This is a genomic window from Fuscovulum blasticum DSM 2131 (genome assembly GCF_003034965.1).
GTDB lineage: Bacteria > Pseudomonadota > Alphaproteobacteria > Rhodobacterales > Rhodobacteraceae > Pseudogemmobacter > Pseudogemmobacter blasticus.
The window spans coordinates 1-53,437 of sequence record NZ_PZKE01000015.1; the positions used below are offsets into that span (position 1 = coordinate 1).

Genomic DNA, 53,437 nt, shown 5'->3' on the forward strand with positions numbered 1-53,437 from the left:
ACACGTCGTTCGGTCAGAGCCGCCTCATGGCCTGTGCAGAGCTAGTGCGCTCACTCTACCCAGACGCTGAAATCATCATCGCGGGCGATCAGCACGGCGACCCGATGCGTGGTCCAGATGCGGCGCGGAAGGCCGCTGCTGCGGTGCAGGGAACCTGTGTCCTGCCGCCTAATGCTGGTGAGGACTGGGACGACATCCTAAGACTTCGGGGCGCTGAGGCGGTGCGCGAGGCTCTGTGTCCTGTGGCACTGGACGGCGAAGTTCTTATGCCGGGGGAGGGTGTCGAGCGTCACGCCATTGTAGTGGATAACAACGGTAAGCCCATTTGGAATATGACAAACGCGATAACCGTCCTTTCCACGCATTATGACTGGCGCAAGGTTTTCGGCTTTAACAAACTTACGGGCAAGCGTGTCGTGTTTCGCGCCCTGCCTGGCAGCGGAGAGAAGATCAACGGTTGGCGTGACCTTATGGATGACGACTATATTGCCGTCCAAGCGTGGTTTAACCGAAACGCCTATCCCCGCGCGACTGCCGATATAACCGTCAACGCTGTCCGTGCCGTGTCGCATGCGTTCTCGTTTGACCCTTTGACTGACTACCTTGGTGCGCTGCGATGGGATGGAAAGCCACGTATCGACACATGGCTGATCGACTATCTAGGGGTCCAGGATGGGCCGCAGCGCCGTGCCTATGGGCGCAAATGGCTAATCTCTGCAGTTGCTCGCGCCTATCAACCCGGATGCAAGGCAGACTACATGCTTGTCCTTGAGGGCGAACAAGGCTTGCGGAAGTCTAGTGTTATGCGGGTGCTCACCGGTAGCGCTTGGTTTTCGGACAACCTGCCTCCGATGGGAACAAAGGATGCGTCAGAACATCTGGCAGGACGCTGGATAATCGAAGTTGCCGAACTAGACTCGATGAGTAGGGCTGGCATTGAGACGGCTAAGGCGTTCATTACACGGCAGACCGAATCGTTCCGCCCTGCATATGGCCGAGAAACTATCAGCCAACACCGGCGCTGCGTTTTCGTGGGCACGACGAACCGCGATAATTGGCTAAATGATTCCTCTGGTGGTCGCCGTTTCTGGCCGGTCCGCGTTGGGCACATAAATATTGAGCTTGTGACCCGTGACCGCGACCAGATTTGGGCTGAGGCAGTTGCGGCTTATCGGTCGGGTGAGCGCTGGTGGCTTGAAGGTGAAATCGAGGCATTGGCGCGGCAAGATCAAGCAGAGCGACTCAACACGGACCCGTGGCAGCCAGACATTGCGGGTTACTTGAGCGGCAAGGCGCACGTCGCGATTGCTGACATCTTGTGGGAATGCCTGATGATAGAGAAGGCCAAGCGCACCCGTGGGGATAGCTCTAGGGTGACGGTAGTTCTGCAAAGCCTCGGCTGGCGGCGCGATGGTCAGTTCACCTCGGGGACGAATAAAGGTCAGGCGCGATATGCGCCTGCCCACTAAGCGTAAGTAGACGGGTAGACAGAGTAGTGACGGTAGCTTGCAACTTATAAAGCAGCTAGAAATATGCCTAGCCCAGCAAAAGAAACAAAGCAAGTGTCTACTCTGTCTACCCAATCTGCCAAGTATTTGGTTTAATTGGGACTTCGCGGTAGACAACTAATGTTGCCTAACTCAAGACGACAACGAATTCGGCAATCCGAATATCTGCGTTTGATCGAAAACCCAACACTGCCTCAGCAATCCCCTATCATCAGAAAATAACTACCCATCGCGGACTGCGCCTTTTCGCCCGTGGGAAGGATATATCGTCTTTATCCACGTCAATGCAGGTGTGCATCACTGAATGCAGTGTATCCGTCATTCTGGAAATTTATCCCTGAATGCAGGGTAACGTTGGCTCGTTAACCACATTTGAACAAGGCGATATTTTTAGACGGAACGTAGACTATTCCATTTTGAGGCTGCGCGTCCATTCTTCGCGAAAGGAATGTAGCCTTTCCGCCGCAAACTTCCGCAGCCTTCACTTGGGCGGCATTGATCTGAGCTTGTTGTTGCGCTTCCGATCCATATGCGAACGTGTCGCCATAGAGTTGAATCTCAACCGTATTGCCGTTATAGGCGTGCACAGCGGAATCAGTCGAGACATTGCAAGCTGATAAAATAGCGGTTGCCGCGATGAGTAGAGTTGCTTTTCTCATATGATCCTCAATGGCTTTCTGTCCTCACGTTGCCGTGAATTCGTGCCCAATGCAAGCAAAACGGTCTTGCAAGTGTGCCGCCCATGAACATATAAATACTCTACGGACGTAGGGAGTTTATACATGCGGTTTGTCACCTATCTTCGGGTCTCGACGGAACGGCAAGGGCAGAGCGGTCTCGGGCTTGAAGCCCAGCGCAAGGCGGTTGCCGACTATGTGTCGGGAAAGGGTACAATTGCAGCAGAGTATGTGGAGGTCGAGAGCGGCAAGCGGGCTGATCGTCCACAACTTGCCTACGCCTTGGCAGAAGCCAAGCGGCTTGGGGCGATCCTGCTCATTGCCAAGCTGGACAGACTTGCGCGCAATGTCGCATTCATTGCCAACCTTCTGGAGGGGGGCGTTGAGATCGCGGCGGCTGACATGCCGCAGGCCAACCGCTTCCTCCTGCACGTCATGGCGGCTGTGGCAGAACATGAAGCGCAAGCCATATCAGACCGCACCCGCGCGGCTCTGGCAGCGGCAAAGGCTCGTGGTGTGGCGCTGGGCTGGTCAATTCCCGGAAGACGGGAAGAACAGCTCAAGGCCGCACGGAAGGGAGCTGCTGTGCGGGTTGCCAAGGCAGATCGCCATGCTGAAACGGTGCGTCCGCTGATCGAGCAGATGAAGCGGCAAGGCATGGCTTTGCGCCATATCGCAACCGAACTGAACGCCCGGAACGTCAAAACAGCGCGAGGCGGTGCCTGGCATGCCATGACGGTTCGGAACTTGCTTCAGCGGGCGGCCTGATCTTCCAAGGCTTTTACGCGCGCCTGTAGTTCTTCGATGGCGTCTGCGGCAGCTTCTAGCGCCTTTTGTATGAAGTAAGGCTGTTCGAAACCGCCAGTTGCCCCTTGAGGATTCGCGTCTTTCGCATAGTGCCGCAAGTCGCCTAGCGGTGTGTTGCTGAGCATATCAGATCCTCCCGTTGCCCTAGCAGTTTGTATGGGATCTGGGGGTCTGTCATCTCATTTTACGTCTGGCAGCTTCAGCGGGCAGCAGGCGCGTTCTGGCAGGTTTCAGCGTGAAGGGAGATTTTCACTCGGCAGCGATACAGCCGAGTGGAGGTGCGTGCGGACGTATCGAGCACGGTTGGCGAGTAAAAATGTGCCCCAGTTGTGCCCCCGCAAAATGAAGAAGGGGTCAGCTTTTCAGCTAACCCCTTGATCTTGATGGCTCCGGCGGTAGGGATCGAACCTACGACCAATTGATTAACAGTCAACTGCTCTACCGCTGAGCTACGCCGGAACACCGGGGGCCGTATAGCAAGGGTCTGCGGGGGCGGCAAGGGGCAAAAAGGCGGAAATTTCGCTTCTTCGGCGACAGGAATCAGCGCAGGAGGAACCGGGCTTCCGGGGTGGGGGACGGGACGGCAGAGATCCGGATTCTTTCATCCAGATCAATCAGATGCGCCAGCGCATTGCGGGCGGCGGCCGGGTGCAGGTGGGGGGGCGTGTCGCGGTAGACGATCGCCACGATCTCGGGCAGGGTGGCGGCACCTGCGGCGAGGGCGGCCAGAATCTGCGTTTCCCGGTCGCGGCGATGGGCGGCCAGTTCGGCAAGGCGGGCGGCGGGGTTTTCGACCGGGGCGCCATGGGTGGGCAGCAGGCGGCGCCACTGGGTTTCGGCCAGCCGGGCAAGGCTCGCAAGATAGGCGCCCATGTCGCCGTCGGGCGGCGAGACCAGGCTTGGCGCCCAGCCCATCACCAGATCGCCGGAAAACAGCACATCCTCCCAGGCGAAGCACAGATGTTCGGCCATGTGGCCGGGGGTGTGCCAGGCGGTCAGGGCCCAGTCCGGGCCACGCAGGGTTTCTCCGTGGCGCAGGTGCAGGTCGGGGCGGAAGGCATGGTCAACCCCTTCGCCGCCTGTCAGGCCGGCCTGTGCCAGCGCCTGCATCCGGGGGCTGCGGCCGCTGCCGGCTTGGCCGTAGCCCAGGACCGGCGCCCCGGTTGCGGCGGCCAGCCCCGGGGCCAGTGCGGAATGGTCAAGGTGCGGGTGGGTGACCAGGATGGCGGATACTTCCTCGGCGGGGTCAAGCGCGGCCAGAATCGCCGTCAGATGGGCCAGATCGTCCGGGCCGGGGTCAATGACCGCGACCCGGCCCGAACCGACGATCCAGGTGGTGGTGCCGGGCCCGGTCATGGGTGAGGCGTTGGCCGCCGTCACGCCCCGCAGGCGGCCGGGGGCTGTGCCCTTTCCTTCTGGCGCGGCCATGGCTAGCTTTCCCGTCATGTTCCGTCTCAAACGCTTCCTGCCCCGGGGCCTGTTCGGCCGCGCCGCCCTGATCCTGATCGTGCCCATCGTCACGATCCAGCTTGTCGTGTCCACCGCCTTCATCCAGCGGCATTTCGAAGGTGTGACCCGCCAGATGACCGAGGGTGTGGCGATCGACCTGGCCTTCGTGCTGGATGAATTCGCGGCCGGGGCGACACCTGCGGCGGCGCTGGCCTGGGCCGAGCGGGTTGCGGGGCCGCTGGAAATTACCCTTCGGTTTCCGGCCGGACCGGAGGCCCCCCAAACCGACCGGCGCGCCTTCTATGATGTGTCGGGGCGTGCGATCATCGAGACGCTCCATGCCAAGCTGCCAAGCCTGCAGGCGGCCGATGTGACGGATGCCGAGCGTATGGTGCGGCTGCGCTTTGCCACACCGCATGGCGATCTGGTGGCCGAGCTGTCGCGGCGGCGCATGTCGGCGACGAATCCGCATCAGTTGCTGGTGCTGATGGTGTTCGCTTCGGTGCTGATGACGGTGGTGGCCTATTTCTTCCTGCGCAACCAGTTGCGGCCCATTGCGCGGCTGGCCAAGGCTGCCGAGGCATTCGGTCGGGGCGAAAAAGTGCCCTACCGGCCGCGCGGCGCGCTGGAAGTGCGGGCGGCAGGGCAGTCCTTTCTGGACATGCGCGCCCGGATCGAGCGGCAGATCGAGCAGCGGACGCTGATGCTGTCGGGCGTCAGCCATGATCTGCGCACGCCGCTGACGCGGATGCGGCTGTCCCTGTCGATGCTGCCCGAGGATGAGGAGACAGCGGCCCTGCAGGCCGATGTCACCCAGATGGAGCGGCTGGTGGATGAGTTTCTGGCCTTCGTGCGGGGCGATGCCACCGAAGGGGCCGAAGAGGCCGATCCGCTGGCCCTGGCGCGATCGGTTGTCGAGGCCTCGGTGCGGGGCGGCGGTCAGGTGGCGCTTTTGCCGCCGGCACGGGTGCTTCCTCGGGTGCGGATGCGGCCACAGGCGGTGGCGCGGGCGCTGGAGAACCTGATCGGCAACGGTCTGCGGCATGGCAACCGGGTCGAGGTCAGCGTTCAGCGGGTTGCCGGAGAACTGGTGTTCAGCGTCGAGGACAACGGTCCGGGCATCCCCGAGGACCGGCGCGAAGAGGCGATGCGGCCCTTCACCCGGCTTGAGGCGGCGCGCGATCCGAACCGGGGCGGCGGCGTGGGGTTGGGCCTGTCCATCGCGGCCGACGTGGCGATGAGCCATGGCGGCGCCCTGCGTCTGGGGCGGTCAGAACGGCTGGGCGGGCTGCGGGCTGAACTGGCCGTCGCGGCCTGACGCCTTCCGTCAGGCGCGATCGGTGTCTGCAAAGCCGTTTCGGGACGGGCTTTCCGCCCGCTGCGGCACTACTTCGATTGTCCCATCACGATGACCCAATGCAGCTTGCTGTCGGGCGCATCGCTGACCGCGATTCCCACACCGATGTCGCGGGTGGCCGACATCAGGATATTGTCCTTGTGCTTGGGCGAATTCATCCACCATTCCACCGCGCGGGCCGGGGTGGCAAAGCCGCGGCCGGTGTTCTCGGTGGCAGTTCTGAACCGATAGCCCGCCTTGCGAAGGCGGTTTTGCAGCTTGCTGCCATCCGAGGAAACATGGCTGATGGATTGTCGGGCGGCGTTGTCACAGGCGTGCCCCTGCGCCGCCTTGCCAAGCGCCGCGTTCAGCTTCAGCGCCGGCAGCCCCGCCCGGGCCCGCTGGGCATTGACACCGGCGACCACCTCGGATTGCAGGTCGGCGGAATTGGCGGGTTTGGTACAGGCAAGCGCGGGCAGCGCCACGGTTGCCGCAAGGCACAGGGCGGCGGCAAGGAAGAACGGGCGCGTCATGGGCAAGCTCCGGCAGGGATCAGTCAATTCATCCCAGGGTAGAGCTTTCTTAGGGCAAGGGCACGGAAAACATGTGACATTTCCGTGATGCCTCCGCAAGTTTGCCTAGAAGGACCGGCCGTCGGGCGAAATCACATTTCCTTCTGCGGCGGTGGCATCTTCGGCATCATGGGTGACCAGAACCGCGGGCAGGCTGCGGGCGCGGATGGTCTGGAACACGAAACTGCGGATCTGCGCGCGGCGGTCTGCGTCAAGACGGGAAAAGGGTTCGTCCAGCAGGATGGCCTTTGGTTCGGCCAGCAGCGTTCTCAGCAGGGCGACGCGGGCGCGTTCGCCGCCCGACAGGGTCTCCGGGTCGCGGCGTCCGAATCCGGCCAGCCCGGCCTCTGCCAGCGCGGCCTCGATCCGGGCGGCCCGGCCCGGCAGGCCACGGGGCAGGGCGAAGGCCAGATTGCCCGCCACCGACAGATGCGGAAACAGCAGAGTGTCCTGAAACAGGATGCCGATGCGCCGGTCCCGGGTGGGCAGGGCGGTGACATCGCGACCGTCCAGCAGGATGCGGCCCCGCAGGGTGAAGGCCGGATCAAGCGTGCCGATCAGCGCCGCCAGCAGGGTGGATTTGCCCGAGCCGGACGGCCCCATGATGGTCAGCACCTCGCCCGGTGCGACATGGGTGTCGATCCGCACCAGCGGCGTGCCCGCGCGGTCGATCTGCACCCCTTGCAGGGAAAGGCCCGGTGTCATGCGGCCATCCCCCGGCGGTTGCGATAGAGCAGGGCAGGCCCCAGCAGCGCCAGCGCGAAGACCAGCGCCGGCAGCGCCATTTGCAGCAGCGCATAGACGCCGATCAGGCGGCGGTTCCCCCCCGATGACAGCGAGACCGCCTCGGTCGTCAGCGTGGCGATGCGGCCGCCCGACAGCAGCAGCGTGGCCAGATATTGCCCGACCGAGACCGCGAAGCCCACTGCAAAGGCCGTCAGCAGCGGGCGCAGCAGCAGCGGCAGGCGAATGGCCCAGAGGCTGCGGCCCGGGCTGGCGCCAAGGCTGGCGGCCAGCGTGGCAAAGCGCGGGTCCAGCGCCCGCCAGGCCGGAGCAAGCGAAAGGAAGACATAGGGCAGCACGAAGACCAGATGCCCGGCCAGCGTGGCGGCAAACCCGCCGGCGCCCAGCTCCAGTGCCAGCCGGTGCAGGCCGGGCAGGAAGGTGATCTGCGGCACGATCAGCGGCAGCCAGAGCAGCCACAGCGCCGGGGCGGACGGGCGCAGCCGGAAGCGGTGCTCGGCCTCAAGGCAGGCGATGGCAAGGATCAGCGCAAGGCCGGCGCTGCCAAGGGCCAGACCCAGGGTGTTGCCGGTGATCGGGCCAAGGGTCGGCGCGGCCCTGGCCCATGTCGCCAGCGACAGGCTTTCGGGCAGGGCCGCCGGAAAGCGCCACAACCCGGCGACGGACCACAGGGCAAGGCCGGCAAGCCCCGCGATCAGCCCGGCCGTAACGGCGGCGCCACCGGCCAGCGCCAACAGGCGGGCGGGGGCATCAAGGCCCGGCAGGCGCAGGCCGGCGGTGGCCATTCCGGTCAGGCCGTGGCGGGCCGCGATCTCGGCCCCGCGCCACAGGGCAAGGGCGGCCAGCACCAGCACCAGTTGCAATGCGGCCCCGGCGGCAGCCGTGCCACGCTGCGCCAGCGAGGCTTCGGTCATCCAGCCGGCAACCTGCACCGACAGCGGCGGCGGCAGGTTGGGGCCAAGGATCATGCCCATCTCTACCGAGGTCATGGCATAGGCCAGCACGGCATAGACTGGCAGGCGAAGCTGGCGGTAAAGCGGCGGCAGTACGGTGAAGGCGAAGGCGGCGGTCTGGCCATAGCCCAGCGTCTGCGCCAGCGTCAGCCGCGACGGGGCGGCGATCTGTGGCCAGGCGGCCAGCGCCATCAGCAGAAGGAAGGGCACCTCCTTGGCGACAAGGCCAAGGGTCAGCGACAGGCCGGCAGGATCGTTCAGGATCAGCAGGTCGGGGGCTTGGCTCCAGCCGGTGGCCCAGGGCGACAGGGCGCGGGCGATCCAGCCCGAGGGCGCGATCAGGAAGGCCAGCCCAAGGGCCGCGGCGGCGTGCGGCACCGACAAGAGCGGCGACAACAGCCGCAGCAGGGCGGCAAAGGCGCGGGTGCCGCGCAGGGTGGCCAGGATAAGCAGGGTGATCGCCAGCGCCAGCGTGGTTGAGGCAAGGCCTGTGGTCAGCGACAACATGACCGCGCGCGGCAGGCCGGGCCAAGCCAGCAGCGCGGACAGCGCCCCGGGGGCCAGCGCGGGGCCAAGCGTGGCCGCCAGCCCCGCCGCCACCGGCACCGCCATCAGCGCCAGCGTCAGGCCCGGAACGGCGCGCAGCAGGCGCGTCAATCGCCGCTTCCGTAAAGCGCCGTCCAGTCGTCCGCCAGGGCCGTGGCCCAACTGGCGTGGGGCTCCAGCAGCGCCGGGCCGATCTTGTCGGGCGGCAGGGTGGCAAGGCCAAGGTCAAGCATGGCAAAGCGGGCGCGGTCTTCCTCGGTCAGGGCCGCAAGGTTCAGGACGGTCTGGAACCCCAGCACCGTGGCATCCTGCGCACGGGCCTGGACTTCCGGTGAAAGAAGAAGATTCGCAATGACTTGCGCCCCTTCCTTCGCACCTGAGTTGAAGGGAATCGCCACAAATGAGGCATTGCCGATGGTGCCCCCCTTCAGCGTGTAGGTCCGGATCGTGTCCGGCAAGGTGCCGGCGGCGATTTCGGCGCTGGCCCGGCCGGGGTTGAAGGCGAAAGAGATGTCGATCTCGCCATCGGCCAGAAGCTGGCCAAGGGCGGCCTCGTTCTCGGGGTAGGCGCGGCCCTCACGCCAGAGCGCATCGCGCACGGTGGCCAGGAAATCACGCAGCGGGGCGACCCGGCGGCGGAAGGTGGCAGGGTTCGCCGGGCGTTGCAGGACCGAAGGGTCGGGCATGGTGCCATACAGCACCTGTTTGAGGAAGGTCACGCCCAGATAATCGGGCGGCTTGGGAAAGGTGAAGCGGCCGGGATTGGCCAGAATCCAGTCCTTCAGCTCCTCGATCGTGCGGGGCGGGTCGGTCAGGCGGGCGCTGTCGTATTCGAACACCAGTTGCGCCATGGCCCAGGGGGATTCGTAGCCTTCGGTCGGCAGGGTGAAATCGGTCATCACCGCTGGCTTGCCGGCCATGTCGACCAGTGGCCAGTTCGGCAGGTTTTCAACGAAAGGGCCGTAAAGCAGCCCCTCGCGCTTCATGGCGGCGAAATTCTCGCCATTGATCCAGATAAGATCGACCGAGCCGCCCGTGGTCTTGCCGGCATCACGTTCGGCCAGAACGGCGGCCACGCTGTCGGCGGTCGAGGCGATCTTGACCTGATTCAGCGTCACACCGTAGCGCTCCAGCGCCAGTTCGCCGACCCAGGTGATGAAGTCATTGATCTTGGGATCGCCGCCCCAGGCGTGCCACCAGACGGTCTGTCCGCGGGCGATGTCGGTGATGCCGTCCCATTCCACAACGGCGCGGGCGGCGCGTGGCAGGGCGGGCAGGGCGGCGCTGGCCAGCATCAGCCGGGAAAAGGTGCGGCGGTCCATCGGGGTCTCCTTCGGGCAAGCGGCCGGTTGGCGGGCGGCCCGCCAAGGGTTACGAAGGCGGGGGGCGGCTGTGCAACCGGAATGTGCCGCAGCCAGAGGGAAAGGCCAACACATGTTCGACACAGCCCTGCGCCGGATCATCGACCCGCCGCTGAACCGCGCCGGGCGGACGCTGGCCGCACGGGGCTGGGGCGCCGACCGGATCACGCTGGCCGGGCTTGGCCTTGGGCTGGCGGCGGCCGCGCTGATCGCGGCGGGCGCCCCGACCGGGCTGGCGCTGCTGCCCTTGCTGGCGGGGCGGCTGGCCGACGGGCTGGACGGGGCGGTGGCGCGGGCCCACGGCAAGACCGATTTCGGCGGCTATCTCGACATTGCCTGCGATTTCGCCCTTTACGCGGCTGTTCCGCTGGCCTTCGCCCTGCGCGCGCCTGACGAAAACGCGGTGCCTGCGGCCTTTCTTCTGGCAACCTTCTACATCAACGCGGCCAGTTTCCTGGGCTTTGCCACCATGGCCGCCAAACGCGGCCTTGAGACCACGGCGCAGGGCGAAAAGTCGCTGTATTACGCGGCCGGCCTGCTGGAGGGCGGCGAGACCATCGCCTTTTTCGTCCTGCTCTGCCTGTGGCCGGCGGCCTTTCCGGCCGGGGCCTGGGTCTTTGGCGGCCTCTGTCTGGTGACGGCCACCGCCCGCATCCTGAACGCGCGGCGCCTGCTGGGCTGAACGCCGCTTTTCCGCACAGGCCTGCCTCACCGCACAGCCGATGCGCGGTTCGGTGCGCAGGCTTTGCCTGACCTGCCCTTGCAGCCCCCGAACCGCATCACTAAGACTCTGGCAATGTTCCGGCGATAACCCTGACGGCGATGAGAGGCAGGACCGATGCGCGATCCGATCGACACCTACATGAATACCCTTGTCCCGATGGTGGTTGAGCAGACCAGCCGCGGCGAACGGGCCTATGACATCTATTCGCGGCTCCTGAAGGAGCGGATCATCTTCCTGGCCGGCCCCGTGCATGACGGCATGTCGTCGCTGATCTGCGCGCAGTTGCTGTTTCTTGAGGCGGAGAATCCGTCGAAGGAAATCGCCATGTACATCAACAGCCCCGGCGGCGTGGTGACCAGCGGCCTGTCGATCTATGACACGATGCAGTACATCCGGCCCAAGGTTTCGACGCTGGTGATCGGGCAGGCGGCCTCGATGGGCAGCCTGCTGCTGACCGCGGGCGAAAAGGGGATGCGCTTCAGCCTGCCCAACAGCCGGATCATGGTGCACCAGCCGTCGGGCGGCTATCAGGGCCAGGCGACCGACATCATGATTCACGCGCAGGAAACGCTGAAACTGAAGCGCCGCCTGAACGAAATCTATGTGCGCCACACCGGCAACAGCTATGAAACCGTGGAAGCGGCGCTGGAGCGTGACAACTTCATGTCTGCCGAGGATGCCAAGGCCTGGGGCCTGATCGACGACATCCTGGAAAACCGCGGCAAGGCGGACGACACCGCGAAGTAAGACTTACCCCCGGTCGGGCGGTCCGGCCGGGGGGCGATTTGGCGTTGTGAAGGTCGGGGGCTTGGCCTAGACTTTTGCGGAAGACACCGGCAGAGGGCGACGGATGGCAACGAATACGGGCGACAGCAAGAACACGCTTTACTGCTCGTTCTGCGGCAAGAGCCAGCACGAGGTCCGCAAGCTGATTGCGGGCCCGACCGTGTTCATCTGCGACGAATGTGTCGAGCTGTGCATGGACATCATCCGGGAAGAGACCAAGACCAGCGGTCTCAAGTCCGGTGACGGCGTGCCGACCCCGCGCGAGATCTGCAAGGTGCTGGACGATTATGTCATCGGCCAGGACCATGCCAAGCGCGTGCTCGCGGTGGCGGTGCACAACCACTACAAGCGGCTGAACCATTCGTCCAAGACGGATGTGGAACTGTCGAAGTCGAACATCCTGCTGATCGGCCCCACCGGCACCGGCAAGACGCTGCTGGCGCAGACGCTGGCCCGCATCCTGGACGTGCCCTTCACCATGGCCGATGCCACCACGCTGACCGAGGCCGGCTATGTGGGCGAGGATGTCGAGAACATCATCCTGAAGCTGCTTCAGGCCAGCGAATACAACGTGGAACGGGCGCAGCGCGGCATCGTCTATATCGACGAGGTCGACAAGATCACCCGCAAGTCGGACAACCCGTCGATCACCCGCGACGTGTCGGGCGAAGGCGTGCAGCAGGCGCTGCTGAAAATCATGGAAGGCACCGTTGCCAGCGTGCCCCCGCAGGGCGGACGCAAGCATCCGCAGCAGGAATTCCTGCAGGTCGATACCACGAACATCCTGTTCATCTGCGGCGGCGCCTTTGCCGGTCTGGAGAAGATCATCGCGCAGCGCAACAAGGGCGGCGGAATCGGCTTCAAGGCCGAGGTGAAAGATCCAGACGCGCGCGGTGTGGGCGAGCTTTTCCGCGAACTGGAGCCGGAAGACCTGCTGAAATTCGGCCTGATCCCCGAATTCGTCGGCCGCCTGCCGGTGATCGCCACGCTGACCGATCTGGACGAAGCGGCGCTGGTCACCATCCTGACCGAGCCGAAGAACGCGCTGGTCAAGCAATACCAGCGCCTGTTCGAGATCGAGGGCGTCAAGCTGACCTTCTCGGCCGATGCGCTGATCGCCATCGCGAAGCGCGCGATCAAGCGCAAGACCGGCGCACGCGGCCTGCGGTCGATCATGGAGGATATCCTGCTGGATACCATGTTCGAACTGCCCGGCATGAACGATGTGTCGGAAGTCGTGGTGAATGATGAGGCGGTGAACAACGGCGCCAAGCCGCTGTGGGTTCACACCGAGACAAAGAAGAAGGAACCGGCGGCGGCGGGCTGAGGCCCGGCTTGCGCGCCCCTGCACAGGTTTGAAGAACGCCGCCCCACCGGGCGGCGTTTGCATTTGCGCCAGAGGAGGCCCCCTTGACCAACCCCATCCGCCGCATCACCACCGGCTCCACCTGGGAACCAACCATCGGCTATGCCCGCGCCGTGGTGGCACCTCCCTTCGTCTTCGTCTCGGGCACCACCGGCACCGACCATGCCACCGGCACCATTCCCGAAGGCGTGGTCGAGCAATGCGCGCTGGCGCTGAAGATCATCGGGGCGGCGCTGGACAAGGCGGGGGCCGGATTCGCCGATGTGGTGAAAGTGACCTATGTGCTGCCCGACCGGGCGGATTTCGAACCCTGCTGGCCGCTGCTGGCCGCCACCTTTGGCGCCAACCCGCCGGCGGCGATGATGATCGAAGCCGGGCTGATCGACCCGCGCCACCGGATCGAGATCGAGGTGACCGCCCGCCTGCCGGGCTGAAACCGGCCAGAACCGGCGGGCGCCCTCCCGGCCACTCTTGCGGGCGGCCTTGGGGCTGGGTCGCGCTGCATGTCCTTTCATCTGTCCTCAAATATCCCGGGGGTGCGGGGGCTGGCCCCCGCCCAAGGGCGCAAGATCACCCATTGGTGCGGTTGCAAGTGCTGGACCTTGGCGCTGCAATCCGGCATAGGAAAAGGGATCAAGACGGAGGCCCCGATGTATTTCCTCAAGCGCCTGCTCACCTGGTGGAACAGCCAGACGCTGGGCACCCAGATCTTCACCGCGCGCAAGGGCGTGAAGGTGGGCGAGGATGACCAGGGCAACCGCTATTACGCCACCCGGGACGGGCAGCGCCGCTGGGTGATCTATGCCGGCGAAATGGAAGCCAGCCGCGTGCCGCCGGATTGGCACGGCTGGCTGCACCACACCTGGGACCAGCCGCCGACCAAGGCGCCGCTGACCCACAAGCCCTGGGAAGCCCCGCATCAGGAAAACCTGTCGGGCAGCGACCTGGCCTATGCGCCCCCCGGCTCGATCCGCCGCGCCGCGCCGGTTGCGCGCCGCGATTATGAGGCCTGGCAGCCGGAATGAGCCATCAGACGGCAGAGGTTCTGGCCGGGGCAGGTGTGCTGGCCGTCGCTGCGGCTTTCGCCTTCTATGCGGCGCAGGGCGCGGGGCTGACCAGTCGCGATGGCGGCAGCTATCCGCTGCACGCCAGCTTTCGCTCGGTCGAGGGGATCAGTGTCGGCTCCGACGTGCGGATGGCGGGCGTAAAGGTCGGCACCATCACCGGCCTGACGTTGAACCCGCAAACCTTCATGGCCGACGCGGCCTTTGCGATCGACAAGCGCATCCTGCTGCCGGAAGACAGCGCGATCCTGATCTCCTCGGAAGGGCTGCTGGGCGGCAACTTTGTCGAGATCATGCCGGGCGGCGCAGTCGAAACGCTGCAGCCGGGGGCCGAGATCGAGGACACGCAGGGCGCGGTCAGCCTGATCACGCTGCTGATGAAATTCGTCGGCGGCGACAAGGCCGACAGCAGCGGAACCGCCACGCCATGAGGCGGGCGGCTCTGCTGGCGGTGGTGCTGTCCGGGGCCGCGATGCCGGCCGCCGCGCAGGGCTATGCCGATGCCCAGGGCGGGGTGGTGCGCTGGCTGGACAAGCTGACCGGCGAGACGGGCGATCTGGAACTTCAACGTGGCCAGTCCGCATCTAACGGACGGCTGACGGTGCAACTGGACGATTGCCGCTACCCCGAGGAAAACCCCGCCGCCGAGGCCGAGGCGCATCTGACCATCATGGACAGCTCGCGCGAAGCGCCGGTGTTCACGGGCTGGATGCTGGCCTCGACTCCGGCGCTGTCGGCGATGGATCACCCGCGCTACGATGTCTGGGTGCTGCGCTGCATCGTGCCGGGCTATACCCCGCCCGAAGTGGTTGAAACGCCGCCGGAAGACGACGCCGCCACCTCGGAAGGCGAGGGGCAGTAACCCGGCGGGGCAAAATCCGCCCCCTGTTGCAACGCCCGCGCCAGCCTGCGGTGATAGACCTCGCGCGGGATTTCCACCGCGCCAAGCGAGGCCAGGTGCGGCGTCAGGAACTGGGTGTCGAACAGGGTGAAGCCGCCGGCCTGCAGCCGGTGCACCGTCCAGGCCAGCGCCAGTTTTGACGCATCTGTCCGGCGCGAGAACATCGATTCGCCAAAGAAGGCCGCCCCCAGCACCACGCCATAGACGCCCCCCACCAGATCGGGGCCGTCCCAGACCTCGATGCTGTGGGCAAAACCGCGACGGTGCAGGTCAAGATACAGCGCCAGGATGCGGTCGCTGATCCAGGTCTCCTCGCGGTCGGCGCAGCCGCGCACCACCGCCTCGAAATCGGTATCGGCACGGACCTGCCACTGGGCCCGCCGGATGCGCTGCGCCAGAGACCGCGAGATGTGGAAGCCGTCCAGCGGCAGGATACCCCGCTGGCGCGGGTCCAGCCAATGCACCTGCGGATCGTCGCGCGACTGCGCCATGGGAAAGATGCCCATGGCATAGCCGCGCAGCAGGTGGTCCGGGGTCAGGAGCGCGGCGTCCATCAGGCCCCGCCCACTACGGGGGCGGGGGGCCGATGCGCGGCACAACCGAAGCGGCGCAAAGCAGGACACATGGCGAACCCCCGAACGATTGCCCGCAGTGTGCGGGCGTTCCGGTCTTGGTGCTAACATGCGCCGGGGCCGGGGGTGAAGCCCCGCCACCGCCAGACGCGGCCCCGAAAAGCCCTGCGCCCGCCCCTTTGGTGGGGCGGGCGCAGGCATTGCGGTCCTCAGGGCCGGATCAGCCGAATTGCTGCGCCAGCCACTTTTCCAGCCAGTGGATGTTGTAATCGCCGTTCTGGATGTCGGGTTCGGCCAGAAGGGCGTGGAACAGCGGCACCGTGGTATCGACGCCATCGACGATCAACTCACCCAGGGCGCGGCGCAGGCGCGACAGCGCCTCGGGCCGGTCGCGGCCGTGGACGATCAGCTTGCCGATCAGGCTGTCGTAATAGGGCGGGATCGAATAGCCGCCATAAAGCGCCGAATCCATCCGCACGCCCAAACCCCCGGGCGCGTGGAAGGTGCGCACCTTGCCGGGGCAGGGCGCGAAGTTCGGCAGCTTTTCGGCGTTGATCCGCACCTCGATCGCGTGGCCGTTGATTTCCAGGTCGTCCTGCGTGAACGACAGCGCCATCCCCGAGGCGACGCGGATCTGTTCGCGCACCAGATCGACACCGAAGATGAACTCGGTCACCGGATGTTCCACCTGCAGGCGGGTGTTCATCTCGATGAAGTAGAAATTCCCGTCTTCATACAGGAATTCCACCGTGCCCGCGCCGATATAGGCGATCTTCGACATGGCGTTGGCACAGATCGCGCCGATCTCGGAGCGCATCTTCGGGGTAATCGCCGGGCCGGGGGCTTCCTCGAACACCTTCTGATGGCGGCGTTGCAGCGAACAATCGCGTTCGCCCAGATGCACGGCGCCACCCTTGCCGTCGCCAAAGACCTGAATCTCGATATGGCGCGGCTTTTGCAGGTATTTCTCGATATAGACCTCGTCATTGCCGAAGGCAGCCTTTGCCTCGGCCCGGGCGGTGCGGAAGGCGATTTCCAGCTCTTCCGGGGTCTTGGCCACCTTCATGCCGCGCCCGCCGCCGCCGGCGGTGGCCTTGATGATGACCGGAAACCCGATGCCCTCGGCCACGCCGATGGCGGTCTCGAAATCGGCCACGCCGCCATCACTGCCCGGCACCACGGGAATACCCAGGGCCTTGGCGGTTTCCTTGGCGGTGATCTTGTCGCCCATGATGCGGATGTGCTCCGCGCTGGGGCCGATGAAGGTGATGCCGTGATCTTCCAGCGCCTGCGCGAAGCTGGCGTTTTCCGACAGGAAGCCATAGCCCGGATGCACCGCCTGCGCGCCGGTGATCTCGCAGGCCGAAATGATGGCGGCCTTGCTCAGATAGCTTTCGGAACTGGGGGCCGGACCGATGCAGACGGATTCGTCGGCCATCCGCACATGCATGGCATCGGCATCGGCGGTTGAATGCACCGCGACCGACTTGATCCCCATTTCCCGGCAGGCCCGGATCACGCGCAGCGCGATCTCACCCCGGTTGGCGATCAGGATTTTCTCGAACATCCTGGCGCCCTTATTCGATGATCATCAGGGGGGCGCCGTATTCGACCGGCTGGCCGTCTTCCACCAGGATGCGCTTGACGATCCCCGACCGCGTGGCCGGGATGTGGTTCATCGTCTTCATCGCCTCGATGATCAGAAGCGTCTCGCCTTCGGCCACCTTGGCGCCGACGGTGACAAAGGTCGCCGCGCCGGGTTCGGGGGCCAGGTAGATGGTGCCGACCATGGGCGAGGTGACCGCACCCGGGTGCTGGCTGGGATCTTCCGGCGCAGCGACGGCGGGCGCCGCGGCCACCGGGGCCGCACCGGCCGGGGCGGGGGCGGCGGCATAGACCGGCGCGGGGGCCGCGGCGATCACGGTCGCCTGCTTCACCACACGCACCGACAGGCTGTCATCCTCGCCGTATTCGCGCTTCACCTCGATCTCGGTCAGCTCGTTCTTGTTCAGAAGCTCTGCAAGGGCCGCGATGAAGGCCACGTCCGTGTCGGGGGTCTGTTTGCTCATGCCGTCCTCTGTTGACGTTCCTGCTGTCCTGAACACCGATCCGCCCCATGCGGGGCGGCTGTCAGGGCTGACCGCTTATAGGACAGCCAGAGCAGGGTGAAAAGCGCCCAAAGCCGCCGCCGCTTTTCTGGGCAATCCGTCGCAGCGGCGCGGCCGTCTCGACAGATTCGACCGGCGCACAAAATTTACCGTTTGATAAAATAAAAATCTGTGAGACGCTTCCTCCAAGCCATAAGCCAGGGAGGCAAGACCCCGATGCCGAACAGCCAGCTCACGCCCGGAATCGTTCCGGGACGTCTGCCCGCAACTGCCTATGACAGGAACTTTGACGATCATCTGCCCGCGCTGGATGCGCATGAGGCGCGGGTGGCGGCGGATCGCTGCTACTTCTGCCATGATGCGCCCTGCGTGACGGCCTGTCCCACCGACATCGACATCCCGCTGTTCATCCGCCAGATCGCCACCGGCACGCCCGAAGCGGCCGCCCGCACGATCTGGACGCAGAACATCCTGGGCGGCATGTGCGCCCGCGTCTGTCCGACCGAAACCCTGTGCGAAGAGGCCTGCGTACGCCAGACCGCCGAAGGCAAGCCGGTCGAGATCGGACTGCTGCAACGCCACGCCACCGATGTGGCGATGGCCAGCAACCGCCATCCGTTTTCCCGCGGCCCCGCGACCGGCAAGTCGGTTGCGGTGGTGGGGGCGGGGCCGGCGGGTCTGGCCTGCGCGCATCGTCTGGCCATGAAGGGCCATGAGGTGACGGTGTTCGAGCGGCGGCCCAAGCCGGGTGGGCTGAACGAATATGGCATCGCCAGCTACAAGGCCGCCGGCGGCTTTGCCGCGCGCGAGGTGGACTGGCTGCTGCAGATCGGCGGCATCACGGTGAAATGCGGCGTCGAACTGGGGCGCGACCTGACGCTGGCCGACCTGCAGCGCGATTTTGACGCGGTGTTCCTTGGCATCGGCCTGCAAGGCGTGAACGCACTGCGCGCCGAGGGCGAGGATCTGCCCGGCGTGGCCAATGCGGTGGATTTCATCGCCGACCTGCGCCAGTCGTCTGACCTGTCGAAACTGCCGGTGGGCCGCGATGTCGTGGTGATCGGCGGCGGCATGACTGCGGTGGATGCGGCGGTGCAGTCCAAACTGCTGGGCGCCGAGACTGTGACCATCGTCTATCGCCGTGGCCCCGAAAAGATGGCGGCCTCGGGCTATGAGCAGGACCATGCGCTGCAGGCGGGCGTGCGGATCATCCACAACGCGGCCCCTTTCCGCGTCACCGGAAACGGCCGGGTCGAGGCGGTGGATTTCGCCTATACCGAAGACGGGCCGGACGGGCTGAAGCTCCTGGACGAAGGCTTTACCCTGAAGGCCGATCAGGTGTTCAAGGCCATCGGCCAGACGCTGACCGGCGTGCCCGAAGGGGTGATGGTCGCAGGCGGCAAGATCGCGGCAACGCCGGCAAGGGTCTGGGCGGGCGGCGATTGTGCGGCGGGCGGCGAAGACCTGACAGTGACCGCCGTGGCCGAAGGCCGCGATGCCGCCGAGGCGATCCACGCCTTTCTGACAGGCGCGTGATGGGCGCGCTTTCTTCTTGCACCCCGGCCCGGCCTGACCCAGATCAGGCCGCAGGCAGGAGCGGACATGCAGGGCTGGATCGACACCGTCATCGCGTTCATCGAACGCCATCACGCCTGGGCGCCCTGGATCATGGTGATCTTTGCCGCGGCCGAGACGACGGCCTTTCTGTCGATCCTGATTCCCTCGACGGCGGTTCTGGTTGCCATGGGCGCGCTGGCCGCCACCGGGGCCATCGACTTTCTGTCGCTCTGGCTGGGCGCCAGCATCGGCGCGCTGATCGGATCGACCTTCTCGTTCTGGCTGGGCCTGCGCTACGGCAGCACGGTGCTGACGATGCGGCCGCTGTCGCAACATCCCGAAATGGTCGCGAAAGCCCGCACCGCCTTTACCCGCTATGGGCCGGTCACGGTGTTCGTGGGCCATTTCGTGACCGTGTTTCGCCCTGTCGTCTTTCTGATGGCCGGGATGAGCGGCATGACCCTGACCCGCTTTGCCTTCTGGAACACGCTGGGCGCCGTGGCCTGGGCGTTCCTGATTCCCAAGATGGGCGAATTCGGCGGCGACATCCTGGGCTGGCTCTGGTCCTATCTGGGCTGACCGCCGCGCTCCGCGCCCTTTTTCCGCATCCTCTCCCAGCCCTTTGCAAGGAGGCCCGTCATGGCTGACCTGACGTCCAGTTTCATCGGCATCAAGTCCCCCAATCCGTTCTGGCTGGCCTCGGCGCCGCCGACGGACAAGGAATACAACGTCGTCCGCGCCTTTCAGGCCGGCTGGGGCGGCGTGGTGTGGAAGACCCTCGGGTCAGAGGGGCCGCCGGTCGTCAACGTCTCCGGTCCGCGCTATGGTGCGGTCTGGGGGGCGGACCGCCGCCTTCTGGGGCTGAACAACATCGAACTGATCACCGACCGCCCGCTTGAGGTGAACCTGCAAGAGATCAAGTCGGTCAAACGCGCCTGGAAGGACCGGGCGCTGGTGATCAGCCTGATGGTGCCCTGCGATGAAGACTCGTGGAAGGACATCCTCAAGCGCATCGAGGATACCGAGGCCGATGGCGTGGAGCTGAACTTCGGCTGCCCGCATGGCATGGCCGAACGCGGCATGGGGTCTGCCGTGGGGCAGGTGCCCGAATACATCGAGATGGTGACACGCTGGGTCAAGAAGCACAGCCGGATGCCCTGCATCGTCAAGCTGACGCCGAACATCAGCGACATCCGCCGCCCGGCCGAGGCCGCCAAACGCGGCGGGGCGGATGCGGTGTCGCTGATCAACACGATCAACTCGATCACCAGCGTCAATCTGGATGATTTCAGCCCCGAGCCGATGATCGACGGCAAGGGCACCCATGGCGGCTATTGCGGCCCGGCGGTGAAGCCGATCGCGCTGAACATGGTGGCCGAGATTGCCCGCAACGCCGAAACCCATGGCCTGCCGATTTCGGGCATCGGCGGGGTCACCACCTGGCGCGATGCGGCGGAATTCATGGCGCTGGGGGCGGGCAACGTGCAGGTCTGCACGGCGGCGATGACCTATGGCTTCAAGATCGTGCAGGAAATGATCTCGGGCCTGTCGGACTATATGGATCGCAAGGGCTTCACCTCGACCGCAGATCTGGTGGGCCGTGCGGTGCCGAACGTGACCGACTGGCAGTATCTGAACCTGAACTATGTCACCAAGGCGCAGATCAGCCAGGCCGACTGCATCCAGTGCGGGCGCTGCTATGCCGCCTGCGAAGACACCAGCCACCAAGCCATTGCCATGTCGCCCGACCGTGTGTTCACGGTGAAGGACGAGGAATGTGTCGCCTGCAACCTGTGCGTCAACGTCTGCCCGGTCGAGAACTGCATCACCATGGTGCCCATGCAGAAGGGCGTCGTCGATCCGCGGACGGGGCGCAAGGTTGGCGATTATGCAAACTGGACGACACACCCCAACAACCCGATGTCGGTGAAGGCCGCCGAATAGGGCCACGCCCGAAGGTCCGGGCGGAAACGCCTGCCCGGACATTGGGTCAATCCCGGGCGCCCGGCCAGTCTGGCCGGGTTACGGCACGGGGTCGTTCAGCGGGTTCAGCCCGGCGGCCAGCGATGCCATGAGATAGGCGCGCTGCGCCGCCTCGGCCCGCGCCCGGGCCATTTCGATCTGGTAATTGTCTTCCGTCAGGCCGGTGGCGGCCTTGGTCGTGTCGGACGCCGGGGCAACCGGGCGCCCGGTTTCAGGGGCCGTCGCCGGTTCAGCCCGCGCGCCGCCCCGCACCGCGATGGCGGCGCTGTTTGACTGTCCTGCCGTCAGATGCGGCGATGTTCCCAACGTCAGCACCGTTGGCCGGACGGATGAGATCGGTCCCATTTCCGTCGCCTTTCCAAGGGTTGCTCCCCACTGCGCCGATCCTAGCGCGAAGGGGGCGGCCTTCCCACCGCAAAGCCCGTAAAATCCGAAGGATCAACCGGGGCTCAGCATCCGGCGGAACAGCGTGTCCAGAAAGGGGCCGGCTTCGGCAAAGGGATCATGGCCAGGCCCCAGAACGGCGCGGACCTGAAAGTCGAAGTCGGCATAATGCTGGGTCAGCGCCCAGACCGAAAAGATCAGATGCACCGGATCGACACGCGCCAGGCGGCCCTGATCCATCCAGCCTGCCAGAACGGCGGCCTTTTCATCGACCAGCGCCTTCAGATCACCCTCAAGGGCCTCGCGGATGCGGGGGCCGCCCTGAAGGATTTCATTGGCGAAAAGCCGGCTTTCGCGGGGAAAGTCGCGGGACAGGTCCAGCTTGCGCCGCACATAGGCCAGAACCTCGGTGACCGGCTCGCCCTCCGGGTTCAGCGCGCGCAGCGGATCAAGCCAGGTGTCCAGCAGGCCGGTCAGAAGGGTGCGGTGCACCTCTTCCTTCGAGGCGAAGTAGTACAGCAGGTTCGGCTTGGACAGGCCGGCGACCTCGGCGATCTGGTCCACCGTTGCGCCACGGAAGCCTTGCGCCGAAAACACGTCAAGCGCGGCTTCCAGGATGGCTTCTCGGTTCTTGCGCTGAATGCGGCTGCGCTGCACGGTCATCGGCTTTCCTTTCCGGTCCCGCATGTTAGCGCGGGTGTCGGGCGGGGGCAAATGCGGGGCTTCGGTCACAGGGACGCCAGCGCATCCTCAAGGGCCGCAACGGCCAGACGATGATCCTCCACCTGCGGCAGGCCCGAGACGGTAAGGCAGGCCACCACGCCGGTGCCCGCCACCCGGATCGGCACCGCACCGCCATGGTCGGCATAGTCGGCCATGTCCAGCCCGTGCTTGGCCAGCGTTTCGTTCTTGGCGCGGTTGCGCAGGCCGACCAGCAGCGAGGGCACCTGGAACAGCAGCGCCGTGGCCGACTTGCGCGCGACCCACAGGTCGTTCAGCGGCGCCGCGCCGGGCAGGGCGGCGTGGAACAGCACCCGGTCGGCGGTGCGGATGTCGATGACAATGGGCAGCGCCCCGGCCAGCCCGCGCCGGACCAGATCCTGCCCCAGCGCCAGCGCGACCGTTTCGTCGAAACGGGGGAAGATCAGGCGATCATAATCGGCTTCGATGGTTTCGGGCTGCATCCGGGGCGTGTCCTGTCGGTTATTTCAGCGTGACCGGCTGGGTGAAGCTGGCACGCTGGTCACTGTGCCGGTCGCGGAAGGTGAATTCCAGTTGATAGTCGCCCGCCGGGGCGTCGGTCAGGTTCACCACCAGCGTTGCGCCGAATTCGCGCGCCTTGCCGCGCGCCTGATGGGTCAGCGCCATGAAATCCGGCGCCTCGACCAGAACGCCGCCCGCCGTGTCAAGGATGCGCAGGTCAACGGCAAAACCGATCTCGAACCGGCCGTCGCCAAGGTCGCCATACCCGTAGCCTTGCGGTTCGGCATAAAGGAAGATGTCCTCGCCGCGCGCATAGACGGTATCGGGGCGGGGATCATAGACGCCGAACCCGCCCGAAGCCGCGGCGGTGGGCAGCGCCTGCCGGAAATGCAGCGGCTGCGCGGCCCAGGCGGCCTCTTGCAACTGGTCCTGCGCGGCGGTCAGGGCCGCCGCATCGCCCCCCGCGGCCGCAGCCTCCAGCGCAGCGGCGGCATCGGCCACCGGGCCGGCCTGGGCGGGCAGGGCAAGGGCAAGCGAAAGGGCGGCAAGGCTGGCAAGAGCGGGAAAACGCATGGCTGAAAATCCTGTCTGTGGCGGGCGGGCCGCCGGTTCAAAAGAAGATCAGCGTAACAGAGACGGGGCATTTGGGAAGGCCGGACTCCCGACCCTGCCCTCAGGCGCCGCTCAACCCGATGCCGCGCAGGATGATGGCCTTCACGCTGTCGGTCGCGGCCTGCCATTGCCGGTCATTCAGCGGCTTGCCGCCGTTCAGCGTTTCGATCTGGTGGCCGAAATCGGCATAGTGCTGGGTGGTGGCCCAGATCATGTACAGCAGGTGGCGCGGGTCGATGGGGGCCATCTGGCCCTGGTCGATCCAGCGGCGGATGGCGGTGATGCGGCCCTCGGTCCAGTCGCGCAGCGTGGTTTCCAGATAGTCCTGGATCACCGGCGCGCCGTGCATCACCTCGCTGGCCCAGACCTTGGACCCGAAGGGATGTTCGCGCGAGATGCGCATCTTCGCCTCGATATAGGCGCCAATGCCGCTGGCCGGGTCGGGGGCATTGTCGAAACTGTCGGCGGCACGCAGCCAGATCTGGAAGATGTCCTCGACCACACGGCGGTAAAGCTCCTCCTTGGTGGCGAAATAGTAATGCAGGTTGGCCTTGGGCAGGCCCGCCATATCGGCGATCAACTGCATGGTGGCCCCGCCGAACCCGGCCTCGGCAAACACCTTTTCCGCGGCGCGCAGGATCAACTGCTCGTTCTCGCGCCTTATATCGGTGCGACGGCTGCCCCTTGTGCGTGTTTTCTGTGCAGAGTCATCCATCGGCAGGTTGGGGAAATTTGTTGACCGGCTGGTCAGGTTGTGGTGCGCTTCGCCTTGACCATACGGTCAGGACAAGATTCGCCGCAAGCATGGTCGGAACGGGCCCGTCAGAGGCCCCGCGACAGGGAGACGCCAGATGGCCGCACCAGGTGAGAACCTGAAGATCAATTCCGCACGGCTGTGGGACAGCCTCATGGAAATGGCCCTGATCGGCCCCGGCATCGCGGGGGGATGCAACCGCCAGACCCTGACCGATGCCGACAGCGAGGGCCGCCACCTGTTCCAGCGCTGGTGTCAGGCGGCGGGCATGACCATGGGCGTGGACAGCATGGGCAACATGTTCGCCACCCGTCCCGGCACCGACCCCGACGCCCTGCCGGTCTATATGGGCAGCCATCTGGACACCCAGCCCACGGGCGGGAAATACGATGGCGTTCTGGGTGTTCTGGGCGCGCTTGAGGCGGTGCGGACGATGAACGATCTGGGCATCCGCACCCGGCATCCGGTTGCCATCGTGAACTGGACGAACGAGGAAGGCGCCCGCTTCGCGCCCGCCATGCTGGCCAGCGGCGTTTTCGCCGGCATCCATACCGAAGACTATGCCAAGGCCCGCCGCGATCTGGACGGCAAGGTCTTTGGCGAGGAACTGGCCCGCATCGGCTGGGTGGGCGAGGAAAAGGTCGGCGCGCGCAAGATGCACGCCTATTTCGAGCTGCACATCGAACAGGGCCCGATCCTTGAGGCCGAAGGCAAGGACATCGGCGTCGTCACCCATTGCCAGGGGCTGTGGTGGCTGGAATTCACCCTCACCGGCCGCGAGGCGCATACCGGCAGCACGCCGATGAACCTGCGGGTGAACGCCGGCCTTGCCATGGCGCGCATCTTCGAAATGGTGCAGGCCGTGGCGATGGAGAACCAGCCCAATGCCGTGGGCGGGGTGGGGCAGGTGACCTTTGCCCCGAACAGCCGCAACGTGCTGCCGGGCAAGGTGGTGTTCACCGTGGACATCCGCACCGTCGATCAGGCCAAGCTGGATCGGATGCGCGCGAAGATCGAGGCCGAGGCGGCGGCGATCTGCGAGGCGTTGGGTGTAGGCTGCGCGGTCGAGGCGGTGGGCCATTTCGACCCCGTGACCTTTACCCCCGATCTGGTGACGAAGGTCCGGTCTGCGGCGGAAAAGCTGGGCTACAGCCACATGGACATCGTATCTGGCGCGGGGCATGACGCCTGCTGGACGGCCCGCGTCGCCCCAACCACCATGATCATGTGCCCCTGCGTGGGCGGCCTCAGCCATAACGAGGCCGAGACCATCTTCCCGGAATGGGCCGCCGCTGGGGCGGACGTGCTGCTTCATGCGGTGCTGGACACGGCAGAGGTGATTGCGTGACGGAGGCGCCGGGGGCCGTCTGCCCCCGGACCCCCGAGGGTATTTGAGCCAACTGGAAGCAGGCTGCGGCCTGTTGGGGAGCGGGAAATGAGCACTGTCATCAAGAACGGCACCATCGTCACCGCCGATCTGACCTACAAATCCGATGTGCTGGTCGAGGATGGCCAGATCATCGCCATCGGCCACGGGCTGAAGGGCGATACGGTGCTGGATGCGACGGGCTGCTATGTCATGCCGGGCGGGATCGACCCGCATACGCATCTGGAAATGCCCTTCATGGGCACCTATTCGGCCGATGATTTCGACAGCGGCACCCGCGCGGCGCTGGCGGGGGGCACCACGATGGTGGTGGATTTCGCGCTGCCGTCGCCGGGGCAAGGGCTGCTGGACGCGCTGAAGATCTGGGACAACAAGACCGCCCGGGCGCATTGCGACTACAGCTTCCACATGGCGGTGACATGGTGGGGCGAGCAGGTCTTTGACGAGATGAAGGCCGTGACCGAGCGCGGAATCAACACCTTCAAGCACTTCATGGCCTACAAGGGGGCCCTGATGGTGAACGATGACGAGATGTTCGCCAGCTTCCGCCGCTGTGCCGAACTTGGGGCGATTCCGTTGGTCCATGCCGAGAACGGCGATCTGGTGGCGGAAATGTCGGCCAAGCTGCTGGCCGAGGGCAATACCGGCCCCGAGGCCCATGCCTACAGCCGCCCCAGCCAGGTGGAAGGCGAGGCGACCAACCGCGCGATCATGATCGCGGATATGGCGGGCGTACCGCTGTACGTCGTGCATACGTCGTGCGAAGAGGCACACGAGGCGATCCGCCGGGCAAAGATGAACGGCAAGCGGGTCTGGGGCGAGCCGCTGATCCAGCACCTGACGCTGGACGAGAGCGAATACTTCAACCCCGACTGGGACCATGCCGCGCGGCGGGTGATGAGCCCGCCTTTCCGCGACAAGCGCCATCAGGACAGCCTTTGGGCGGGGCTTGCCAGCGGCACGCTGTCCTGCGTCGCCACCGACCATTGCGCCTTTACCACCGAACAGAAGCGGTTCGGCGTCGGCAACTTCACCAAGATCCCGAACGGCACCGGCGGGCTTGAGGACCGGATGCCGATGCTGTGGACCTATGGCGTGAACACCGGGCGGATCACGATGAACGAATTCGTCGCCGTCACCTCGACCAATATCGCCAAGATCATGAACTGCTACCCGAAGAAGGGCGCGGTTCTGGTGGGGGCGGACGCCGATCTGGTGGTCTGGGACCCCGAGAAGGAAAAGACCATCAGCGCCAAAGCCCAGCAATCGGCCATCGACTACAATGTGTTCGAGGGCAAGACGGTCAAGGGCCTGCCGCGCTATGTGATGAGCCGGGGCCATGTGGCGGTGACGGACGGCGCGCTGACCAGTGTCGAGGGGCATGGCAAGTTCGTCGCCCGCGCGCCGGGCACCCCGGTCGGCAAGGCGCTGTCCACCTGGAAGGCGCTGACCAACCCGCGGCCGGTGGCGCGCGCGGGTATTCCGGCAAGCGGGGTATGATGGCGACGCTGGCCGAACAGGCCGGGATCGACGGGCGGCTGACGGCGGCGGTCGCGGCGTGGGTCATGTATCGGGACAGGGCGGCCGGGGCCGTTGGGGGACAGGAATGAAGGATACCATCAACCTCGGCCAGCCGGTGATTGCGGCGCAGGGGCTGAATCTGGTCTTCCAGACCAATGACGGGCCGGTTCACGCGTTGAAGGACGTGGACCTGACCATCGGCAAGGGCGAATTCGTCAGCTTCATCGGCCCCTCGGGCTGTGGCAAGACCACCTTCCTGCGCTGCATCGCGGCGCTGGAACATCCGACCGGCGGCAGCCTGACCGTGAATGGCATGACCCCCGACGAGGCGCGGCGCAAGCGGGCCTATGGCTATGTGTTCCAGGCGGCGGGGCTGTATCCGTGGCGCACCATCGCCGGCAATATCAAGCTGCCGCTGGAGATCATGGGCTTCCCCCGGGCCGAACAGGAAGCCCGGGTCGAACGGGTGCTGGATCTGGTCGACCTGAAGGGTTTTGGCAAGAAATTCCCCTGGCAATTGTCGGGCGGGATGCAGCAACGCGCCAGCATCGCCCGCGCGCTGGCCTTTGATGCCGACATCCTGCTGATGGACGAACCCTTCGGCGCGCTGGACGAGATCGTCCGCGACCGGCTGAACGAAGAGCTGCTCAAGCTCTGGGCGCGGACCGGCAAGACCATCGGCTTCGTCACCCATTCCATTCCCGAGGCGGTCTATCTGTCCACCAAGATCGTGGTCATGTCGCCGCGTCCGGGCCGCATCACCGATGTGATCGACAGCCCCTTGCCAAGGGAGCGGCCGCTGGACATCCGCGATACGCCCGAATTCATTGCCATCGCGCATCGGGTGCGCGAAGGGCTGCGCGCGGGCCATTCCTATGACTGACCGCGGGGGCCGGGCATGAACCGCGTGTTGCCGATCCTGACGGTTGTCGCGGCCATCGTGGTGCTGTGGTATGGCGCGGCGGTGGCGATGAACCGGGCCTGGGTTCTGGATCAGGCCGCGCGGGCGGGGACCGAACCGCCCGCCTTCGGCCAGATGGTCGTCGCCACCATGACACAGGAACGCCCCGTGCTGCCCGCGCCGCATCAGGTGGTGGCCGAGCTGTGGAAGGGCGTCGCCGGGCAGGCGATCACCTCGAAGCGCAGTCTGGTCTATCACGGCTGGATCACCCTGTCGGCCACGCTTCTGGGCTTTGCCATCGGCACGGCGGCGGGCATCGCGCTGGCGGTGGGCATCGTCCATAACCGCGCCATGGACATGAGCGTGCTGCCCTGGGCGATTGCCAGCCAGACCATCCCGATCCTGGCCATCGCGCCGATGTTCATCGTGGTGATGAACAGCATGGGGGTGCAGGGGCTGGTGCCCAAGGCCATCATCTCGGCCTATCTGTCGTTCTTCCCGGTGGTGGTGGGCATGGTCAAGGGGTTGCGCGCGCCCGATGCGATGCAGCTTGACCTGCTGCGCACCTATAACGCCGGGGGCGCGGCGGTGCTGGGCAAGCTGCGGCTGCCGGCCTCGATGCCCTATCTTTTCGCCTCGCTCAAGGTCGGGGCGGCGGCGGCCCTGGTGGGGGCCATCGTGGGCGAACTGCCGACCGGCGCCGTGGCGGGGCTTGGCGCGCGGCTTTTGTCGGGCAGCTATTATGGCCAGACCATCCAGATCTGGGCGGCGCTGTTCGCGGCGGCCATCGTGGCGGCCGGGCTGGTGGCGGTGATCGGGCTGGTCGAGCGGGTGACGCTGCGGCGGATGGGGATGGCACGATGAAGAACGCTTCGGCCTTCGACTGGACCCTGACGGGGATCGTCATCGCCGCGCTTGTCGCGGGCTGGATTTATGATCCCCGGCTGGGCACGGTCCTGTCGATCTGGCTGGGCGCCTGGGCGGTCAACGCGATGATCGCGCGGGGCAGGGGCCCCTTGCCGCGCTGGCTGGTGCCGGCGCTGTTCGGGGTGACGCTGCTGGTGCTGTGGGAACTGGTGGTGCGGCTCTTCGCCGTGTCTCCGGTCATTCTGCCCGCGCCTTCGGCGATTGCCGCGCGGATTGCGGGCAGCGGCCCCACGCTCTGGGCCGATTTCGTGCAGACCGGCCTGAAAGGCGCGCTGACCGGCTGGCTGATCGGCTGCGCCGCCGCCGTGGCGGCAGCCATCGCGGTGGACCGCAGCCCCTTCCTGCAACGCGGCCTGCTGCCGGTGGGCAATTTCGTGGCCGCGCTGCCCATCGTGGGCATCGCGCCGATCATGGTGATGTGGTTCGGCTTCGACTGGCAGTCCAAGGCCGCCGTCGTGGTGGTCATGGTGTTCTTCCCGGTGCTGGTGAACATGGTTGCGGGCCTGAAGGCGACCGATGCCATGCAGCGCGACCAGATGGCCACCTGGCACGCCAGCTATTGGCAGACGCTGTGGAAACTGCGGTTCCCCGCGGCGCTGCCCTTCCTGTTCAACGGGCTGAAGATCGCCACCACGCTGGCGCTGATCGGCGCCATCGTTGCCGAGTTCTTCGGCAGCCCCATCGTTGGCATGGGGTTCCGCATCAACGCCTCGATCGGGCAGCTTGCGCTGGACATGATCTGGGCCGAGATTGCCGTTGCCGCGGTTGCCGGATCGGCCTTCTATGGGCTGGTCGCACAGATCGAGAAGCGGGTGACCTTCTGGCACCCGTCACAGCGTCGTCAATGAAAATGGGCCGCAAGACAGGCCTGCAACAGGAGAGGAAGCCATGAAGAAAGTGATGACGGGGACGTTGCTTGCCGGGCTGCTGGCGGCGGGCGGGGCCTGGGCCGAGGATGTGACCCTGCAGTTGAAATGGGTCACGCAGGCCCAGTTCGCCGGCTATTATGTGGCCAAGGACAAGGGTTTTTATGAAGAAGAAGGCCTGAACGTCACCATCCTGCCGGGCGGCCCCGATGTGGCCCCGACCCAGGTGATCGCCGGCGGCGGTGCCGATGTGGTGGTGGACTGGATGCCGTCCGCCCTGGCTGCCCGCGAAAAGGGGCTGGCGCTGGTGAACATCGCCCAGCCGTTCAAGTCGTCGGGGATGCAGCTTACCTGTCTCAAGGAATCGGGCGTGACGACGCCGGCCGATTTCAAGGGCAAGACGCTGGGCGTCTGGTTCGGCGGCAACGAATATCCGTTCCTGAACTGGATGGGCAAGCTCGGCCTGAAGACCGACGGTTCGCCCGATGGCGTGACGGTGCTGAAGCAGGGCTTCAACGTCGATCCGCTGCTGCAAAAGCAGGCCGCCTGCATCTCGACCATGACCTATAACGAATACTGGCAGGTCATCGACGCCGGCATCACGCCCGAGCAACTGGTGAACTTCAACTACACCACCGAAGGCGTGGCGACGCTGGAAGACGGGCTTTACGTCATGGAAGACAAGCTGTCGGATGCGGCCTTCCAGGACAAGATGGTCAAGTTCGTCCGCGCTTCGATGAAGGGCTGGAAATGGGCGGAAGAGAACCCCGACGAAGCCGCCATGATCGTGCTGGAAAATGACGAGACCGGCGCCCAGACCGAAGCGCATCAGAAGCGCATGATGGGCGAGGTGGCCAAGCTGACCGCCGGGTCGAACGGCGCGCTGGACGAGGCCGATTATCAGCGCACCGTCGATGCGCTGATGTCGGGCGGGTCGGATGCCGTCATCACCAAGGCGCCGGAAGGGGCCTGGACCCACGCGATCACCGACAAGGCGCTGCAATAACCGCAGCGGCCTGACCGGACAGCCGCGCCCGGGGGCAACCCCGGGCGCGTTTGCGTTTGCTCAGGCGTTCTTAACCTGTGCCCGCCAGACTGCCGCGCAGTGGCGGGGCGGGCACATGCAGGGCGGCATCTGGCGGATCGGTCTGGGCGTTCTTCTTGGCGCGGCGCTGTTGGCGGGGCTGTTCGTGCTGGTCTGGCGCGATGGGCAGCGCGCGCCACCCGCCTGGCTGCGCGGCCTGCCGGGCCCCGAGGCCGAGGCGGCGTTCTGCCTTGCCGTGGCCGAACGCATCGACGACCGCAGCCGCGGGGCCGATGCCCGGCTGGCGCGGTTCCTGGATGAGCAGATCCTGTTCTGGCGCGGGCCTGCCGGCAGCGCGCTGGGCGCGGGACGCGCCGCGCTGGCAGCTGAAACCGCCGATCCGACCCGGCCCGAGGGTCGGGCGCTGTTTCTGGCCTTGCAGGATTGCGCCTGGCGGGCGCTGTCCTTCTACGGCCATCGCTTCCCCTCGATGGAGGAGGGTGGCTTGTAAAGCCCGTGTCAATTTGACAAACCTTTTACAGGAGGGGCCGCGCCATGCCGATGACCGCCTTGACCGGAACACGGTTGCGCGAACGCCGGCTTGCCGCCGGGTTGCGGCAGGCCGATCTGGCCGAACGCGCGGCAATTTCGCCGTCCTACCTGAACCTGATCGAACACAACCGCCGCAACGTGACGCCCGAGGTGCTGGCCCGGCTGGCCGCGGCGCTTGGGATCGAACCGCAGGCGCTGGCCGAAGCCTCGGCCGGGGCGCTGCTGGACGACCTGCGCTCTGCCGCCGCCGCCTTGCCCGCCGCCGAGGCCGAGGTGGCGCGGGCCGAGGATTTCGCCGGTCGCTTCCCCGGCTGGGCGGCGCTGACCGCCGCGCTGCATGGCCGCAGCGTGGCGTTGGAGCGCGCGGTTGCCGCGCTGAATGACCGTCTCAGCCATGACCCGCACCTGTCGGCGGCCCTGCATGAACTGTTGTCGGCGCTGGCCGGGGTGCGCGCCACCGCCGCCATCCTGGCCGAAACGCCCGACCTTGCCGCCGACTGGCGCGACAGGTTCCACCGCAACCTTTATCAGGACAGCGAACGTCTGGCCGAGGGGGCCGAGGCGCTGGTGGCCTATCTGGACCGATCGGAAGCCGCCGCCGACGAAGGCGTGACCGCCCCGCAGGATGAGGTGGAACTGTGGCTGGCGGCGCGCGGCTGGCACCTGCCAGAAGTGGAAGGCGGCGATCCCGCCGCGCTGGGGCCGGAGCTGGAGGCGCTGGCCTCGGGCGCGGCGCGGGTGCTGGCGCGGGCGCATGTGACGCAAGCGGCGGAAGATGCCGCCGCCCTGCCGCAGCCCGCCTTTGCCCAGGCGCTGGCCGAGGATGGCCCCGATCCGGCCCGCCTTGCCGCCCGCTTTGGCTGCGGCCTGCTGGCGGCGATGCGGCGGATTGCGCTGCTGCCCGGTGCCAAGGCGGGGCTGGTCACCTGCGATGCCTCGGGCACGCTGTTGTTTCGCAAACCGGCTGACGGCTTCGCGCTGCCCCGCTTTGGCGCGGCCTGTCCGCTGTGGCCGCTTTATGCCGCCCTTGGCCGCCCCGGCGCCCCGGTCGAGGCGCTGGTTGCGCCGCCTGGCCCCGACGGGCAGGTGTTCCGCTGTCTGGCCTTTGCCGAAACCCGCCTGCCGCTGGGCTTTGCCGGGCCGGAGCTACGGCTGGCGGCGATGCTGATCCTGCCAGACCCGGCGCCGCGGGGCACGCGCGCGGTTCTGCCCGTTGGCCCCACCTGCCGCATCTGCCCGCGCGGCGGCTGTCCGGCCCGCCGCGAACCTTCGATCCTGGGCGAAGCGGCGGCCTGATCTTTTGCCGTCTCAGCTTTTGACAGGGGGTTTTGACAGGGGGCGGCTTTCCGCCGATACTGGCCGCCTGTTCCGCCGGGTGCGGGGGAACACGGGGGGAGAATCGCACCGCATGGGCCAGCATGTCCTGCTGATCGAGGACGAGCCGAACATTGCCGAAGCCATCGGCTTCATCCTGTCACGCGACGGCTGGCAGGTGACCCATCTTTCCACAGGGACCGGGGCCGCCGCCACGGCGCAGCGCATCACCCCGGACCTGATCATCCTTGACCACATGCTGCCCGATCTGTCGGGGCTGGAGGTGCTGGCGGCGCTGCGGGGCGACCCGTCCACCGCCGCCACGCCGGTGCTGATGCTGACCGCCCGTGGCCAGAGCCGCGACCGCGAGGCCGCCGCCCGCGCCGGGGCCGACAGTTTCATGGCCAAGCCCTTTGCCAATGCCGAGATTCTGGCCGAGGTGCGCGCCCTGGCCGGACGTGCCCCCGTGGCGCGGGGCTGAGATGAAAATCCCCCGGCGCCCGATGTTTCTGGGGCGCATCCCCTATCGCCGCCGCCGCCTGCGCGATGCGGCGCGTCTGTTGCCGCTGTTCGGCCTGTTCTTCCTGCTGCTGCCATTGCTCTGGTCGCCGCCCGGCAACGAAGGGCGGCGGTTTTCCGGCGATCTGGTCTATCTGTTCGGCCTGTGGGTGGGCATGATCGTGCTGGCCGCCGCCATTGCCCCCGGCCTGTCGCGCCGCGATGGCGAACCGGACGAGGACGAGGACTGACAGGATGCCCTTCAACCTGCTGGTCCTGGCCTGCATCACCTATGTCATCCTGCTGTTCCTGGTGGCCTTTCTGGTGGAAAGCCGGGCGCGGCGCGGGCGGCTGGGCTGGCTGCGCAGCCCGCTGGTCTATACGCTGTCGCTGTCGATCTACTGCACGGCCTGGACGTTCTATGGCGCGGTCGGTTACGCGGCCCGCTCCGGGCTGGAGTATCTGACCATCTACTTCGGCCCGACGCTGGTGTTCATCGGCTGGTGGTGGGTGCTGCGCAAGCTGGTGCGGATCGGCCGGCAGCACCGGGTAACCTCCATCGCAGACCTGATCTCGGCCCGCTTCGGCAAGTCGAACCTGCTGGGCGTGATCGTCACGCTGATGGCGGTGGTGGCGACCACGCCCTATATCGCGCTGCAACTGCAATCGGTGGTGCTGTCCTTTGGCGTCTTTGCCGAACACGCGCCCGACGGATCGGCGCCGCTGGGGGCGGACCCCACGGCCATCTGGGTGGCGGCGGGGCTGGCGCTGTTCACCATCCTGTTCGGCACCCGCAATCTGGACGCCAAGGAACAGCACCACGGCATCGTCACCGCCATCGCGGTCGAGGCGGTGGTCAAGCTCTTCGCGCTGATCGCGGTGGGCATCTTCGTGGTCTGGGGGCTGGCGGGCGGCGTCTCGGGCATGATGCAGCGCATCGACGCCTCGGCCATCACCGGCTGGGCCATGAACCCCGGCCGCTGGACCGGGCTGATCCTGCTGGCGGGCGTGGCGGTGATCTGCCTGCCGCGCATGTTCCACGTTCTGGTGGTGGAAAACTACGACGAAGGCCACCTGGCCCGCGCAAGCTGGGCCTTTCCCGCCTATCTGATGCTGATGAGCCTGTTCATCGTGCCCATCGCCGTGATGGGGATGGAGCGGCTTCCCGCCGGATCGAACCCCGACATGTTCGTCCTGACCCTGCCCCTGACCGAAGGTCAGGGCGCGCTGGCGATGCTGGCCTTTCTGGGCGGGTTTTCCTCGGCCACCTCGATGGTGATCGTCGAGGCGATCGCGCTGGCCACCATGGTGTCGAACCACATCGTCCTGCCGGTCTGGCTGCGGCTGCGCCCGGCGGGGGCCATCTCCGAAGACGTGCGGGCGGTGGTGCTGAACGCGCGGCGGGTGTCCATCGGTGTCGTGCTGGCGATGGGCTATGGCTATTACCATGTGTCGGGCGGCTCGGCCGCGCTGGCCTCGATCGGGCTGATCGCCTTTGCCGGGGTGGCGCAGTTCCTGCCGGCGATGATCGGCGGCATCTTCTGGCGCGGCGCCACCCGGGTTGGCGCCATTGCCGGGCTGATCGTGGGCTTTGCCGTCTGGGCCTATGCGCTGTTCCTGCCATCCTTCGGCCCCGATGCGGTGTTTCCGGCGGGTCTTCTGGCCGATGGTCCCGCCGGCATCGGCTGGCTGCGGCCGCAGGCGCTGTTCGGCAGCGACGGGATGGACCCGCTGATCCACGCGCTGTTCTGGTCGCTGTTCCTGAACGGCACCGCCTTCTTCCTGGGGTCGGTCGTCACCTTCCCCGGCCCGGTGGAACGCTTGCAGGGGGCGGCCTTCGTCAATGTCTTCGAAGGCCCGCTGCGCCCGCGCGGCCTGGGCGGCGGCCATGTCGAACCCGAGGCGCTGCTGGTCATGGCGCAGCACATCCTGGGCGACGAAGCCGCCCAGACCTTGTTTGAAGAGGCCGCCCGCGCGCAGGGCAAGCGCCAGTCGATCCTGCCCGACCCGACGCCCGCATTCGTGTCGGATCTTGAACAGCGGCTGTCCGGTTCGGTCGGGGCGGCCACGGCCCATGCGATGATCGCCAATGTCACCGGGCAGGGCACGGTCACGGTGGATGACCTGATGACGGTGGCGCGCGAAAGCGCGCAACTGATGGAATATTCCGCCCAACTGGAAAACCAGCGTGAGGAACTGGCCCGCACCGCCACCGCCTTGCGCGAGGCGAATGACAAGCTGACCCAGCTTTCGGTGCAGAAGGACGCCTTCCTGAGCCAGATCAGCCATGAACTGCGCACGCCGATGACCTCGATCCGGGCGTTTTCCGAGATCTTGGCCGAGGGTGACCTGCCGCCCGCGATGGTGGCGCGCAGCGGCCGCATCATTCAGGACGAATCGCGCCGCCTGACCCGGTTGCTGGATGATCTTCTGGACCTGTCGGTGCTGGAAAGCGGCAAGGTGCAACTGACGCTGGGCCTGGCCAACCTGCGCGAGATGATCGACCGTTCGATCCAGGCGGCGGAACAGGTCAAGCCCGAGACCCGCTTCGTGATCCTGCGCGATCTGGCGGCGGAAAGCCTGTTCCTGCGCACCGATGCCGACCGGCTGACGCAGGTCTTCATCAACCTCATCTCGAACGCGCGGAAATACTGCGATGCGCCGCAGCCGGAAATCCGCATCGCGGTCAAGATGAAGGCGGGCCGGGTGCGGATCGACATTGCCGACAACGGCAGCGGAATTCCCAAGGATGCGCAGGGTCTGATCTTTGAAAAGTTCGGCCGTCTGCCGGGCGAGATGCGGGCCAAGGGCGCTGGGCTTGGTCTGGCGATCTGCCGCGAGATCGTGGCCAATCTGGGCGGCACCATCGCCTATCTGCCGGGGCAGGGCGGGGCGGCCTTCCGCATTGTCCTGCCGCTGCGGCTTGAGGCGAAAGCCGCTTAACCCATTCCTAACGGCGGTGGGGATAACCTGCCGGGGATCGGGGCCGCGCGGGTGGGCCCCGCCTTGCTGGGATTGGCCCATGAATGACATCCTGCGCCGCAAGGTGACCAGCGGCAGCGCCGCCGAAGGCAGCCCCGGCGCCGATCATGGCTGGCGGCTGGCCTTCGCCCGCGCCGCGCGCGATGGCGTAGGCCTGCTCTTGACCGTGACCGATCTGCAGATCGCCCGGCGCGGTCTGGCCGAACTGCTGGACCTGCCGCCCGACCGCGCGCTGATCGCGCTGCTGGACGGGCCGGCCGGCGGGCTGGGGCTGATCGCGCTGTCGCCCGACCTGACCGCCGCCCTGATCGAACGGCAGACCATCGGCCGCGTCGCGCCCCAGTCCCCCGCGCCGCGCCGCCCGACCCGCACCGATGCCGCCATGGTGACCGGCGTGATCGACCGCGCCCTGATCGAGCTTGAGGCGCTTCTGGCCGATGAGGCCGATCTGCTGTGGGCCGGCGGCTTTCGCTATGCCTCGTTCCTGGAAGACCCGCGCCCGCTGGGCCTGCTGCTGGAGGATCAGCCCTATCGCGTGCTGCAGCTTGCGGTCAGCATGGCGGACGGGGCGCGCAGCGGCCATTTGCTGCTGGCATTGCCCGCCGAAGGCCGCGGCCGCCTGCCGGGCGGGGTGCCGGCCGATGGCCCCGCCGGCGAGACGCCCCCCGAAGGCGCCACCGCCTTTGCGCAGGGCCTGGCCGAAGCGGTTTCAGGGGCCGGGGTCACGCTGGATGCGGTGATCGCCCGGCTGTCGCTGCCCCTGTCGGCGGTGACGGGCCTTGCCCCCGGCCTTGTGCTGCCGCTGCCCGAGGCCGCGCTGGACCGGATCGCGCTGCAAGGGGGCGATGGCCGGTCGGTCGCGCGCGCCACGCTGGGCCAGCATCGCGGCCAGCGCGCCCTGCGTCTGGCCGCGCCCGAGGCCGGGCAGGGCGCCGTGGCCGTGATTCCGCCGCCCGGACAGCGCCCGCAGGACCGGCCGGCGGTCAATGGTCCGGCCTTCGGCGACGGTGCCGATCCGGCCTTTCTGGCAACGGGTTAGCGGGTCAGCCCGCCGCGCCGCGCTGGGCGGCCAGCGCCTCGATCTGGCCGCGCAGGGGTTCAAGGTTGTAGCCGAACCGGGCCGGAACCCCGATCAGCTCATCCGCGGGGCGGCTGCCGGCCTGCGTCAGCGCCCAGACCACCGAACAGCGGTTGCCGCTGGCGCAATAGGCAAAGACCGGCCCGGTGGCCGCCGCCATGGCCTGCGCCTGCGCGGTGACATTCTCCATCGTCAGCGCCCCGCCGATCACCGGGTTTGCGACGAAGGTCAGCCCCAGCGCCTCGGCGGCGCGGCGCATTTCGGCGGTGTGCAGATGGGGCGGGATCTCGCCATCGGGGCGGTTGTCGATCACCATCACATAGCCGGCGGCCTTGATCGCCGGCAGGTCCGACGGTTCGATCTGCGGCGAGACGGCATAGCCGGGCGTCAACGGGCGAATATCCATGGGGGCGATCCTTCGGCAAAGGCGGGCGGGACAGGCGGGCGCAGCGACCTTAGCCCCGCGCCGCGGCCAGCGGAAGCCCCGCCGTCACAGCCCGTTGATCGGCACCTTGAGATAGCTTTTGCCGTTCTCCTCGGGCTCGGGCATCTGGCCGGCGCGCATGTTCACCTGCAAGGACGGGATGATCAGCCGCGGCATGGCCAGCGTGGCATCGCGCGCCTGCCGCAGCGCGATGAAATCTTCGCGCGACTTGCCGGCCCCGATATGGCGGTTCAGCCGCTTCTGGTCGCCCACCGTGGTTTCCCAGGCATAGTGATCGCGCCCCTCGGCCTTGTAGTCATGGCCGACGAAGATCCGCGTCTGTTCGGGCAGGGACAGGATCTTCTGGATCGACTCCCACATGGTTTCGGCGCTGCCACCGGGAAAATCGCAGCGGGCGGTGCCGAAATCGGGCATGAAAAGGGTGTCGCCGACAAAGGCCGCGTCGCCGATGACATAGGTCAGGCAGGCCGGGGTATGGCCGGGCGTGTGCAGCACATTGGCTCGCATCTGCCCGATCATCAGGCTGTCGCCATCGCGGAACAGCCGGTCGAACTGGCTGCCGTCGCGCTGGAACCGGGTGCCTTCGTTGAAGATCTTGCCAAAGGTCTCCTGCACCACGGTGATGCGGTCGCCAATGCCGATCTGTCCGCCCAGCCGTTCCTGGATATAGGGCGCGGCCGACAGGTGGTCGGCGTGGACATGGGTTTCCAGCACCCATTCAAGGGCAAGGTCATTGTCGCGGATGAAGGCGATCACCGCATCGGCGGACCGGGTGTCGGTGCGCCCCGAGGCATAGTCGAAATCCAGCACGGAATCGATCACCGCACAGGCGCGGCCTTCGGGGTCGCGCACCAGATAGGTGATCGTGTTGGTGGCTTCGTCGAAGAAGGCGTGAACCGCTGGCGACATGCTGCTATCCTGACTTTGTGTTCTGACAGTCTAGGGAAAATCCCGCCCGGTTTCCAGCGGGGGCCGCCGGGCCACGGTTTCCGGCATTGACCTGCGTCAAGGCGAAAGACCCGGCCAAGGCGCAGGATTTCGCGGCAAGGGAAGGAGCCCAGAATGACCAAAGCCGCAGACCCCGGCATCGCCGCCCGCAAGGCCGTGATGGAGGCCCGCCTTGCCGATCTCAGGGCCCGCCTTGCCGCGATTGAGACCGAGCTGGATTCCCATGTCGAGCGCGACTGGGAAGAAGCCGCGGTCGAGCGCGAGGGCGATGAGGTTCTTGAGGCCGCTGGGGCCTCGGGGCAGGCGGAAATCCGCAGGATCGAGGCGGCGCTTCAGCGCATCGAAGAAGGCGAATACGGCTATTGCGCGAAATGCGGGGCCGAGATCGCCGCCGAGCGTCTGGATGTCGTGCCGTTCACACCGTTTTGCCGTAGCTGCGCCCCCTGACCCGGACGCGTGGCGCATGGGAGGAGGAGCGACCATGACCACCGGAAAAGACCAGGACCCGATCACCCGGCTTGCCGAGGATAGCCTTGACCTTGCGGCGGCGGGGCAGAAAGCCATGATGGATGTGCTGACCGCCGAGATGCGTCTGTTGGCGGCACTGGTGCCGTCCGCACCGCCCGAGGCGCCCGCGACCGGCGATGACGAGGCCCGGCGCCGGGCCGAAGACGCTGCGATCGAGGATGGGTTCGACAACATGCCGGTCTGACATTGCCGGTCTGAAACCGCCGCCGCGCATGGCAACGGGTTGCCAAGAGCCTGTGCTTTCAGGTTAAGTCCTTGTGGAAAGGCCGAACCCGGCCCCGGGGAGCCGTATGACGGAAGCTGAACCTGCGCTGGTTCGCGAGGAAATTTCTGGCGACGTGCTGGTGCTGTCAATCGACAACCCGCCGGCCAACGACCTGTCTCCGCCGGTCCGGGCGGCGCTGTTGCGCGGGCTGACCGGGGCAGGGGCCGGTCGTGCCGTGGTGATCCGGGCCGAAGGCCGCAACTTCTCGGCCACGACCGCGCTGGACTGCGCCAGCGATGAGAGCGCCCGCCCAACCCTGGGCGAACTGTGCGCCGCGGTTGACCGGCATCCGCAGGCGGTGGTGATGGCCCTGAACGGGCTGGTGATCGGCGCGGCGGCGGAACTGGCGCTGGCGGCACATGTCCGTGTGGCAAGTCCGCTGACCCGTCTTGCCTTTGCCGACGTGGGCCTGGGCCTTGTGCCCGGCGCCGGCACAACCCAGCGGCTGCCCCGCCTTGTGGGCACCATCGAGGCCATCGCGCTGTTGCTGCGCGGCCGTCCGGCAACGGCGACCGAGGCGCTGGAGATCGGGCTGGTTGACCGGGTGGTGGACAGTGCGCTTGAGGCGGCAGCCGTGGCGCAGGGGGCCGCGATGCCCGGCCCGCGCCCGACCGCGCTGCGCCATGACCGCCAGTCCGACCCGCAGACCCATGCCGCCGCCATTGCCGCCGCCCGCGCCGAGGCGCTGCGTGGCGTGCTGCCCGCCCCGAAGCGGATCATCGACTGCGTCGAGGCCTCGCTTTACCTGCCCTTCGAGGCCGGCTTGGCGATGGAGGCCGTGGCCCGCGAAGACCTGGCCGCCACGCCCGAGGCGCAGGGCCTGATGGCCGTTGCCCGGGCCGAACGCCATGCCGCGCGCCTGCCGGCGGCGGTGGCGAAGGTGCGGCCGCGCGAAATCACCCATCTGGGCCTGTCCGGCGGCGCGCCGCAATTCGCGACGCTGGCGCTGATGGCGCTGGGGCAGGGGATGCGCGTCAGTTGGTTCGATGCCGACGCCGCCCGTCTGGACCGTGCGCAAGACTGGATCGCCGCGCGGCAGGATGAGGAAATCCGTCTCCGCCGGCTGACGCCCCTGCAGCGCGATGCTGACCGGTCCCGCCTGTTTCCGCTTGTCGATGCGGCGTCGCTGGCGTCGGCGCGGCTGGTCATCCATGCGCAGGCCGATGCCGATTTCGCCCGCCTTGCCGCCCGTGGCCCCTCTGTTCCGCAGCTTGTGCTGGGCGGGGCCGAGGGCGCGCTGGGGCTGGCCCTGTCGCCTTCGGCCCGCAGTTGCGAACTGGCCGTGCCGCCCGACGCCCCGCCCGGCCCCGTGGCCGCGACCGTGCTGCTGCTGCGCCGGCTTGGCCTGTCTCCGGTGCTGGTGAACGGGCTGCCCGTGGTGGGGCGGCGCGTGTCGGGGGCGGGCCGGGCGGCGCTGGCCCGGCTGCTGGCACTGGGCGTTCCGCGCGACAGCATCGCCGCCGCTCTGGATGAATTCGGCCAGGCCACCCCGGCGCTGGCCGATCCCGACCCGGCCCCTGTTGCCGCGCGCGCCATGCCCCGGCCCGAAATCCTGCGGCGCTGGCTGGCCGCCATGGCGAATGAAGGCCTGCGCCTGCTGGACGCCGGCGTTGCGCGCTGCCCGTCGGACATTGACTGGCTCATGGTGGCCGGCCACGGGATGCCGCGCTGGCGCGGCGGGCCGATGTATCAGGCGTCTCTTCGGGGCCTTCTGGTGTTGCGGGCCGACCTGCAGCACTGGCGCGACGATGATCCCCTCTGGGCGCCGCATCCGCTGATCGACCATCTGATCGCCGAAGGCCTGTCGTTGTCAGACCTGAACCGGGCAGAGCTGAACGGGGCAGACTGAGCTTGCGCGGCTCAGCGCAGGAAAAGCCCGGTCACCACCAGCATCAGCCCCAGCGCCGACAGCGCCAGCGCGCCCATGTTGATGACGACCACGCGCTGCAACTCGGCCCGCATCGCGTCATCCGTCAGGCCGGCGCGGCGGGCCTTCAGGGCGCGCAGCACGCAATAGACAAGGCCCGCGATGCCGCAAAGGGAAACCAGCGCGCCTGCCCAGACCAGCATCTGCATTGTCGTTCCTTCCTGCGGTTGCGGCGCCCCTTGGCTAACGGCTGCGCACCGCCCGCGCAAGTCTGATGAGGGGGGTTGAATCGCCCCGCCGCGCCGGGCTATCTGACGGCCCGATCACCCCGAAAGGCAGGATGTTCCCATGGCCGACGCGCCCGACAGCTATTCCATCGCCGCCGACGAACTGCGCCAGTTCATCGAGCGTTACGAGCAGCTTGAGGCCGAAAAGAAGGACGTGGCCGAACAGCAGAAGGAACTGATGGCCGAGGCCAAGGGTCGTGGCTATGACACCAAGGTTCTGCGCAAGGTCGTGGCGCTGCGCAAGCGCAAGCCCGACGACATTGCCGAAGAAGAAGCGGTGCTGGAGATGTACAAGACCGCTTTGGGCATGAGCTGATCCTGCTGATTACCCCGCCGGTCGCCCTGTCGCGCCCGATCAGGGCGCGATGAAGGTGACGCCCGGCATCTGCCGGATCAGGGCCACGTCCTCGTAATAGGCGGCGGTGATTTCCTCCACCAGCTCGGCGGTCCAGCCGGGCAGGTCGATGTTCATCTCGATGCGCTCGGGCAGGGCGTATTTGTCCAGAAACGCCGCCACGATCCGGCGCCGCTGCTGGATCGACGCCGGCGGATGCGCCACCAGATAGGCCTTCAACTGGGCCAGCCCTTCGGGCGACATGATCGCGGCCAGAAGTTCATCGGTATCCGTCAGCTCGGTGCCATCGGCATGGCCCGATACCGCCTGCAACACCTCGGGCCAGATCAGCGGCGTGTCCTCATCGCACCAGATGACCAGCGGCACGCCCGGGTTTTGCGCCAGGATCTGGCGCACCACCAGCGACCAGCGCAGTTCGGCCGGATAGGTGCCGCGGATGAAATCCTCATAGGGGCGGGCGCGCTGCTTTTCGAACAGCGCCGGAACGAAGGTTGCCGGATTGCGCAGCGCCAGATGGAATTCTGCCTCGTTCTGCGGCAGGATGCGGGTAAAGGCGCGGATGCGTTCGCCCGCGAACGTGTACATCTGGCCGTTCAGCACCCATTGCGGAAAGCTGAGGAAACTGTCCCAGCTCAGCACAACGCGCGAGGCCTGGTTGTCCTCGACCAGTTGTTCCATGACGATGGTCTGGATCTCGGCGTCGGACGCCGCCCCCTTCAACTGCACCGCCGTATCGCGCAGCAGCCGGCGATACCGCGTCGGAGCCGGCACCAGGATGCCCTGGGCGGCCAGCGTCACGCGGTTCTTCAGCAGGCAGCGGATCAGCCGCTCTTCATCGGTGCAATGGGCGCCGAGGTGATAAACAATACGCATATTCAAGGAACGGGCTCGACTCTTTCTGTTCGGCGGATGCAGGCCGCGCCGGACTATACGGGCTTTTCTTTACAGGGAAACCGGATTCGGCTAACCCGCATTTATGTCCGACCAAAATACTCAACAGCCAGCCGCGGCCCTGCGGCGCCGGTCCTTCGCATCGCTGCTGCCGGACCTGTGGAGCGTGGGGGCCGCGCTGATTGCGGTGCTGGTGCTGGCGCCGGTGGTCTCGGTCGTCTGGATCGCCTTCCACCCGACCGAAAACATCTGGCCGCATCTGATGGCCAGCGTCTTGCCCCGCTATCTGACCACCACGCTGATCCTGATGCTGTCGGTGGCGGTGCTGACCGCCGCCATGGGCACGGGCGCGGCCTGGCTGGTGTCGATGTATCGCTTTCCGGGCCGCAACTGGCTGGATTTCGCGCTGTTCTTCCCGCTGGCGATTCCGGCCTATGTCGGCGCCTATGCCATTGTCGATCTGCTGGATTACGCGGGTCCGGTGCAATCGGCGCTGCGGCAGGCGATGGGCTGGACCAGCGCCCGCGACTACTGGTTCCCGCAGACCCGTTCGCTCTGGGGGGCGGCGCTGGTGCTGTCGGCGGCCTTTTACCCCTATGTCTATCTGCTGGCCCGGGCGGCCTTTCGCGAACAGTCGGGCTGCACCTATGAGGTGGCCCGCGCCTTGGGGCAAGGGCCCTGGGGCCTGTTCGCGCGGGTTGGCCTGCCGATGGCGCGGCCCGCCATTGCCGTGGGCATGTCGCTGGCACTGATGGAGACGGTGGCCGATTACGGCACCGTGCATCACTTCGGGGTGCAGACCCTGACCACCGGCATTTTCACCACCTGGCTGGATGGCGGCAATGCCGGCGGCGCGGCGCAGATCGCCGGTGTGGTGCTGACGCTGATCCTGGTTCTTGTCACGCTGGAGCGGCTGTCGCGCCGCAACGCCCGCTTTCACCGCCTGTCCCGCGCCCAACGCCCGATCGAGCGCCAGCCGCTGACCGGCCTGCGCGGGCTGGCGGCGCTGGCGGCCTGCCTTGTGCCCTTCACGCTGGGCTTCGTGCTGCCGGTCGCGGTCATGGCCTACCATTCGGCACAGGCCCCGGCGCAATGGCTGGCGCCCGGTCTGTTCAAGGCGCTGGTCAACACCCTGGTCGCCGGCGGCGGCGCGGCGCTGGTCACGGTGACGCTGGCGCTGCTGCTGGTCTATGGCCTGCGGCTTTCGGCGCATCCGGCCGGCCGCATCGTGCTGCCGCTGACCACGCTGGGCTATGCCACCCCCGGCGCGGTGCTGGCGGTGGGCCTGCTGTTGCCGCTGGCGGCGCTGGACCATCGCCTTGCCGACGGGATCGAGGCGCTGACCGGCCACGATCCCGGCCTGCTGATCACCGGCACCGCCTTCGCACTGGGCCTGGCCTATGTGGTGCGGTTCTTCGGCGTGGCGCAGGGGGCGGTCGAAACCGCCTTCGGCCGGGTCTCGCCTTCGCTTCCGCTGGCGGCCCGGTCGCTGGGCCGCAGCCCCGGCGGCACGCTGATCGCGGTCTATCTGCCGATGATGCGCGGCTCGGTCCTGACGGCGCTGCTGGTTGTCTTCGTCGATTGCGTCAAGGAACTGCCCGCGACGCTGCTGCTGCGGCCATTCAATTACAACACCCTGGCCACGCGCGTCTTCGAACTGGCCTCGCTGGAGCGCCTGTCCGAAGCCGCCCCCGCCGCGCTTTTGGTCATGGCCGTGGGGCTGGTCGCGGTGATCCCCATCGCACGTTCCGGGCAGACCTGACACCCCGACGCTTGCACCCCCCCGCCCGCCTGCGCTAAACAGCCCCCGTGTGCCCCTATAGCTCAGCTGGTAGAGCATCTGATTTGTAATCAGGGGGTCGGGGGTTCAAGTCCCTCTGGGGGCACCAGATTTCAACCCAAACCTTCCCTTGACCGGCGCATCCTGCGGTGGAACGCTGCACGGGCGCCGATGGTGCGCCCCTACGTCAGCCGCGCGGCCAAGCTGCCGCCCCAACCGGGAGACCGACCGATGTGTGACGCTTGCCTGATCGACTCTGTCAAAGCCTCGATGCTCAGCCGCCGCGCGCTGTTTGCCGGGGCGGCCGCCACCACCGCCGCGGTGGTGGCCTCGGGGCTGACCGCGGCCCGGCCCGCGCTGGCGCAGGCCGCCGGCCGGGTGGTGGACCTGACCCACGCCTATGACGGCAGCTTTCCCACCTTCGACGGCGTTCCTGGCATCCTTTACGAACCGGCGGTCAAGTTCGCCGACTCGGGCTATCAGCTCTGGAAGCTGACGATCTACGAACACACCGGCACCCATATCGACGCGCCGCTGCATTTCACCGCCGATGGCACCTCGGTCGCCGATCTGGCGCCCGAGCGGCTGGTCTGCCCGCTGTGCATCATCGACATCAGTGCCAAGGCGAAGGACGACGCCAATGCCACGGTCGCGCCCGAGGACATCGAGGCCTGGGTGTCTGCCCATGGCGAGATTCCCGCCGGGGCGCTGGTGGCGTTTCATTCCGGCTGGGCGGCCAAGGTGGGCAGCCCCGAATTCCGCAACACCCCGGATGGCAAGTTCGCCTTCCCCGGCTTTTCCAAGGCGGCGACCGACCTGCTGGCCACGCTGGACGTGGCCGCGATCGGGGTGGATACCCTGTCGCTGGACCCCGGAAATTCCGCCGATTTCGCGGTGCACAACAGTTGGCTGCCCGGGGGCCGGTTCGGGATCGAGAATCTGGCGAACCTGGATCAGTTGCCGCCCGCCGGCGCCACGGCCTTTGTCGGCGCCCCCAAGCACAAGGGCGGCACCGGCGGCCCGGCCCGCGTGCTGGCGGTGGTCTGATGGGCACCGTTCCCCTGCTGACGGACGAGACGGCCGCACCCGAGGCCCGCGCCGTTTTCGACGACATCCGGGCGAAACGGCGGACCGATTACGTCAACAACTTCTGGCGCGCGCTGGCCAATGATCCGCCGCTGTTGCAGGCCACCTGGGACCGGCTTCAGCAGGTCATGGCCCCGGGCGCGCTGGACCCGCTGGTGAAGGAGATGGTCTATATCGCCGTCTCGGTGGCGAACGGCTGTTCCTATTGCATCCACAGCCACACCGCCGCGGCCCGTGCCAAAGGCATGACGCCCGAGATGCACGCCGAGCTTCTGGCGGTTGTCGGGATGGCGGCGCAGACCAATGCGCTGGTCCATGCGCTTCAGGTCGAGGTGGACGCGCGGTTCAAGGCATAGGGCGGGGGCAGCCATACCCTGACGGCATGGCCGAATTGCTGCGGGCGCACTATCGCGCATTGCTGCGCTGCGGCAGGATGCGGAAAGGGGGGGACATCCTGACCAAAGGGTATCCCATGTTCACGTCCACCAGACCGAATGCCTTGTGGCGCCGCCTTGTCGCGCTGGCCGAATCCCGGCCCGATGTGCGGGCGCTGAACCGGCTAAATGCCACCACGGACGAAGACCTTTCCGCCCGCGGGCTGACCCGCGTGGGCGAGGTTCATCGCATCATGGGGGCCAGATTCTACATCTGAGACCTGCCCTTTGCGCGCCGCCGCAACTTCGATAGGTTGGCGCGCGAAACAGGGGGGCAGGATGGCAAGGGAACCAAGCGGGCTGACGCGCGCGACCAGTGATCAGGTGTCGAAGATCCTGGACGGACCGCCCACGATGGAGCGGTTGAATGCCGCGCTGCGGCTGCTGGCCAAGTGGCGGTCAATGGTGCTGGCCAACACGCATGAGGCCCATGCCGGCTCTACCGTGCTTGCGGGGCCGTTTGCCGGGATGGCCTTTCCCGTGCCCTCGGCCGAAGGCGGGCGGGCGCCGCGCCTTCTGGGCAGCTACGAGGCCAGTCTTGTGCCCGTGTTCGAAACCATCATCGCGCGGGCCTATCCCCTGGTCGTCAACATCGGTTCGGCCGAAGGATATTATGCCGTGGGTCTGGCCCGCCGGATGCCGCAGACGCGGGTGCTGGCGCGTGACATCGACCTGAACGCGCAGGCCCTGTGCCGCACCCTGGCCGCGGCCAATGGCGTGGCGGACCGGGTCGAGGTGGGCGGCGAGGTCACCGCCGCCGATCTGGCGATCTGCGCCGACCAGCCGACCGTCGTGCTGTGCGACATCGAGGGGGCCGAAGACAGCCTGCTGGACCCGGTGGCCGCCCCCGGCCTGGCCGCCGCCGACATTCTGGTGGAACTGCACCCCAGAAACCGCCCCGGCCTGGCCGACCGGATCGAGGCGCGGTTTCAGGCCAGCCACCGGATCACCCGCTTCGGCCGCAGCTTCACCGCCACGCCGCTGCCGCCCTGGACCGAAACCCTGAATGATCTGGACAGGTTGCTGCTGATCTGGGAATGGCGGGCCTCGCCAACGCCCTGGCTGTGGATGGAACGGAAATGACCAAACCGCTGGCCAATGCCGCGATCTATTTTGCGCTCGATGGCTATGATCCGGCCGCCAAGGGCATCAACGGCCGCCGTGTCGCGGGCGAAAGCTTCCTGAACGGCTATCTCGACCATGCCCATGCCGATGAGGTGGTCAGCCTGACCCACGGCCTTCGCGATGCGCGGCATTTCAGTGCGATCGTTGCCCGGCGGGCGGGCCACCGGCGCGTGCGCAGCGTGATGCTGGACCGCGCGCAAGAGATCGCGCCGCTCGACGTGCTCAGCTATCCCAGCCCCGCGATTGGCCGGGAATGCTGGCGCCGGTCGGAATACGGATCGGCGGCCTATGCCATTTGCGGCGTCACCCATACCATCGCGACCCGCCTGTTCATGCAGTCGATGGTCGAGATGCGGACCGCGCCGCAGATGCCCTGGGATGCGGTGATCTGCACCTCGCGCTCGGCGCTGGATGCGCTGACCCTGCAGATGGACCTGATCGACCAGAACCTTGCCGCCCGGTTCCGGGGCACCGCCCCGCCGCGGCCGCTGATGCCGATCATTCCGCTGGGCATCACCTGCGACGACTTTGCCCGCAATCCTGCCGCCGGGGCGGCGCTGCGGCACCGGCTGGGCATCGGCAAGGACGACATCGCCTGCGCCATCGTGGCCCGGCTTTCCGTGGCGGAAAAATTCGATCCGCTGCCGCTGTTCATCGCGCTGTCCCGCGCCCAGGCCGAGGTCGGGCGCCGGTTCCACCTAATGCTCTACGGCAAGTTCGGCGACGCCCGGTCGCGTGAGGTCTTTTTGCGCGGGGCCGCCACCCTGATGCCTGGCGTCGGCTTCCATGTCATCGACGGCTCGGTCGCCGAGGACCGTCTGGCCACGCTGTCGGGCGCCGACATCTTCCTGTTTCCCATCGACAATGTGCAGGAAACCTTCGGCCTTGCCCCGGTCGAGGCCATGGCCGCCGGCCTGCCGCTGATCGTCACCGACTGGGACGGCATGAAGGATACCGTTCCGCCCGAGGTCGGCATCCGCGTGCCCACCGAAATGCCGCCACAGGGGGTATCGGCCCGCCTGGGCCGCCGCCTTTACGGCGAAACCGACAGCTATCCGCAGTTCTGCACCCAGCTTTCGGCGCTGACCCGGGTGGATCTTGGCGCGCTGGTCCGGGCGCTGGTGCAACTGGGCAGCGATCCGGCGCTGCGGGCGCGGATGGGGGCGGCGGGGCAGGCCCGCGCCCGCGCCGTGTACGACTGGGCCGCGGTCCTGCCGCAGATGCAGGCGCTGTGGGGGGAACAGGCGGCGATGGTTGCCCATGCGCGCGCCACGGGGCAGGGCGAACCGCCGGTCCCGGCCCACCAGTTTCCGCCGCTGCCGCTGCCGGGCCTGTATTTCCGCAGCTTCCCCACGCGGGTGGCCCGCGACCCCGGCCGCCGGTTCGTGGCCTTGCCCGCCGACGACCTGCCCGCGCCGGAGGCGCTGCTGGACCTGCGCAATTATGAGGCCGCGAACCGCCTGATCGAGCCGCGGTCGCAGATCACGGCCACCCTTGCAGCCTTGCGGCAGGCCGGCCCCCAGGGGGCCACGCCCGACGATCTGGTGGCGGCAACCGCCATTCCGCTGGCCAGCGTCTGGCGCTGCCTGTTCTGGCTGATGAAATACGGGCTGGCGGAATGACCGGCACGCCGTCTCCCCGCAGCATCCTGATCACCGGCGCCGGCAGCGGCATCGGTCGCGCCACGGCGCGCGCCTTTCTGGCCGCCGGCTGGCGCGTGGCGCTGATGGGCCGCCGCGCCGCCGCCCTGCAGGAAACCGCCGCCGGGGCGCCCGCGCTGATCCTGCCCGGCGATGTGGGCATCGCGGGTGATGTTGACGCCGCCTTCGCCCGCCTTGCCGCCGACTGGGGCCGGCTGGATGTGCTGTTCAACAACGCCGGCATCGCGCTGCCGGGCCGCCCGATCGACGAAATCGCGGTCGAGGACTGGCTGACGCTGTGCCAGACCAATATCACCGGCATGTTCCTCTGCGCCCGCGCCGCCTTTGGCCTGATGCGCCGGCAGGGCCCGCAGGGCGGCCGGATCATCAACAACGGATCAATCAGCGCGCACGCGCCGCGGCCCGGTTCGGCGCCCTATACCATGTCGAAACATGCCGTCACCGGCCTGACGAAAACGCTGGCGCTGGACGGGCGCCGCTTCGGCATCGCCTGCGGCCAGATCGACATCGGCAATGCCGCCACCGATATGGCCGCCGCCTTTCCCAAGGGCGTGCCGCAGGCCGATGGCAGCCTGCGCGCCGAGCCGGTCTTCGATTTGGATCACGTCGCTGCGGCGGTGCTGCATATGGCCAGCCTGCCGGCCGACACCAACATTCCGTTTCTGACGATCATGGCGCGCGACATGCCCTGGCTGGGCCGCGGCTAGGGGGCCTCAGGCCCCCGGCTTGCAGAACATGTCATAGACCAGGGTGATGGTGCGCAGCACCTTTGGGTCCTGGATCGAATAATAGATCGCCTTGCCATCCCGCCGGGTGGCCACCAGCCCCTCAAGCCGCAGCCGTGCCAGTTGCTGGCTGACCGCCGCCTGACGCGAGTCGAGCAGATGCTCCAGTTCGGTCACCGATTTTTCGCCCGAAGACAGGTGGCACAGGATCATCAGCCGCCCCTCATGCGCCAGCGCCTTGAGAAAGCCCGCGGCGGCGGTGGCCTGTCGCAGCATCTGGTCGGCGGGCAGGGTGCCACAGGCTTCGTCGTCACTGATACGGTCGGGCTGAAGGGAGTTCATCACCAAACGCCTCTGAATATGTGCGACCGATTCATAGCACGAAGAGGTTGCCCATGCGAGAGCGGCCTTGCCGCGACGGGGCCGGGCGGGGCAAGGTTCGCCGCAAAGCCGGGCGCCCGCAGAATCGCCCGGTCATGAGGGAGATAGCATGATCCGTCCATCCGCCTTTACCGCGCCCGGCCGTTTCTGGCGTGGCAACCTTCACACCCATTCGACCCGCTCCGATGGCGTGCTGTCCCCGCAGGAGGTGTGCCGCCGCTACCGCGACGAAGGCTATGATTTCCTGGCCCTGACCGACCATTTCATCGGCATGTATGACTATCCGCTGGTCGATACCACGCCGTTCCGCAGCGAAGGCTTCACCACGCTGCTGGGGGCCGAGCTTCATTCGGGCGCGCAGAAGAACGGCGAGCTGTGGCATATCCTTGCAGTCGGCCTGCCGCTGGATTTCGCGCCGCCCACGACCACCAGCTTCATCGCCGATCCGGGGCAGGAGACCGGCCCCGAAATCGCCGCCCGGGCCGTGGCGGCGGGGGCCTTTGTCGCCATCGCGCATCCGCAATGGTCGGGGCTGACGCTGGAAGACGCCCGCAGCATCACCGCCGCCCATGCGGTGGAAATCTACAACCACGGCTGCGCCGCCGGCTGCGACCGGCCTGATGGCGCCGGTATCGCCGACCTCTTGCTGACCGAGGGGCGCAAGCTCTCGCTCATCGCCACCGATGACGCGCATTTCTCGGAGCCCGACCATTTCGGCGGCTGGGTCATGGTGAAGGCCACCGAGAACACGCCCGAAGCACTGCTGGCGGCGCTGAAGCGCGGCGATTTCTATTCCTCGCAGGGCCCAGAAATCCGCGACATCCGGGTCGAGGGCAACAAGGCCATCGTCGAATGTTCGGCGGCGGTGTCGGTGGTTGCCATGGGCTGGGGCACCGGCGCCAAGGGCGTGCATGGCCAGTCGATGACGCGGGCCGAAGTGCCGCTTGACCGGCTGCTGGGCAGCCCCTGGCTGCGCATCTCGGTGATCGACGCCGCCGGTCGCCGGGCCTGGTCGAACCCGATCTGGCGCGAGGAAGGGCCGAACCCGCGCCGCGCGCAGGGTTAGGGCAACTCGGGCGGCCGAAAGGCCGCCCTTTGCGCAGGCTGTCGGGCGGGCGTCAGCCCAGCGGCGCGATCAGCGCCTTCAGGGCCGCAAGCGGGTCGTCGGCGCCCCAGATTTCCTCGCCGATCCCGAAGAAATCGGTGACCGGCCCGAATTCGGCAACCAGTTCTGCCGTCAGCCCGCCTTCGGCGATGACCGGCACCTCGATCATCTCGGACCACCACTGGAACAGGTCGAAGGCCGCCTGTTCGCCCTTATCCAGCCCTGTGGTGCCGATCGGGCCGAAGGCCACATAATCCGCCGCCGCCTCGCCCGCGCTGATGCCTTCGTGCCGGGTCGGGCCGCAGAAGGCGCCGACGATGGCATCCGGCCCCAGATCCTTGCGCGCCGCCCGCACCGACCGCGCGCCGTCGGTCAGGTGAACCCCGTCCAGCCCGTGCCGTTCGGCCAGCAGGACATGCCGTTCGATCACCACCGCCACATCGCGGGCATGGGCGATTTCACGGCAGGCATCCGCCGCGCGACCCAGATCGTCGGTGTCCTTCGTGGCCAGCGCCAGCCGCAGGCAGGCGATTTCAACCGCATCCATCACCCGCGCCAGCCGGTCGGGAAAGACCTCAAGATCCAGCACGGGCGGCGTGATCAGGGTGATCTGGGGGCGGTCGGCTTCGGCCATGATTTCGGCTCCGGCAAGGGGTTTCGCGCCCCTCCTAGCAGCCTTTCCGCGGCTTGACCACGGGGCCGCAATGCCTTGCCCGCCGGGCGGTGCCGGTCTATCACCCGGCTTTCCGTGACCGCCGGCGTCCAGCAAAAGGGAAAGCCATGATCGACCCCGTCTTCATCCTGGTCCGTCCGCAGATGGGCGAGAACATCGGCGGGGCCGCGCGGGCGATGCTGAACTTCGGGCTGGACCGGATGCGGATCGTCGATCCGCGCGACGGCTGGCCCAACCCGCGCGCCGCCGCCACCGCCAGCGGCGCCGGTGTCGTGCTGGACCGGGCGGGGCTGTTTCCCGATGTGGCCGGGGCCGTGGCCGACTGCGACTTCGTGTTCGCGACCACGGCGCGCGGGCGCGAGCTGGTCAAGGAAATCGTCACCCCCGAACGCGCCATGGCCATGGCGCGGGCCCTGGTGGCCGAGGGCAAGAAGGTGGGGTTCCTGTTCGGCCCCGAACGGGCCGGGCTTGAGAACGAAGACCTGGTTCATGCCAATGTCATCGTCACCGTGCCGGTGAACCCCGAATTCTATTCGCTGAACCTGGCGCAATGCGCGCTGTTGCTGGCCTATGAATGGCGCCGGCAGGGGGTGGCGGTGCCCGAGTCGGTGCTGGGTCTGGCGCGGACCGACATGGCGACCCGGGTCGAGGTTGAACGGCTGGGCGACCATTTCGAAGACCGGCTTGAGGCAGCGGGCTTCTTCTTCCCGCCCGACAAGGCGCCGGGCATGAAGATCAACCTGCGAAACATGTGGGGCCGTCTGGGCCTGACCCGTGCCGAGGTGCAGACGCTGCACGGCATGTTGCGCCAGATCGCCTGGAAGCTGAAGCGCCAGGGCGAAACCGACGATCCCGAAGGGTGAACCGGGCCTTGCGGCGCGGCGCGAAGCCGCGCCGCAAGCCATCTGCCTTGTCGTCGCGGGTTCCCGCTCCTCCTCGGGCGGCGGGGGCGCTGCCCCCGCAGACCCCCGGGTTATTTTCGGACAGATGAAAGCGGCGGCGGGTTTGGCCCTGATCGGGGCGATGCCCCTTTCCCTTTGCGGGCCGCTCCCCTATCCCTTGGCGCGGTAAGGGCAGCGAAGGGGCGTGGCATGATCCCGGTCATCGGTTTCCAAGGGCAGAAGGTGGCCGTTCTGGGGCTTGGCCGGTCCGGTCTGGCCACGGCGCGCGCCTTGCAGGCGGGCGGCGCGCTGCCGCTTCTGTGGGATGACAGCCCCGAAGCCCGCGCCAAGGCCGAGGACGAGGGCTTTGCCCTGACCGACCTGACCCGCCAGTCCGCGCTGGACGGCGTGGCCGCGCTGATCACCAGCCCCGGCATCCCGCATCTTTACCCCGCGCCGAACCGGGTGATCGCCCGCGCGCTGGAACTGGGCGTGCCGGTGGACAATGACATCGGCCTGTTCTTCCGCAGTTGGGCCACGCCCGAATGGGACAATTTCGAACAGGTGCCCAAGGCGGTGACGGTGACCGGCTCGAACGGCAAGTCCACCACCACGGCGCTGATCCACCATATCCTGCAGGTGGCGGGGCGGCCCTGCCAGATGGCGGGCAATATCGGCAAGGGGGTGCTGTCGATCGACCCCGCGCAGGATGGCGAGGTGGTGGTGCTGGAACTGTCCAGCTACCAGACCGACCTGGCCCGGGCGCTGACGCCGGATGTGGCCGTCTTCACCAACCTCTCGCCCGACCATCTTGACCGTCACAACGGCATGGGCGGCTATTTCGCGGCCAAGCGCCGGCTGTTCGCCGAAGGCGGGCCGGACCGCTGTGTCGTGGGCGTGGATGAGGTCGAGGGCCAGTTTCTGGCCAACCAGATGGGGCAGGGGCCGGGCGACGACCGGGTGATCCGGGTGTCTTCGGGCCA

General features: G+C 67.1%; 59 protein-coding genes and 2 tRNA genes (1 of these 61 cut by a window edge). 40 read left to right on the top strand and 21 right to left on the bottom strand.

Annotation, left to right across the window (positions count from 1 at the left end):
* Positions 1-1,469: virulence-associated E family protein (locus C5F44_RS14095; protein WP_107674189.1), on the top strand; the 1,469-nt coding region annotated here is incomplete at its 5' end.
* Between the two features lie 401 nt (positions 1,470-1,870).
* Here C5F44_RS14095 and C5F44_RS17865 read toward each other — a convergent pair.
* Entirely contained in the window at positions 1,871-2,167 is a 297-nt protein-coding gene (locus C5F44_RS17865; RefSeq protein ID WP_146161957.1) for a hypothetical protein, read from the bottom strand.
* Positions 2,168-2,290: 123 nt separating this feature from the next.
* Between C5F44_RS17865 and C5F44_RS14100 the strand changes: the two genes are divergently transcribed.
* Positions 2,291-2,953: a recombinase family protein gene (locus C5F44_RS14100; RefSeq protein WP_107674190.1), complete on the top strand. Its 663-nt coding sequence runs from the start codon at positions 2,291-2,293 to the stop codon at positions 2,951-2,953.
* Positions 2,954-3,376: 423 nt separating this feature from the next.
* Here C5F44_RS14100 and C5F44_RS14105 read toward each other — a convergent pair.
* Together C5F44_RS14105 and C5F44_RS14110 are read right to left on the bottom strand one after the other, a co-directional pair.
* Positions 3,377-3,451 (bottom strand) — tRNA-Asn (locus tag C5F44_RS14105).
* Between the two features lie 81 nt (positions 3,452-3,532).
* Complete coding sequence (locus tag C5F44_RS14110; protein ID WP_235822635.1) at positions 3,533-4,420, bottom strand: MBL fold metallo-hydrolase; 888 nt, start codon at positions 4,418-4,420, stop codon at positions 3,533-3,535.
* Here C5F44_RS14110 and C5F44_RS14115 point away from each other — a divergent pair.
* Positions 4,419-5,759 (top strand): ATP-binding protein, encoded by a 1,341-nt coding sequence (locus C5F44_RS14115; protein ID WP_412917552.1) that lies wholly within the window; start codon positions 4,419-4,421, stop codon positions 5,757-5,759. The two genes, C5F44_RS14110 and C5F44_RS14115, sit on opposite strands and share 2 nt — an antisense overlap.
* A gap of 68 nt (positions 5,760-5,827) precedes the next feature.
* Here C5F44_RS14115 and C5F44_RS14120 read toward each other — a convergent pair whose 3' ends face one another.
* The 4 genes from C5F44_RS14120 to C5F44_RS14135 all read right to left on the bottom strand — a co-directional run bounded on the left by C5F44_RS14120 (position 5,828) and on the right by C5F44_RS14135 (position 9,914).
* The gene (locus C5F44_RS14120) at positions 5,828-6,310 is read right to left on the bottom strand and encodes a CAP domain-containing protein (protein WP_107674192.1); all 483 of its coding nucleotides are present in this window, start codon (positions 6,308-6,310) and stop codon (positions 5,828-5,830) included.
* A gap of 105 nt (positions 6,311-6,415) precedes the next feature.
* Positions 6,416-7,054, bottom strand: coding sequence for an ATP-binding cassette domain-containing protein (locus C5F44_RS14125; protein ID WP_107674193.1), 639 nt, complete (start codon positions 7,052-7,054; stop codon positions 6,416-6,418).
* Complete coding sequence (locus C5F44_RS14130; protein WP_107674249.1) at positions 7,051-8,658, bottom strand: ABC transporter permease; 1,608 nt, start codon at positions 8,656-8,658, stop codon at positions 7,051-7,053. The genes C5F44_RS14125 and C5F44_RS14130 overlap by 4 nt, the downstream gene beginning before the upstream one ends.
* Before the next feature lie 41 nt (positions 8,659-8,699).
* On the bottom strand, positions 8,700-9,914 hold the full coding sequence (locus tag C5F44_RS14135) for an ABC transporter substrate-binding protein (RefSeq protein ID WP_235822636.1): 1,215 nt from the start codon (positions 9,912-9,914) through the stop codon (positions 8,700-8,702).
* A 112-nt stretch (positions 9,915-10,026) separates the two neighbouring features.
* On the opposite strand from C5F44_RS14135, the gene C5F44_RS14140 reads away from it, so the two are divergent.
* The 7 genes from C5F44_RS14140 to C5F44_RS14170 all read left to right on the top strand — a co-directional run bounded on the left by C5F44_RS14140 (position 10,027) and on the right by C5F44_RS14170 (position 14,755).
* Positions 10,027-10,635 (top strand): CDP-alcohol phosphatidyltransferase family protein, encoded by a 609-nt coding sequence (locus C5F44_RS14140; protein WP_107674194.1) that lies wholly within the window; start codon positions 10,027-10,029, stop codon positions 10,633-10,635.
* A gap of 156 nt (positions 10,636-10,791) precedes the next feature.
* On the top strand, positions 10,792-11,424 hold the full coding sequence (gene clpP, locus C5F44_RS14145; protein ID WP_107674195.1) for an ATP-dependent Clp endopeptidase proteolytic subunit ClpP: 633 nt from the start codon (positions 10,792-10,794) through the stop codon (positions 11,422-11,424).
* Positions 11,425-11,527: 103 nt separating this feature from the next.
* A complete protein-coding gene (gene clpX, locus C5F44_RS14150; RefSeq protein WP_107674196.1) occupies positions 11,528-12,790 on the top strand; it encodes an ATP-dependent Clp protease ATP-binding subunit ClpX in 1,263 nt (420 codons plus the stop codon).
* Between the two features lie 83 nt (positions 12,791-12,873).
* Complete coding sequence (locus tag C5F44_RS14155; RefSeq protein WP_181318279.1) at positions 12,874-13,263, top strand: RidA family protein; 390 nt, start codon at positions 12,874-12,876, stop codon at positions 13,261-13,263.
* Positions 13,264-13,479: 216 nt separating this feature from the next.
* Entirely contained in the window at positions 13,480-13,854 is a 375-nt protein-coding gene (locus C5F44_RS14160; RefSeq protein WP_107674197.1) for an NADH:ubiquinone oxidoreductase subunit NDUFA12, read from the top strand.
* Positions 13,851-14,324 (top strand): outer membrane lipid asymmetry maintenance protein MlaD, encoded by a 474-nt coding sequence (mlaD, locus tag C5F44_RS14165; RefSeq protein WP_107674198.1) that lies wholly within the window; start codon positions 13,851-13,853, stop codon positions 14,322-14,324. Before C5F44_RS14160 ends, mlaD begins: the two co-directional genes overlap by 4 nt.
* The gene (locus tag C5F44_RS14170) at positions 14,321-14,755 is read left to right on the top strand and encodes a DUF2155 domain-containing protein (RefSeq protein WP_107674199.1); all 435 of its coding nucleotides are present in this window, start codon (positions 14,321-14,323) and stop codon (positions 14,753-14,755) included. The genes mlaD and C5F44_RS14170 overlap by 4 nt, the downstream gene beginning before the upstream one ends.
* Here C5F44_RS14170 and aat read toward each other — a convergent pair.
* From aat to accB, 3 genes are all read right to left on the bottom strand, one after another.
* The gene (gene aat, locus C5F44_RS14175) at positions 14,683-15,348 is read right to left on the bottom strand and encodes a leucyl/phenylalanyl-tRNA--protein transferase (RefSeq protein WP_107674200.1); all 666 of its coding nucleotides are present in this window, start codon (positions 15,346-15,348) and stop codon (positions 14,683-14,685) included. The two genes, C5F44_RS14170 and aat, sit on opposite strands and share 73 nt — an antisense overlap.
* A 238-nt stretch (positions 15,349-15,586) precedes the next feature.
* Positions 15,587-16,933: an acetyl-CoA carboxylase biotin carboxylase subunit gene (gene accC / locus C5F44_RS14180; RefSeq protein WP_107674201.1), complete on the bottom strand. Its 1,347-nt coding sequence runs from the start codon at positions 16,931-16,933 to the stop codon at positions 15,587-15,589.
* 10 nt (positions 16,934-16,943) lie between these two features.
* On the bottom strand, positions 16,944-17,435 hold the full coding sequence (gene accB, locus C5F44_RS14185; RefSeq protein WP_107674202.1) for an acetyl-CoA carboxylase biotin carboxyl carrier protein: 492 nt from the start codon (positions 17,433-17,435) through the stop codon (positions 16,944-16,946).
* Between the two features lie 255 nt (positions 17,436-17,690).
* Here accB and C5F44_RS14190 point away from each other — a divergent pair, with 255 nt between their 5' ends.
* The 3 genes from C5F44_RS14190 to preA all read left to right on the top strand — a co-directional run bounded on the left by C5F44_RS14190 (position 17,691) and on the right by preA (position 20,975).
* On the top strand, positions 17,691-19,010 hold the full coding sequence (locus tag C5F44_RS14190) for an NAD(P)-dependent oxidoreductase (protein WP_107674203.1): 1,320 nt from the start codon (positions 17,691-17,693) through the stop codon (positions 19,008-19,010).
* 66 nt (positions 19,011-19,076) lie between these two features.
* The gene (locus tag C5F44_RS14195; RefSeq protein WP_107674204.1) at positions 19,077-19,610 is read left to right on the top strand and encodes a DedA family protein; all 534 of its coding nucleotides are present in this window, start codon (positions 19,077-19,079) and stop codon (positions 19,608-19,610) included.
* Between the two features lie 60 nt (positions 19,611-19,670).
* Positions 19,671-20,975: an NAD-dependent dihydropyrimidine dehydrogenase subunit PreA gene (gene preA, locus C5F44_RS14200; RefSeq protein WP_107674205.1), complete on the top strand. Its 1,305-nt coding sequence runs from the start codon at positions 19,671-19,673 to the stop codon at positions 20,973-20,975.
* 78 nt (positions 20,976-21,053) lie between these two features.
* On the opposite strand, the gene C5F44_RS14205 is transcribed toward preA, so the two are convergent.
* The 5 genes from C5F44_RS14205 to C5F44_RS14225 form a co-directional block, all read right to left on the bottom strand.
* Positions 21,054-21,359: a hypothetical protein gene (locus tag C5F44_RS14205; RefSeq protein ID WP_123876530.1), complete on the bottom strand. Its 306-nt coding sequence runs from the start codon at positions 21,357-21,359 to the stop codon at positions 21,054-21,056.
* A gap of 93 nt (positions 21,360-21,452) precedes the next feature.
* Positions 21,453-22,061, bottom strand: a complete 609-nt coding sequence (locus C5F44_RS14210; protein ID WP_107674252.1) for a TetR family transcriptional regulator C-terminal domain-containing protein — start codon at positions 22,059-22,061, stop codon at positions 21,453-21,455.
* A gap of 65 nt (positions 22,062-22,126) precedes the next feature.
* Positions 22,127-22,582 carry a heme-degrading domain-containing protein gene (locus tag C5F44_RS14215; RefSeq protein WP_107674207.1) on the bottom strand — a complete coding sequence of 152 codons (456 nt, stop codon included), beginning with the start codon at positions 22,580-22,582 and terminating at the stop codon, positions 22,127-22,129.
* A gap of 19 nt (positions 22,583-22,601) precedes the next feature.
* On the bottom strand, positions 22,602-23,174 hold the full coding sequence (locus tag C5F44_RS14220; protein WP_107674208.1) for a hypothetical protein: 573 nt from the start codon (positions 23,172-23,174) through the stop codon (positions 22,602-22,604).
* 100 nt (positions 23,175-23,274) lie between these two features.
* Positions 23,275-23,928 carry a TetR/AcrR family transcriptional regulator gene (locus C5F44_RS14225; RefSeq protein WP_107674209.1) on the bottom strand — a complete coding sequence of 218 codons (654 nt, stop codon included), beginning with the start codon at positions 23,926-23,928 and terminating at the stop codon, positions 23,275-23,277.
* 136 nt (positions 23,929-24,064) lie between these two features.
* Here C5F44_RS14225 and C5F44_RS14230 point away from each other — a divergent pair, with 136 nt between their 5' ends.
* From C5F44_RS14230 to C5F44_RS14285, 12 genes are all read left to right on the top strand, one after another.
* Positions 24,065-25,315 (top strand): Zn-dependent hydrolase, encoded by a 1,251-nt coding sequence (locus tag C5F44_RS14230; protein ID WP_107674210.1) that lies wholly within the window; start codon positions 24,065-24,067, stop codon positions 25,313-25,315.
* Between the two features lie 87 nt (positions 25,316-25,402).
* On the top strand, positions 25,403-26,854 hold the full coding sequence (hydA, locus tag C5F44_RS14235; RefSeq protein ID WP_107674211.1) for a dihydropyrimidinase: 1,452 nt from the start codon (positions 25,403-25,405) through the stop codon (positions 26,852-26,854).
* Positions 26,855-26,960: 106 nt separating this feature from the next.
* Positions 26,961-27,758, top strand: a complete 798-nt coding sequence (locus tag C5F44_RS14240) for an ABC transporter ATP-binding protein (RefSeq protein WP_107674212.1) — start codon at positions 26,961-26,963, stop codon at positions 27,756-27,758.
* Between the two features lie 15 nt (positions 27,759-27,773).
* A complete protein-coding gene (locus C5F44_RS14245) occupies positions 27,774-28,640 on the top strand; it encodes an ABC transporter permease (RefSeq protein WP_107674213.1) in 867 nt (288 codons plus the stop codon).
* A gap of 128 nt (positions 28,641-28,768) precedes the next feature.
* A complete protein-coding gene (locus tag C5F44_RS14250; RefSeq protein ID WP_107674253.1) occupies positions 28,769-29,551 on the top strand; it encodes an ABC transporter permease in 783 nt (260 codons plus the stop codon).
* A 40-nt stretch (positions 29,552-29,591) separates the two neighbouring features.
* Positions 29,592-30,575, top strand: coding sequence for an ABC transporter substrate-binding protein (locus C5F44_RS14255; protein WP_107674214.1), 984 nt, complete (start codon positions 29,592-29,594; stop codon positions 30,573-30,575).
* A 115-nt stretch (positions 30,576-30,690) separates the two neighbouring features.
* A complete protein-coding gene (locus C5F44_RS14260) occupies positions 30,691-31,104 on the top strand; it encodes a hypothetical protein (RefSeq protein ID WP_107674215.1) in 414 nt (137 codons plus the stop codon).
* 44 nt (positions 31,105-31,148) lie between these two features.
* A complete protein-coding gene (locus C5F44_RS14265) occupies positions 31,149-32,441 on the top strand; it encodes a helix-turn-helix transcriptional regulator (RefSeq protein WP_107674216.1) in 1,293 nt (430 codons plus the stop codon).
* A gap of 112 nt (positions 32,442-32,553) precedes the next feature.
* The gene (locus C5F44_RS14270) at positions 32,554-32,940 is read left to right on the top strand and encodes a response regulator transcription factor (RefSeq protein WP_107674217.1); all 387 of its coding nucleotides are present in this window, start codon (positions 32,554-32,556) and stop codon (positions 32,938-32,940) included.
* Between the two features lies 1 nt (position 32,941).
* On the top strand, positions 32,942-33,208 hold the full coding sequence (locus C5F44_RS14275) for a hypothetical protein (RefSeq protein WP_107674218.1): 267 nt from the start codon (positions 32,942-32,944) through the stop codon (positions 33,206-33,208).
* A gap of 4 nt (positions 33,209-33,212) precedes the next feature.
* Positions 33,213-35,900, top strand: coding sequence for an ATP-binding protein (locus C5F44_RS14280; protein WP_107674219.1), 2,688 nt, complete (start codon positions 33,213-33,215; stop codon positions 35,898-35,900).
* 79 nt (positions 35,901-35,979) lie between these two features.
* The gene (locus tag C5F44_RS14285; RefSeq protein WP_107674220.1) at positions 35,980-36,978 is read left to right on the top strand and encodes a FliM/FliN family flagellar motor switch protein; all 999 of its coding nucleotides are present in this window, start codon (positions 35,980-35,982) and stop codon (positions 36,976-36,978) included.
* 4 nt (positions 36,979-36,982) lie between these two features.
* Here the strand turns inward: C5F44_RS14285 and C5F44_RS14290 are convergent, their stop codons facing one another.
* Both C5F44_RS14290 and C5F44_RS14295 read right to left on the bottom strand, forming a co-directional pair.
* Positions 36,983-37,423, bottom strand: coding sequence for a protein tyrosine phosphatase family protein (locus C5F44_RS14290; RefSeq protein ID WP_107674221.1), 441 nt, complete (start codon positions 37,421-37,423; stop codon positions 36,983-36,985).
* 84 nt (positions 37,424-37,507) lie between these two features.
* Positions 37,508-38,371: an MBL fold metallo-hydrolase gene (locus tag C5F44_RS14295; RefSeq protein WP_107674222.1), complete on the bottom strand. Its 864-nt coding sequence runs from the start codon at positions 38,369-38,371 to the stop codon at positions 37,508-37,510.
* 153 nt (positions 38,372-38,524) lie between these two features.
* Here C5F44_RS14295 and C5F44_RS14300 point away from each other — a divergent pair, with 153 nt between their 5' ends.
* The 3 genes from C5F44_RS14300 to C5F44_RS14310 all read left to right on the top strand — a co-directional run bounded on the left by C5F44_RS14300 (position 38,525) and on the right by C5F44_RS14310 (position 41,052).
* Positions 38,525-38,857, top strand: a complete 333-nt coding sequence (locus tag C5F44_RS14300; protein WP_107674223.1) for a TraR/DksA family transcriptional regulator — start codon at positions 38,525-38,527, stop codon at positions 38,855-38,857.
* A gap of 34 nt (positions 38,858-38,891) precedes the next feature.
* On the top strand, positions 38,892-39,122 hold the full coding sequence (locus tag C5F44_RS14305) for a hypothetical protein (RefSeq protein ID WP_107674224.1): 231 nt from the start codon (positions 38,892-38,894) through the stop codon (positions 39,120-39,122).
* A 106-nt stretch (positions 39,123-39,228) separates the two neighbouring features.
* Positions 39,229-41,052, top strand: coding sequence for an enoyl-CoA hydratase-related protein (locus tag C5F44_RS14310; RefSeq protein WP_107674225.1), 1,824 nt, complete (start codon positions 39,229-39,231; stop codon positions 41,050-41,052).
* An 11-nt stretch (positions 41,053-41,063) separates the two neighbouring features.
* On the opposite strand, the gene C5F44_RS14315 is transcribed toward C5F44_RS14310, so the two are convergent.
* Positions 41,064-41,279 (bottom strand): hypothetical protein, encoded by a 216-nt coding sequence (locus C5F44_RS14315; protein ID WP_107674226.1) that lies wholly within the window; start codon positions 41,277-41,279, stop codon positions 41,064-41,066.
* Between the two features lie 139 nt (positions 41,280-41,418).
* On the opposite strand from C5F44_RS14315, the gene C5F44_RS14320 reads away from it, so the two are divergent.
* A complete protein-coding gene (locus C5F44_RS14320) occupies positions 41,419-41,673 on the top strand; it encodes a DUF2312 domain-containing protein (RefSeq protein WP_107674227.1) in 255 nt (84 codons plus the stop codon).
* Between the two features lie 39 nt (positions 41,674-41,712).
* Here the strand turns inward: C5F44_RS14320 and C5F44_RS14325 are convergent, their stop codons facing one another.
* Positions 41,713-42,585 (bottom strand): hypothetical protein, encoded by an 873-nt coding sequence (locus C5F44_RS14325; RefSeq protein WP_107674228.1) that lies wholly within the window; start codon positions 42,583-42,585, stop codon positions 41,713-41,715.
* 103 nt (positions 42,586-42,688) lie between these two features.
* On the opposite strand from C5F44_RS14325, the gene C5F44_RS14330 reads away from it, so the two are divergent.
* The 8 genes from C5F44_RS14330 to C5F44_RS14365 all read left to right on the top strand — a co-directional run bounded on the left by C5F44_RS14330 (position 42,689) and on the right by C5F44_RS14365 (position 49,396).
* Positions 42,689-44,365: an ABC transporter permease gene (locus tag C5F44_RS14330; protein ID WP_107674229.1), complete on the top strand. Its 1,677-nt coding sequence runs from the start codon at positions 42,689-42,691 to the stop codon at positions 44,363-44,365.
* Positions 44,366-44,416: 51 nt separating this feature from the next.
* Positions 44,417-44,492 (top strand) — tRNA-Thr (locus C5F44_RS14335).
* Between the two features lie 122 nt (positions 44,493-44,614).
* Positions 44,615-45,430, top strand: a complete 816-nt coding sequence (locus C5F44_RS14340; RefSeq protein ID WP_181318280.1) for a cyclase family protein — start codon at positions 44,615-44,617, stop codon at positions 45,428-45,430.
* Complete coding sequence (locus tag C5F44_RS14345) at positions 45,430-45,825, top strand: carboxymuconolactone decarboxylase family protein (RefSeq protein ID WP_107674231.1); 396 nt, start codon at positions 45,430-45,432, stop codon at positions 45,823-45,825. Before C5F44_RS14340 ends, C5F44_RS14345 begins: the two co-directional genes overlap by 1 nt.
* Positions 45,826-45,941: 116 nt before the next feature.
* On the top strand, positions 45,942-46,121 hold the full coding sequence (locus C5F44_RS14350; RefSeq protein ID WP_146161958.1) for a hypothetical protein: 180 nt from the start codon (positions 45,942-45,944) through the stop codon (positions 46,119-46,121).
* Positions 46,122-46,182: 61 nt separating this feature from the next.
* The gene (locus tag C5F44_RS14355; protein WP_107674233.1) at positions 46,183-46,986 is read left to right on the top strand and encodes a class I SAM-dependent methyltransferase; all 804 of its coding nucleotides are present in this window, start codon (positions 46,183-46,185) and stop codon (positions 46,984-46,986) included.
* The gene (locus C5F44_RS14360) at positions 46,983-48,650 is read left to right on the top strand and encodes a glycosyltransferase family 4 protein (protein ID WP_181318281.1); all 1,668 of its coding nucleotides are present in this window, start codon (positions 46,983-46,985) and stop codon (positions 48,648-48,650) included. The genes C5F44_RS14355 and C5F44_RS14360 overlap by 4 nt, the downstream gene beginning before the upstream one ends.
* The gene (locus tag C5F44_RS14365; RefSeq protein ID WP_107674235.1) at positions 48,647-49,396 is read left to right on the top strand and encodes an SDR family oxidoreductase; all 750 of its coding nucleotides are present in this window, start codon (positions 48,647-48,649) and stop codon (positions 49,394-49,396) included. The genes C5F44_RS14360 and C5F44_RS14365 overlap by 4 nt, the downstream gene beginning before the upstream one ends.
* Before the next feature lie 6 nt (positions 49,397-49,402).
* Here the strand turns inward: C5F44_RS14365 and C5F44_RS14370 are convergent, their stop codons facing one another.
* Positions 49,403-49,756 carry an ArsR/SmtB family transcription factor gene (locus C5F44_RS14370; protein ID WP_107674236.1) on the bottom strand — a complete coding sequence of 118 codons (354 nt, stop codon included), beginning with the start codon at positions 49,754-49,756 and terminating at the stop codon, positions 49,403-49,405.
* Positions 49,757-49,904: 148 nt separating this feature from the next.
* On the opposite strand from C5F44_RS14370, the gene C5F44_RS14375 reads away from it, so the two are divergent.
* Positions 49,905-50,861, top strand: a complete 957-nt coding sequence (locus C5F44_RS14375; protein ID WP_412917553.1) for a PHP domain-containing protein — start codon at positions 49,905-49,907, stop codon at positions 50,859-50,861.
* Positions 50,862-50,913: 52 nt separating this feature from the next.
* Here C5F44_RS14375 and C5F44_RS14380 read toward each other — a convergent pair whose 3' ends face one another.
* Positions 50,914-51,534, bottom strand: coding sequence for a thiamine phosphate synthase (locus C5F44_RS14380; protein ID WP_107674237.1), 621 nt, complete (start codon positions 51,532-51,534; stop codon positions 50,914-50,916).
* A gap of 146 nt (positions 51,535-51,680) precedes the next feature.
* Here C5F44_RS14380 and C5F44_RS14385 point away from each other — a divergent pair, with 146 nt between their 5' ends.
* Both C5F44_RS14385 and murD read left to right on the top strand, forming a co-directional pair.
* Positions 51,681-52,436 carry an RNA methyltransferase gene (locus tag C5F44_RS14385; protein ID WP_107674238.1) on the top strand — a complete coding sequence of 252 codons (756 nt, stop codon included), beginning with the start codon at positions 51,681-51,683 and terminating at the stop codon, positions 52,434-52,436.
* Positions 52,437-52,664: 228 nt separating this feature from the next.
* Positions 52,665-53,437: the 5' portion of a UDP-N-acetylmuramoyl-L-alanine--D-glutamate ligase gene (gene murD / locus C5F44_RS14390; RefSeq protein WP_107674239.1), read on the top strand. The gene runs 628 nt beyond the window's last position; 773 of the gene's 1,401 nt are visible here — the first part of the coding sequence; it begins with the start codon at positions 52,665-52,667; the stop codon falls past the right edge of the window.

Excerpts from the sequence above, each read along its gene's own strand:
- C5F44_RS17865 (WP_146161957.1), bottom strand. The coding sequence starts at position 2,167 with ATGAGAAAAGCAACTCTACTCATCGCGGCAACCGCTATTTTATCAGCT.
- C5F44_RS14100 (WP_107674190.1), top strand. The coding sequence starts at position 2,291 with ATGCGGTTTGTCACCTATCTTCGGGTCTCGACGGAACGGCAAGGGCAG.
- C5F44_RS14115 (WP_412917552.1), top strand. The coding sequence starts at position 4,419 with ATGGCTAGCTTTCCCGTCATGTTCCGTCTCAAACGCTTCCTGCCCCGG.
- C5F44_RS14110 (WP_235822635.1), bottom strand. The coding sequence starts at position 4,420 with ATGGCCGCGCCAGAAGGAAAGGGCACAGCCCCCGGCCGCCTGCGGGGC.
- C5F44_RS14120 (WP_107674192.1), bottom strand. The coding sequence starts at position 6,310 with ATGACGCGCCCGTTCTTCCTTGCCGCCGCCCTGTGCCTTGCGGCAACC.
- C5F44_RS14125 (WP_107674193.1), bottom strand. The coding sequence starts at position 7,054 with ATGACACCGGGCCTTTCCCTGCAAGGGGTGCAGATCGACCGCGCGGGC.
- C5F44_RS14130 (WP_107674249.1), bottom strand. The coding sequence starts at position 8,658 with ATGGCGGTGCCGGTGGCGGCGGGGCTGGCGGCCACGCTTGGCCCCGCG.
- C5F44_RS14135 (WP_235822636.1), bottom strand. The coding sequence starts at position 9,914 with ATGGACCGCCGCACCTTTTCCCGGCTGATGCTGGCCAGCGCCGCCCTG.
- C5F44_RS14140 (WP_107674194.1), top strand. The coding sequence starts at position 10,027 with ATGTTCGACACAGCCCTGCGCCGGATCATCGACCCGCCGCTGAACCGC.
- clpP (WP_107674195.1), top strand. The coding sequence starts at position 10,792 with ATGCGCGATCCGATCGACACCTACATGAATACCCTTGTCCCGATGGTG.
- clpX (WP_107674196.1), top strand. The coding sequence starts at position 11,528 with ATGGCAACGAATACGGGCGACAGCAAGAACACGCTTTACTGCTCGTTC.
- C5F44_RS14160 (WP_107674197.1), top strand. The coding sequence starts at position 13,480 with ATGTATTTCCTCAAGCGCCTGCTCACCTGGTGGAACAGCCAGACGCTG.
- mlaD (WP_107674198.1), top strand. The coding sequence starts at position 13,851 with ATGAGCCATCAGACGGCAGAGGTTCTGGCCGGGGCAGGTGTGCTGGCC.
- C5F44_RS14170 (WP_107674199.1), top strand. The coding sequence starts at position 14,321 with ATGAGGCGGGCGGCTCTGCTGGCGGTGGTGCTGTCCGGGGCCGCGATG.
- aat (WP_107674200.1), bottom strand. The coding sequence starts at position 15,348 with ATGGACGCCGCGCTCCTGACCCCGGACCACCTGCTGCGCGGCTATGCC.
- accC (WP_107674201.1), bottom strand. The coding sequence starts at position 16,933 with ATGTTCGAGAAAATCCTGATCGCCAACCGGGGTGAGATCGCGCTGCGC.
- accB (WP_107674202.1), bottom strand. The coding sequence starts at position 17,435 with ATGAGCAAACAGACCCCCGACACGGACGTGGCCTTCATCGCGGCCCTT.
- C5F44_RS14190 (WP_107674203.1), top strand. The coding sequence starts at position 17,691 with ATGCCGAACAGCCAGCTCACGCCCGGAATCGTTCCGGGACGTCTGCCC.
- C5F44_RS14195 (WP_107674204.1), top strand. The coding sequence starts at position 19,077 with ATGCAGGGCTGGATCGACACCGTCATCGCGTTCATCGAACGCCATCAC.
- preA (WP_107674205.1), top strand. The coding sequence starts at position 19,671 with ATGGCTGACCTGACGTCCAGTTTCATCGGCATCAAGTCCCCCAATCCG.
- C5F44_RS14205 (WP_123876530.1), bottom strand. The coding sequence starts at position 21,359 with ATGGGACCGATCTCATCCGTCCGGCCAACGGTGCTGACGTTGGGAACA.
- C5F44_RS14210 (WP_107674252.1), bottom strand. The coding sequence starts at position 22,061 with ATGACCGTGCAGCGCAGCCGCATTCAGCGCAAGAACCGAGAAGCCATC.
- C5F44_RS14215 (WP_107674207.1), bottom strand. The coding sequence starts at position 22,582 with ATGCAGCCCGAAACCATCGAAGCCGATTATGATCGCCTGATCTTCCCC.
- C5F44_RS14220 (WP_107674208.1), bottom strand. The coding sequence starts at position 23,174 with ATGCGTTTTCCCGCTCTTGCCAGCCTTGCCGCCCTTTCGCTTGCCCTT.
- C5F44_RS14225 (WP_107674209.1), bottom strand. The coding sequence starts at position 23,928 with ATGGATGACTCTGCACAGAAAACACGCACAAGGGGCAGCCGTCGCACC.
- C5F44_RS14230 (WP_107674210.1), top strand. The coding sequence starts at position 24,065 with ATGGCCGCACCAGGTGAGAACCTGAAGATCAATTCCGCACGGCTGTGG.
- hydA (WP_107674211.1), top strand. The coding sequence starts at position 25,403 with ATGAGCACTGTCATCAAGAACGGCACCATCGTCACCGCCGATCTGACC.
- C5F44_RS14240 (WP_107674212.1), top strand. The coding sequence starts at position 26,961 with ATGAAGGATACCATCAACCTCGGCCAGCCGGTGATTGCGGCGCAGGGG.
- C5F44_RS14245 (WP_107674213.1), top strand. The coding sequence starts at position 27,774 with ATGAACCGCGTGTTGCCGATCCTGACGGTTGTCGCGGCCATCGTGGTG.
- C5F44_RS14250 (WP_107674253.1), top strand. The coding sequence starts at position 28,769 with ATGATCGCGCGGGGCAGGGGCCCCTTGCCGCGCTGGCTGGTGCCGGCG.
- C5F44_RS14255 (WP_107674214.1), top strand. The coding sequence starts at position 29,592 with ATGAAGAAAGTGATGACGGGGACGTTGCTTGCCGGGCTGCTGGCGGCG.
- C5F44_RS14260 (WP_107674215.1), top strand. The coding sequence starts at position 30,691 with ATGCAGGGCGGCATCTGGCGGATCGGTCTGGGCGTTCTTCTTGGCGCG.
- C5F44_RS14265 (WP_107674216.1), top strand. The coding sequence starts at position 31,149 with ATGCCGATGACCGCCTTGACCGGAACACGGTTGCGCGAACGCCGGCTT.
- C5F44_RS14270 (WP_107674217.1), top strand. The coding sequence starts at position 32,554 with ATGGGCCAGCATGTCCTGCTGATCGAGGACGAGCCGAACATTGCCGAA.
- C5F44_RS14275 (WP_107674218.1), top strand. The coding sequence starts at position 32,942 with ATGAAAATCCCCCGGCGCCCGATGTTTCTGGGGCGCATCCCCTATCGC.
- C5F44_RS14280 (WP_107674219.1), top strand. The coding sequence starts at position 33,213 with ATGCCCTTCAACCTGCTGGTCCTGGCCTGCATCACCTATGTCATCCTG.
- C5F44_RS14285 (WP_107674220.1), top strand. The coding sequence starts at position 35,980 with ATGAATGACATCCTGCGCCGCAAGGTGACCAGCGGCAGCGCCGCCGAA.
- C5F44_RS14290 (WP_107674221.1), bottom strand. The coding sequence starts at position 37,423 with ATGGATATTCGCCCGTTGACGCCCGGCTATGCCGTCTCGCCGCAGATC.
- C5F44_RS14295 (WP_107674222.1), bottom strand. The coding sequence starts at position 38,371 with ATGTCGCCAGCGGTTCACGCCTTCTTCGACGAAGCCACCAACACGATC.
- C5F44_RS14300 (WP_107674223.1), top strand. The coding sequence starts at position 38,525 with ATGACCAAAGCCGCAGACCCCGGCATCGCCGCCCGCAAGGCCGTGATG.
- C5F44_RS14305 (WP_107674224.1), top strand. The coding sequence starts at position 38,892 with ATGACCACCGGAAAAGACCAGGACCCGATCACCCGGCTTGCCGAGGAT.
- C5F44_RS14310 (WP_107674225.1), top strand. The coding sequence starts at position 39,229 with ATGACGGAAGCTGAACCTGCGCTGGTTCGCGAGGAAATTTCTGGCGAC.
- C5F44_RS14315 (WP_107674226.1), bottom strand. The coding sequence starts at position 41,279 with ATGCAGATGCTGGTCTGGGCAGGCGCGCTGGTTTCCCTTTGCGGCATC.
- C5F44_RS14320 (WP_107674227.1), top strand. The coding sequence starts at position 41,419 with ATGGCCGACGCGCCCGACAGCTATTCCATCGCCGCCGACGAACTGCGC.
- C5F44_RS14325 (WP_107674228.1), bottom strand. The coding sequence starts at position 42,585 with ATGCGTATTGTTTATCACCTCGGCGCCCATTGCACCGATGAAGAGCGG.
- C5F44_RS14330 (WP_107674229.1), top strand. The coding sequence starts at position 42,689 with ATGTCCGACCAAAATACTCAACAGCCAGCCGCGGCCCTGCGGCGCCGG.
- C5F44_RS14340 (WP_181318280.1), top strand. The coding sequence starts at position 44,615 with ATGTGTGACGCTTGCCTGATCGACTCTGTCAAAGCCTCGATGCTCAGC.
- C5F44_RS14345 (WP_107674231.1), top strand. The coding sequence starts at position 45,430 with ATGGGCACCGTTCCCCTGCTGACGGACGAGACGGCCGCACCCGAGGCC.
- C5F44_RS14350 (WP_146161958.1), top strand. The coding sequence starts at position 45,942 with ATGTTCACGTCCACCAGACCGAATGCCTTGTGGCGCCGCCTTGTCGCG.
- C5F44_RS14355 (WP_107674233.1), top strand. The coding sequence starts at position 46,183 with ATGGCAAGGGAACCAAGCGGGCTGACGCGCGCGACCAGTGATCAGGTG.
- C5F44_RS14360 (WP_181318281.1), top strand. The coding sequence starts at position 46,983 with ATGACCAAACCGCTGGCCAATGCCGCGATCTATTTTGCGCTCGATGGC.
- C5F44_RS14365 (WP_107674235.1), top strand. The coding sequence starts at position 48,647 with ATGACCGGCACGCCGTCTCCCCGCAGCATCCTGATCACCGGCGCCGGC.
- C5F44_RS14370 (WP_107674236.1), bottom strand. The coding sequence starts at position 49,756 with ATGAACTCCCTTCAGCCCGACCGTATCAGTGACGACGAAGCCTGTGGC.
- C5F44_RS14375 (WP_412917553.1), top strand. The coding sequence starts at position 49,905 with ATGATCCGTCCATCCGCCTTTACCGCGCCCGGCCGTTTCTGGCGTGGC.
- C5F44_RS14380 (WP_107674237.1), bottom strand. The coding sequence starts at position 51,534 with ATGGCCGAAGCCGACCGCCCCCAGATCACCCTGATCACGCCGCCCGTG.
- C5F44_RS14385 (WP_107674238.1), top strand. The coding sequence starts at position 51,681 with ATGATCGACCCCGTCTTCATCCTGGTCCGTCCGCAGATGGGCGAGAAC.